Annotated in this window: 47 protein-coding genes and 1 riboswitch (2 of these 48 only partly in view); of the genes, 24 read left to right on the forward strand and 23 right to left on the reverse strand. The window is 68.4% G+C overall.

Features of this window, described 5'->3' with window-relative positions; genetic code table 11:
• Both AC5LXX_RS06040 and AC5LXX_RS06045 read right to left on the reverse strand, forming a co-directional pair.
• On the reverse strand, positions 1–1,065 hold the 5' portion of the coding sequence (locus AC5LXX_RS06040; RefSeq protein ID WP_493410798.1) for an ABC transporter permease. The gene continues 624 nt to the left of window position 1, outside the view; only the first 1,065 of its 1,689 coding nucleotides appear in the window; its start codon is at positions 1,063–1,065; the stop codon falls past the left edge of the window.
• On the reverse strand, positions 1,055–2,098 hold the full coding sequence (locus AC5LXX_RS06045) for a Fe(3+) ABC transporter substrate-binding protein (protein ID WP_493410799.1): 1,044 nt from the start codon (positions 2,096–2,098) through the stop codon (positions 1,055–1,057). Before AC5LXX_RS06045 ends, AC5LXX_RS06040 begins: the two co-directional genes overlap by 11 nt.
• A 205-nt stretch (positions 2,099–2,303) precedes the next feature.
• On the opposite strand from AC5LXX_RS06045, the gene AC5LXX_RS06050 reads away from it, so the two are divergent.
• Positions 2,304–2,465, forward strand: coding sequence for a hypothetical protein (locus tag AC5LXX_RS06050; RefSeq protein ID WP_009688068.1), 162 nt, complete (start codon positions 2,304–2,306; stop codon positions 2,463–2,465).
• A 147-nt stretch (positions 2,466–2,612) separates the two neighbouring features.
• On the opposite strand, the gene AC5LXX_RS06055 is transcribed toward AC5LXX_RS06050, so the two are convergent.
• Complete coding sequence (locus AC5LXX_RS06055) at positions 2,613–3,980, reverse strand: amino acid permease (protein WP_493410800.1); 1,368 nt, start codon at positions 3,978–3,980, stop codon at positions 2,613–2,615.
• A 291-nt stretch (positions 3,981–4,271) separates the two neighbouring features.
• Positions 4,272–6,563 carry an FUSC family protein gene (locus tag AC5LXX_RS06060; RefSeq protein ID WP_493410801.1) on the reverse strand — a complete coding sequence of 764 codons (2,292 nt, stop codon included), beginning with the start codon at positions 6,561–6,563 and terminating at the stop codon, positions 4,272–4,274.
• A gap of 181 nt (positions 6,564–6,744) precedes the next feature.
• Here AC5LXX_RS06060 and recC point away from each other — a divergent pair, with 181 nt between their 5' ends.
• From recC to arfB, 4 genes are read left to right on the forward strand one after another with little or no spacing between them, the layout of a single operon-like run.
• Positions 6,745–10,083, forward strand: coding sequence for an exodeoxyribonuclease V subunit gamma (gene recC, locus AC5LXX_RS06065; RefSeq protein WP_493410802.1), 3,339 nt, complete (start codon positions 6,745–6,747; stop codon positions 10,081–10,083).
• Entirely contained in the window at positions 10,080–13,784 is a 3,705-nt protein-coding gene (recB, locus tag AC5LXX_RS06070) for an exodeoxyribonuclease V subunit beta (RefSeq protein WP_493410803.1), read from the forward strand. The genes recC and recB overlap by 4 nt, the downstream gene beginning before the upstream one ends.
• Positions 13,781–16,108 (forward strand): AAA family ATPase, encoded by a 2,328-nt coding sequence (locus AC5LXX_RS06075; protein ID WP_493410804.1) that lies wholly within the window; start codon positions 13,781–13,783, stop codon positions 16,106–16,108. The genes recB and AC5LXX_RS06075 overlap by 4 nt, the downstream gene beginning before the upstream one ends.
• Positions 16,105–16,509 carry an alternative ribosome rescue aminoacyl-tRNA hydrolase ArfB gene (gene arfB, locus AC5LXX_RS06080; RefSeq protein ID WP_124454076.1) on the forward strand — a complete coding sequence of 135 codons (405 nt, stop codon included), beginning with the start codon at positions 16,105–16,107 and terminating at the stop codon, positions 16,507–16,509. Before AC5LXX_RS06075 ends, arfB begins: the two co-directional genes overlap by 4 nt.
• 51 nt (positions 16,510–16,560) lie before the next feature.
• Here arfB and AC5LXX_RS06085 read toward each other — a convergent pair whose 3' ends face one another.
• The 5 genes from AC5LXX_RS06085 to thiC all read right to left on the reverse strand — a co-directional run bounded on the left by AC5LXX_RS06085 (position 16,561) and on the right by thiC (position 21,943).
• On the reverse strand, positions 16,561–17,841 hold the full coding sequence (locus tag AC5LXX_RS06085) for a sensor domain-containing phosphodiesterase (protein ID WP_493410805.1): 1,281 nt from the start codon (positions 17,839–17,841) through the stop codon (positions 16,561–16,563).
• A 210-nt stretch (positions 17,842–18,051) separates the two neighbouring features.
• Positions 18,052–18,978, reverse strand: coding sequence for a DMT family transporter (locus AC5LXX_RS06090; protein WP_493410806.1), 927 nt, complete (start codon positions 18,976–18,978; stop codon positions 18,052–18,054).
• A gap of 142 nt (positions 18,979–19,120) precedes the next feature.
• Entirely contained in the window at positions 19,121–19,372 is a 252-nt protein-coding gene (locus AC5LXX_RS06095) for a hypothetical protein (RefSeq protein WP_322084339.1), read from the reverse strand.
• A 194-nt stretch (positions 19,373–19,566) separates the two neighbouring features.
• A complete protein-coding gene (locus tag AC5LXX_RS06100) occupies positions 19,567–19,779 on the reverse strand; it encodes a YMGG-like glycine zipper-containing protein (RefSeq protein WP_124454068.1) in 213 nt (70 codons plus the stop codon).
• Between the two features lie 232 nt (positions 19,780–20,011).
• Entirely contained in the window at positions 20,012–21,943 is a 1,932-nt protein-coding gene (thiC, locus tag AC5LXX_RS06105; RefSeq protein ID WP_124454066.1) for a phosphomethylpyrimidine synthase ThiC, read from the reverse strand.
• A 124-nt stretch (positions 21,944–22,067) separates the two neighbouring features.
• Positions 22,068–22,184, reverse strand: a riboswitch (TPP riboswitch).
• Between the two features lie 271 nt (positions 22,185–22,455).
• On the opposite strand from thiC, the gene AC5LXX_RS06110 reads away from it, so the two are divergent.
• From AC5LXX_RS06110 to AC5LXX_RS06120, 3 genes are all read left to right on the forward strand, one after another.
• Entirely contained in the window at positions 22,456–22,728 is a 273-nt protein-coding gene (locus tag AC5LXX_RS06110; RefSeq protein ID WP_124454064.1) for a pentapeptide MXKDX repeat protein, read from the forward strand.
• A gap of 74 nt (positions 22,729–22,802) precedes the next feature.
• Positions 22,803–23,435 carry a cytochrome b/b6 domain-containing protein gene (locus AC5LXX_RS06115; RefSeq protein WP_124454062.1) on the forward strand — a complete coding sequence of 211 codons (633 nt, stop codon included), beginning with the start codon at positions 22,803–22,805 and terminating at the stop codon, positions 23,433–23,435.
• A gap of 29 nt (positions 23,436–23,464) precedes the next feature.
• Entirely contained in the window at positions 23,465–24,253 is a 789-nt protein-coding gene (locus AC5LXX_RS06120; RefSeq protein ID WP_493410807.1) for a molybdopterin-dependent oxidoreductase, read from the forward strand.
• Positions 24,254–24,278: 25 nt separating this feature from the next.
• Here AC5LXX_RS06120 and AC5LXX_RS06125 read toward each other — a convergent pair whose 3' ends face one another.
• Positions 24,279–24,563 carry a helix-turn-helix domain-containing protein gene (locus tag AC5LXX_RS06125; RefSeq protein WP_322084336.1) on the reverse strand — a complete coding sequence of 95 codons (285 nt, stop codon included), beginning with the start codon at positions 24,561–24,563 and terminating at the stop codon, positions 24,279–24,281.
• A complete protein-coding gene (locus AC5LXX_RS06130; protein WP_493410808.1) occupies positions 24,560–24,913 on the reverse strand; it encodes a type II toxin-antitoxin system RelE/ParE family toxin in 354 nt (117 codons plus the stop codon). Before AC5LXX_RS06130 ends, AC5LXX_RS06125 begins: the two co-directional genes overlap by 4 nt.
• Positions 24,914–25,429: 516 nt before the next feature.
• Between AC5LXX_RS06130 and AC5LXX_RS06135 the strand changes: the two genes are divergently transcribed.
• A complete protein-coding gene (locus AC5LXX_RS06135; RefSeq protein ID WP_493411090.1) occupies positions 25,430–26,617 on the forward strand; it encodes an EamA family transporter in 1,188 nt (395 codons plus the stop codon).
• A gap of 21 nt (positions 26,618–26,638) precedes the next feature.
• On the opposite strand, the gene AC5LXX_RS06140 is transcribed toward AC5LXX_RS06135, so the two are convergent.
• The 7 genes from AC5LXX_RS06140 to AC5LXX_RS06170 all read right to left on the reverse strand — a co-directional run bounded on the left by AC5LXX_RS06140 (position 26,639) and on the right by AC5LXX_RS06170 (position 33,999).
• Positions 26,639–27,838, reverse strand: coding sequence for an MFS transporter (locus AC5LXX_RS06140; RefSeq protein ID WP_493410809.1), 1,200 nt, complete (start codon positions 27,836–27,838; stop codon positions 26,639–26,641).
• 317 nt (positions 27,839–28,155) lie between these two features.
• Entirely contained in the window at positions 28,156–28,980 is an 825-nt protein-coding gene (locus tag AC5LXX_RS06145; protein WP_493410810.1) for a phosphodiesterase, read from the reverse strand.
• Positions 28,981–29,067: 87 nt separating this feature from the next.
• Complete coding sequence (locus AC5LXX_RS06150; RefSeq protein ID WP_124454050.1) at positions 29,068–30,099, reverse strand: ABC transporter ATP-binding protein; 1,032 nt, start codon at positions 30,097–30,099, stop codon at positions 29,068–29,070.
• A gap of 13 nt (positions 30,100–30,112) precedes the next feature.
• Positions 30,113–31,015, reverse strand: coding sequence for an ABC transporter permease (locus AC5LXX_RS06155; RefSeq protein ID WP_493410811.1), 903 nt, complete (start codon positions 31,013–31,015; stop codon positions 30,113–30,115).
• 10 nt (positions 31,016–31,025) lie between these two features.
• A complete protein-coding gene (locus AC5LXX_RS06160; RefSeq protein WP_124454046.1) occupies positions 31,026–31,850 on the reverse strand; it encodes an ABC transporter permease in 825 nt (274 codons plus the stop codon).
• A 17-nt stretch (positions 31,851–31,867) separates the two neighbouring features.
• Positions 31,868–32,896 (reverse strand): ABC transporter substrate-binding protein, encoded by a 1,029-nt coding sequence (locus tag AC5LXX_RS06165; RefSeq protein WP_493410812.1) that lies wholly within the window; start codon positions 32,894–32,896, stop codon positions 31,868–31,870.
• Between the two features lie 77 nt (positions 32,897–32,973).
• A complete protein-coding gene (locus AC5LXX_RS06170; RefSeq protein WP_493410813.1) occupies positions 32,974–33,999 on the reverse strand; it encodes a LacI family DNA-binding transcriptional regulator in 1,026 nt (341 codons plus the stop codon).
• Positions 34,000–34,863: 864 nt separating this feature from the next.
• Between AC5LXX_RS06170 and AC5LXX_RS06175 the strand changes: the two genes are divergently transcribed.
• Positions 34,864–35,490 (forward strand): flavin reductase family protein, encoded by a 627-nt coding sequence (locus AC5LXX_RS06175; RefSeq protein ID WP_493410814.1) that lies wholly within the window; start codon positions 34,864–34,866, stop codon positions 35,488–35,490.
• A gap of 140 nt (positions 35,491–35,630) precedes the next feature.
• Here the strand turns inward: AC5LXX_RS06175 and AC5LXX_RS06180 are convergent, their stop codons facing one another.
• On the reverse strand, positions 35,631–37,103 hold the full coding sequence (locus AC5LXX_RS06180) for an HD domain-containing phosphohydrolase (RefSeq protein WP_493410815.1): 1,473 nt from the start codon (positions 37,101–37,103) through the stop codon (positions 35,631–35,633).
• Positions 37,104–37,346: 243 nt separating this feature from the next.
• Here AC5LXX_RS06180 and AC5LXX_RS06185 point away from each other — a divergent pair, with 243 nt between their 5' ends.
• Positions 37,347–37,838 carry a hypothetical protein gene (locus AC5LXX_RS06185; protein ID WP_493410816.1) on the forward strand — a complete coding sequence of 164 codons (492 nt, stop codon included), beginning with the start codon at positions 37,347–37,349 and terminating at the stop codon, positions 37,836–37,838.
• A 28-nt stretch (positions 37,839–37,866) separates the two neighbouring features.
• Here AC5LXX_RS06185 and AC5LXX_RS06190 read toward each other — a convergent pair whose 3' ends face one another.
• Entirely contained in the window at positions 37,867–38,820 is a 954-nt protein-coding gene (locus tag AC5LXX_RS06190) for a LysR family transcriptional regulator (protein WP_493411091.1), read from the reverse strand.
• 159 nt (positions 38,821–38,979) lie between these two features.
• Here AC5LXX_RS06190 and AC5LXX_RS06195 point away from each other — a divergent pair, with 159 nt between their 5' ends.
• The 9 genes from AC5LXX_RS06195 (at position 38,980) to AC5LXX_RS06235 (ending at position 50,078) form a co-directional block, all read left to right on the forward strand.
• Positions 38,980–40,011 carry an alcohol dehydrogenase catalytic domain-containing protein gene (locus AC5LXX_RS06195; RefSeq protein ID WP_493410817.1) on the forward strand — a complete coding sequence of 344 codons (1,032 nt, stop codon included), beginning with the start codon at positions 38,980–38,982 and terminating at the stop codon, positions 40,009–40,011.
• Positions 40,012–40,368: 357 nt separating this feature from the next.
• Positions 40,369–41,601 carry a 3-methyl-2-oxobutanoate dehydrogenase (2-methylpropanoyl-transferring) subunit alpha gene (locus AC5LXX_RS06200; protein ID WP_493410818.1) on the forward strand — a complete coding sequence of 411 codons (1,233 nt, stop codon included), beginning with the start codon at positions 40,369–40,371 and terminating at the stop codon, positions 41,599–41,601.
• Between the two features lie 2 nt (positions 41,602–41,603).
• Positions 41,604–42,644 (forward strand): alpha-ketoacid dehydrogenase subunit beta, encoded by a 1,041-nt coding sequence (locus AC5LXX_RS06205; RefSeq protein ID WP_493411092.1) that lies wholly within the window; start codon positions 41,604–41,606, stop codon positions 42,642–42,644.
• 1 nt (position 42,645) lies between these two features.
• The gene (locus AC5LXX_RS06210) at positions 42,646–43,959 is read left to right on the forward strand and encodes a dihydrolipoamide acetyltransferase family protein (RefSeq protein WP_493410819.1); all 1,314 of its coding nucleotides are present in this window, start codon (positions 42,646–42,648) and stop codon (positions 43,957–43,959) included.
• Between the two features lie 5 nt (positions 43,960–43,964).
• The gene (gene lpdA / locus AC5LXX_RS06215; RefSeq protein ID WP_493410820.1) at positions 43,965–45,356 is read left to right on the forward strand and encodes a dihydrolipoyl dehydrogenase; all 1,392 of its coding nucleotides are present in this window, start codon (positions 43,965–43,967) and stop codon (positions 45,354–45,356) included.
• Between the two features lie 300 nt (positions 45,357–45,656).
• Positions 45,657–46,286: an NAD(P)H-binding protein gene (locus AC5LXX_RS06220; protein WP_493410821.1), complete on the forward strand. Its 630-nt coding sequence runs from the start codon at positions 45,657–45,659 to the stop codon at positions 46,284–46,286.
• Positions 46,287–46,438: 152 nt separating this feature from the next.
• Complete coding sequence (locus AC5LXX_RS06225; RefSeq protein ID WP_493410822.1) at positions 46,439–47,116, forward strand: SOS response-associated peptidase family protein; 678 nt, start codon at positions 46,439–46,441, stop codon at positions 47,114–47,116.
• A gap of 303 nt (positions 47,117–47,419) precedes the next feature.
• Entirely contained in the window at positions 47,420–48,850 is a 1,431-nt protein-coding gene (locus AC5LXX_RS06230) for a purine-cytosine permease family protein (RefSeq protein ID WP_493410823.1), read from the forward strand.
• Between the two features lie 157 nt (positions 48,851–49,007).
• A complete protein-coding gene (locus AC5LXX_RS06235) occupies positions 49,008–50,078 on the forward strand; it encodes a porin (protein ID WP_493410824.1) in 1,071 nt (356 codons plus the stop codon).
• A 58-nt stretch (positions 50,079–50,136) separates the two neighbouring features.
• On the opposite strand, the gene AC5LXX_RS06240 is transcribed toward AC5LXX_RS06235, so the two are convergent.
• Positions 50,137–51,093, reverse strand: a complete 957-nt coding sequence (locus tag AC5LXX_RS06240; protein ID WP_175842843.1) for a LysR family transcriptional regulator — start codon at positions 51,091–51,093, stop codon at positions 50,137–50,139.
• Positions 51,094–51,281: 188 nt separating this feature from the next.
• On the opposite strand from AC5LXX_RS06240, the gene AC5LXX_RS06245 reads away from it, so the two are divergent.
• The 4 genes from AC5LXX_RS06245 (at position 51,282) to AC5LXX_RS06260 (ending at position 55,332) form a co-directional block, all read left to right on the forward strand.
• Positions 51,282–52,592 (forward strand): MFS transporter, encoded by a 1,311-nt coding sequence (locus tag AC5LXX_RS06245; RefSeq protein WP_493410825.1) that lies wholly within the window; start codon positions 51,282–51,284, stop codon positions 52,590–52,592.
• Between the two features lie 31 nt (positions 52,593–52,623).
• On the forward strand, positions 52,624–53,895 hold the full coding sequence (locus tag AC5LXX_RS06250) for a Zn-dependent hydrolase (RefSeq protein WP_493410826.1): 1,272 nt from the start codon (positions 52,624–52,626) through the stop codon (positions 53,893–53,895).
• Positions 53,896–53,920: 25 nt separating this feature from the next.
• Positions 53,921–54,943, forward strand: coding sequence for a histone deacetylase family protein (locus tag AC5LXX_RS06255; protein ID WP_493410827.1), 1,023 nt, complete (start codon positions 53,921–53,923; stop codon positions 54,941–54,943).
• 71 nt (positions 54,944–55,014) lie between these two features.
• The gene (locus AC5LXX_RS06260) at positions 55,015–55,332 is read left to right on the forward strand and encodes a hypothetical protein (RefSeq protein WP_493410828.1); all 318 of its coding nucleotides are present in this window, start codon (positions 55,015–55,017) and stop codon (positions 55,330–55,332) included.
• 31 nt (positions 55,333–55,363) lie between these two features.
• Here AC5LXX_RS06260 and AC5LXX_RS06265 read toward each other — a convergent pair whose 3' ends face one another.
• Positions 55,364–56,326, reverse strand: coding sequence for a Csu type fimbrial protein (locus tag AC5LXX_RS06265; protein ID WP_493410829.1), 963 nt, complete (start codon positions 56,324–56,326; stop codon positions 55,364–55,366).
• Positions 56,323–57,671, reverse strand: partial view of a fimbria/pilus outer membrane usher protein gene (locus AC5LXX_RS06270; RefSeq protein WP_493410830.1) — the 3' portion only. Its footprint extends 949 nt past the window's final position; only the last 1,349 of its 2,298 coding nucleotides appear in the window; the start codon falls outside the window, past its right edge; the stop codon is at positions 56,323–56,325. Before AC5LXX_RS06270 ends, AC5LXX_RS06265 begins: the two co-directional genes overlap by 4 nt.

Below are 57,671 nucleotides of genomic sequence, written 5' to 3' on the forward strand. Positions count from 1 at the left end.
AGCGATCGTCAGCGTGTTCGCGAGCCCCGTCATCAACTGGTCGGACACGCCGCCGACGAGATGCAGCCGCTTGCCGGTCTCGACCGCGAGGTACGCGGCCGGTGCGCCGAAGCCGAGCAGCACGGGCAGCCAGCCGAGCGCGGCGGCGCCGAGCGCGGCCGCGCCGGTGAGACGACGCGGCGAGACCGGCCGCATGCGCCGGCCGTGCGCGTAGCGCTGGCGGCGGCGCCCGTAGCGTTCGAGTGCGATCATGCCGACGACGATCGCGAGCATCGCCAGCGCGATCTGCGCGGCGCCGGCGAGGTCGGAGCGCGTGATCCACGTCGTGTAGACGGACACGGTCAGCGTCTGTACGCCGAGGAATTCCGACGCGCCGATGTCGTTCAGCGTTTCGAGCAGCGCGAGGCTCACGCCGACCGCGATCGCGGGCCGCGCGAGCGGCACGACGACGCGCCAGAACGTCGCGATGCGTCCCGCGCCGAGCGTGCGCGCGGCTTCGAGCAGGCTCGCGGACTGCGTGACGAACATCGCGCGCGTGCTGAGGTACACGTACGGATACAGCACGAAGCCGAGCACGAAGATCGCGCCGGGCAGCGAGCGCAGGTCGGGCAGGCGGAACTGGCGAGGGCTGTCGAAGCCGAGCAACCAGCGGATCGTGCCCTGGACGGGGCCGATCGGGTGCAGCAGGTCGAGATACGCGAATGCGACGATGTAGGTGGGCACCGCGAGCGGCAGCAGCAGTGCCCACGTCAGCATCCGGCGGCCGGGGAAATCGTACGCGGTGACGAGCCACGCGCAGCCGGTGCCGACGATCGACACGATCGCGCCGACCCCCGCGAGCAGCAGCAGCGTATTGACGAGCGCCTGCGGCAGCACGAATGCGGCGAGATGGCGCCAGTGCGCGAGATCGGCATCGAGCGCGGCGGCCACGAGCACCGCGAGCGGCGCCGCGACCGCCGCGGCGATCACCAGCGCCGCGAGCAGCCACAGGCTGCCCGCGCGCGGCCGCAGGCGCGGCCGGGATGGCTCGCGGCATGCGCCGGCCGGCGACGCGTCAGTTGTCAAAGCCGACCTTGTCGACGAGCTGGCTGGCCTGCTGGCGATGCTTCGCGATGTCGACCAGCGGCAGCGGATCGACCTTCAGCGTACCGAAGCTCGCGATCACCGGATCGAGCTTGACGTTCGCGCGCACCGGGTATTCGTAGTTCGCCTGCGCATACAGCGCCTGCGCTTCCGGCGACACGAGGTATTCGAGCAGCTTCACTGCGTTGGCCTTGTGCGGCGCGTGCTTCGCGACCGTCGCGCCGCTGATGTTCACGTGCGTGCCGCCGCTCTTCGCGTTCGCGAACGTCGGGCGCACGACCTTGATCGCGTCGCCCCACTTGCGCGCGTCGCTGCCGGCTTCCGCGTTCTTCATGTGACCGACGTAGTACGCGTTCGCGAGGCCGACGTCGCAGATGCCGCCGAGGATGTCGCGTGCGACATCGCGGTCGCCGCCCGTCGCCTTGCGCGCGAGGTTCGCCTTCACGCCGCGCAGCCACTTCTCGGTCGCGGCTTCGCCGTCGTGCGCGATCATCGCCGCGACCAGCGCCGTGTTGTACGGATGCTGGCCCGAGCGGATGCAGACCTTGCCCTTCCATTTCGGATCGGCGAGATCTTCATAGCGGAACGCGTCGACCTTCAGGTCCTTTTCGACATACAGCACGCGGTCGCGCAGCGACAGCGCATACCAGTCGCCGTTCGTGCCGCGCAGGTTCGCGGGAATCGCGTCGTCGAGCGCCTTCGAGCGCACCGGCTGCGTGAGCCCGCCGTCGACGAGATCGAGCAGGTTGCCGACGTCGACCGTCATCAGCACGTCGGCCGGCGACTGCGCGCCTTCCGCCTTCACGCGCTCGAGCAGGCCGTCCTTCACGAACACCGTGTTGACCTTGACGCCGCTCTGCTTCGTGAATGCATCGATGAGCGGCTGGATCAGCTTGGGTTCGCGGGTGGTGTACAGGCTCACTTCCTCGGCTGCCTGGGCAAGCGGCGCGAAAGCGGCCGCAGCCAGGGCGAGGGCGCCGGCGAGCGGCAGCAGGCGGGTGCGCGGATTCGACATGGAGACTCCGGTGGGACAGGTGGACGAAGAAAATATTACAAAATGAAAGACTTCGGATTCTAGATCGAAATGGGAATGATTACCAACTGAAAGCTCGCGGAAAGCGGCGGGATCGATGAAGGCGGGGATCGGAAACGGCGCGTCGCAGCGGCGGCGCAAGCGCGTAGAATGCCCGCTTCGATGAATTTGACGAGACGCACCGACCATGAACGATCAGCGCAAGAAGAACCCTGTCCGCAACGTGAGCATCCTGATCGTCGTCGCCGTGCTGCTCGTGATCGGGACGATCCTGTACAACGCGATTTCGCAGAAGCGCGCGTACGACGAAGCCCATCCGGCCGAGGCCGCGAGCGCGGCATCGCACTGACGTGTCGGTGCGCGGCCCGGCCGGGCCGCGTGCGCGGGGCATGAGAAGGGAGGCCATCCGCGGCTTCCGGCGCGGTTGACGCCGCGCGGAGCCGGGGCAGCAGCGGGCGCCGATGAAGGCGCGCCGCGTATTCAGGTCAGCCGTGCGTCAACGTGACGCAGGTGCGAATTTCGGGCGGATCCGTGTGTAGAACACGGCCGCGAGCAGCGCGAGCCACGCCGCGCCGACATACAGCGCGACGCGCGTATCCTCGAACCAGCCGAGCATCACGATCACGAAACCCATGAACGCGATCGTCAGCGCCGGCGCGACCGGCCACAGCGGCACCTTGAACTTCAGTGCGGCGACTTCGGCGCTCGACAGGCGGCGACGCATCGCGACCTGCGACAGCAGGATCATCAGCCAGACCCACACGGTCGCGAACGTCGCGATCGCGGCGACCACCAGGAACACATCCTTCGGCATCAGGTAGTTCAGCACCACGCCGACGAGCAGCGCGCCGGCCATCACGAGCACCGTGACCCACGGCACGCCGTGCCGCGACGTCGTCGTCAACACGCGCGGTGCCTGGCCCTGTCGTGCCATCCCGAACATCATCCGGCCCGCGCCGAAGATATCGCTGTTGATCGCCGAGATCGCCGCGCTGATCACGACCAGGTTGAGGATCGTCGCGGCCGACTTCACGCCGAGCGCCGAGAAGATCTGCACGAACGGGCTGCCGTCGCTGCCGACGCCCGTCCACGGGCTGATCGACATCAGCACGACCATCGTCAGCACATAGAACAGCAGGATGCGCGCGGGCACCGCGTTGATCGCGCGCGGAATCACGCGTTCCGGGTCCTTCGCCTCGCCGGCGCTCATTCCGATCACCTCGATCCCGCCGTACGCGAAGATCACGACCGACAGCGACGCGATCAGCCCGCCAATGCCGTTCGGCAGGAAACCGCCGTGGTTCCACAGGTTCGCGAACGTCGGGACATCGGCCGAATGGCCGAAGTGCATGCCGGCCAGCAGGATCGCGACGCCGCCGCCGATCATCGCGACGATCGCGCCGACCTTGATGATCGACAGCCAGAATTCGAGCTCGCCGAACACCTTGACGTGGCACAGGTTCAGCCCGCAGATGACCGCGACGACGCCGAGCACCCAGATCCATTGCGGGACATCCGGAAACCAGAAGCCCATGTAGATGCCGAACGCGGTGATGTCGGCGATCGCGACGATCACCATTTCGAGCGTGTAGGTCCAGCCGGTGACGAAGCCCGCGAACGGGCCGAGGTTTTCGGTCGCGTAGTGGCCGAACGAGCCGGCGACGGGTTCGCGCACGGCCATCTCGCCGAGCGCACGCATCACCATGTAGACAGCCGCGCCGCCCAGGATGTACGCCAGGATCACGGCCGGGCCCGCGAGCTGGATCGCGGACGCCGAACCGTAGAACAGGCCCGTGCCGATCGCCGAGCCGAGCGCGAGAAAGCGGATGTGCCGCGCGCTCAGGTGGCGCTGCAAGTTTTTCATCGAGTCTCCGATATCGTTATGCGACGAACCTGGCGAGCGAAGCCGGTTCGACTGCGTCAAGTTGTCTATACAACTTGAATGTGAACGAATGATAACAAGCCAGGCCCGGTGACCGGAATCGGGTATTCCCTGACTGGCGCGGCGAGCGGAATGGGACATGGGGCGGTCGCGCGATACTGGCGCGGGCCGCATGGAGCAGGCAGGTCATGCTTCGGGGATCGTTGAATCGCGGTGCGCCGGTGGCCGATCCGCGGCATGCGCGGGCCGGGCCACCAGCGCGGACATTCGGGTTCAGGCGGGCAGGCGGATCACGCTCGCATCCTTGCGGATCAGCAGCGACGACGCGAGCATCTGCTTGCACTGGTGCGCGAGCACCTTCAGGTCGTGCGTGAGCTCGGCGCCGACCGCATCGGATTTTTCCGCGGACACGACCATGGCGTCGAGATCGCGCGTGATCTGCTTCGATGCGTCGATCTGGTCGGCAGGCGGCGGCTCGCCGGCTTCGGCCTTCTCGAGATTGTCGAGTACGGCGGCAAGGCCGCGCTGCAGCGCGTCGTCGTGCAGGATGCCGCCATCGGCCGCGCACGCGGTGCGGATCAGCGGTGCGGCGGCCGTGATCTGCGCGCCGAGCACGTGCGTCTGCACGAGCAGATCGTTCAGTTCGGGCACGAAGTGCTGGTGCGCCTTCGGCTCGATCATCATGCGCTGGAACGCCTGCCCGAGGTTCGCGAACGCGATGTGCACGTCCTTGCGGGCGAGGCGGTAGCGATAGTCGTCGTCGAGGCTCGCGGCCGGCGACTCGACCACGGCCGCCACGCCCGGGACGACGGCCGCGCCGTCGGCGGCCGGGACCGGCGGCGGCGACATGCCGCGCCCGGCGCGCCACACGGCCTCGAAATACTTGCGAGTGGACGTCAGCATGTCGGTCACGAGCTTGCCCATCAGCCGGTATTCCCAGTACGGGAACAGCCGGCTCGCGGCGATCGCGATCATGCAGCCGACCACCGTGTCGATCGCACGCTCGCCGATGATCCGCATGCTGCCCGGTGCGAGCAGATGGAACATCAGAAGCACGTATGACGACGTGAAGACCACGCTCGCCGCGTAGTTGAACAGCAGCAGGCTGTAGCTCATCACCATCGACCCGAACATGATCGCGATCAGCAGGTGCGTATCCTTGACCGTGTAGATCAGCGCGACGCTCGCCGCGCAGCCGATCAGCGTGCCGACGATACGCGCCGCGTTGCGCTGCTTGGTCAGCGAATAGCCGGGCTTCAGGATGATGATGGTCGTCATCACGATCCAGTACGCGTTCGTGAGCGGCAGCAGGCGGCCGATCCAGAAGCCGACCGCCACCGCGATCGTCACGCGCAGCGCGTGGCGAAAGCTCGGCGAGCGCATGTTCAGGTTCGAGAAGATCAGCAGCGGCGACATCCGGCGGCGCTGCAGGAAGCGCGTGAGCGCCTTGTCGATCTTCAGTTCGGTTTGCTGCGGATCGGCGTGGCCCGACAGGTTGCGGCGCATCCGGTCGATCAGGCGCGTCGCACTCCAGATGCGCCGGAACGTCGCGAGCACGGCCGCATACGCTTCCGCGTTGGTGGCCGCGAAGTTCTTCTTGCGCATCAGCTCGATCTCGTACTCGATCGCGCGCAGCTCGGCCTTCACGCTGATGTGCGAATGCGGCGCGCGGTTCTCGAGCACCGCGAGGCCGACCTCCTCGAGATCGGCCGCGGCCTTGCGGATCAGGTCGCGGTAGAAAATGATCAGATCCGAACCGCCGAACGTGTTGCGCACCAGCGGGTAATCGGTGTGCGCGCCGACGAACAGCTCGTGCAGGTCGACGCTGTTGATGAACAGGTTGTACATCGCCGTGCGGCCGGGATCGAGCTTGCCGCGCCGCAGTTTCGGCAGGTTGCGCAGCACGATGTCGCGCGCGGTCTCCTGCGTTTCGACCGCGGTGATCTGCCGGGCGACCAGATTGCGGTAGCACTCGTCGAGATCGGCGTCGAGATCGTAGAACTGCGCGCGTGCGAGCAGGTAGTCGGCACAGGCGAACAGGCTCTCGGCCAGCGCCTGCTGCTCGATCCGGCGTGCCTGCCATTGCGACACGAGCGTGGCCCAGTACGTGTACCAGAGGCCGCCCGCGAGAATCCAGCCGGCGTTGATGAACGCCTGCAGCGGCGTGAACTTCTCCTCGAGCGTCATCACCATCATGAACAGCGTCGCGAAGCTGATCTGCGGCCAGCGGTTGCCGTAGACGACGATCAGCGACAACACGAACGTGAGCGGCACGATCGTGAGCCACAGCGCGAAGATGTTCGGGGTGGCGAGGCCGGTGGCGAGCGCGGCCAGGAAGCCGATCACGCTGCACGCGAGCATTTCGTTGTGCTTGTACTTGAGCGGGCCCGGCATGTCGACGACGCAGGCGCCGAGCGCGCCCGTCGAGATCGTGAAGCCGAGTTCGCGGTTGTGAAACACGATCAGGCACAGCACGGCCGGCAGCGAGACGCCGACCGCGATCCGCAGGCCGCCGAAAAAGTACTGGCTGTAGAAAAACTTTCTGATTTCGACCGAATAGCGCATCGATGGGCTGAATGACAGACGAAGACGCCCGGGGCGGCGTATTGACTGGCGACGAGTCTATCGTATTTCGTGGTCCGCAAAACCTGGCTTTCCGGCCGAGGTTCGCGGCGGCGGTCCATTTGCTATCCTTGGTGATCCTATTCGCCCGGTCCGGCCGGTGCGAGGTTCCGACGCCTGCTTCATGCTCCATCTCTTCTATTCGAATCGTCACGAAACGCTGGCCGACGCGCTGCTCGAGGATCTGGCCGCGTTCCCGGCCCGCAACGGCCCGTGGGCGCCGCAACAGGTCATCGTGCCGAGCGCGGCGCTGCGCCGTCGCCTCGAGCTCGACATCGCCGCGCGCAACGGCGTGTGCGCGAACGTCGAGTTCACGTATCTCGCGCAATGGCTGTGGGCGCAGATCGGCCGCGTGATGGCGGTCCCCAAGCGTTCGCCGTTCGCGCCCGACCGCCTCGTGTGGCGCTGCTACCGGCTGTTCGCGCAGGCGGCCGGCGGCGCGCCGTGGCTCGCGTCGCCGCGGCTGGCCGCGTATCTGTCCGCCTCCGACGATGCGATGCGCTACGAGCTCGCGCACCGCGTCGCGGCCGTGCTCGATCATTACCTGACCTATCGTCCCGAATGGCTGGCCGCGTGGCAGGCCGGCGAATCCGTGCTCGCGGGCGACGGCGCGCCGCGCGGGATCAGCGATGCCGCGCGCGACGACGAGCACTGGCAGGCCGCGCTGTGGCGCGCGCTGCTCGCCGAGCTGAGCGACAGCGGTACGCCGCCCGCGCACCGCTTCCTCGTCGAGGCGCGCCACCTCGATGCTGAAACGATCGCACGTGCGGACTGGCCGGAATCGGTCAGCGTGTTTGCGCTGCCGACGATGCCGCCGCTGCACGTCGCGCTGCTGCGCGAGCTGTCGCGCTGGATCGACGTGCGCGTCTATGCGCTGAATCCGTGCCGCGAATTCTGGTTCGACATCGTCACGGCCGCGCATGCCGAGGCGCTCGACGCGGCCGGGCGGCTCGATTACCAGGAAGTCGGGCATCCGCTGCTCGCCGAGTGGGGCAGGCAGACGCAGGCGCAGCTGCACATGCTGCACGAACTGACTGAAAGCGCCGCGTCGGGCGATGCGTCGCGCTTCGTCGAAAATCCCGGGTCCACCTGGCTCGCGCGCGTGCAGAACGCGATCCTCGAACTGCAGCCGGAGGCCGAAACCGGCGGCACGCCGGCCGAGCGCGGCATCGAGGTGCACGTGTGCCACAGCCTCGCGCGCCAGCTCGAGGTGCTGCACGACCGCCTGCTCGCGTGGTTCGACGCCGACGCGAGCCTGCAGCCGTCCGACGTGCTGGTCGCGGTGGCCGATCTTGCGGCGGCCGGGCCGTTGATCGATGCCGTGTTCGGCACGGCCGGTGCCGGCGGCGCGCGCGTGCCTTACCGGATCACCGGCCTGCCGCCGTCGCAGGCAAACCCGGTCGCCCGCGTGCTGCTCGACTGGCTCGCATTGCCGGAACGGCAGGTCGGCGCGCCGGAGCTGGTCGAGTGGCTGCGCGTCGACGCGGTGGCCGCGCGCTACGACATCGACGCGGCCGCGCTCGAGACGGTGCAGACCTGGCTCGCGGCCGCCGGCGCGCGGCGCGGACTGTCGCCGCTCGCAAGCGACGACGCGGCCGTGCCCGCGCCGCGCCACACGTTCTCCGATGCGCTCGCGCGGCTCTTTCTCGGCTATGCGATGCCGGAAGGCGCGGCGCCGATCGGCGCGTGGCTGCCGATCGAGGCGGCCACGGGCAGCGAGGCCGAACTGCTCGGCCGGCTTGCACGCTTTACCGACGATCTCGACGGCTTTGCGCGACGCCTGGCCGAATCGCACACGCCGGGCGGCTGGAGCGAACTGTTCGCGGACACGCTCGCGCGATTCTTCGATTCGGGCGCCGCGTATGCAGACGCGCTGGCCGGCGTGCGCGACGCGCTCGACGCGATGCTGGCCGCGATGACGGAGGGGGCGCCCGACGAAGCGCTGCCGGCTGCCGTCGTCCGCGCAGGGTTGGCCGCGGCGCTCGACGATCCGGCGCGCGGCGGCGTGCCGTGGGGCGGTGTCACGTTCTCGTCGCTGACGAGCCTGCGCGGGCTGCCGTATCGCGTCGTCTGCCTGCTCGGGATGGACGACGGCGTGCTGCCGAGCCTTGCGCGCGCGGACGAGTTCGACCTGATGGCCGTGTTGCCGAAGCTCGGCGACCGGCAGCGCCGCGACGACGAGCGCAACCTGTTTCTCGACCTGCTGCTCGCCGCACGCGACCGGCTGCTGATCGCCTATACGGGGCGCAGCATTCGCGACAACGCGCCGTTGCCGCCCGCCGCGCTCGTCGACGAATTGCTCGATCATCTGGCGATCGTCACGGCCGGCCCCGACGCTGCACCCGATGAGGTCGACGCCGCGCGGCGCGCGTTCATCGTCGAGCATCCGCTGCAACCGTTCGCGGCCGCGTATTTCCAGCCGGGCAGCGCGCTCGTGTCCTATGACGCCGAGCGGGCGACGCTTGCGTCGCTGCTCGCCGCCGAAGCGTCGCGTGACGGTCCGCGCGAGTTGCCGTTCTTCGCGCAACCGCTGCCGCCCGAACCGGTCGAGCCCGTCGCGTTCAGCGAATTCGAACGTTTCTGGCGTCATCCGGCGCGCGCGTTGCTGCGCGGCAGGCTCGGCATCGTGCTTGCCGATGCGCAGGCCGAACTGCTCGATACCGAGCCGTTCTCGCTCGACTTCGCCGGCAGCGATGCGCTCGCCGAGCGCGTGTTGCCGCTGTTGATCGAATCGGACGAGGGCGGCGTGCACGATCATGCGCTGCGCATTGCCGACGCGAGCCCCGAACTGCCGGGCGGTGCGACGGGCGCGGTGTGGCGCGACCAGGCGCTCGGCTCGATGACGCAGCTTGCGTCGAGCGTCCGCCGCGCGCTGGCCGACGGCATCGAGCGGCGGCAGTTCTCGCTCACGGTCGCACCGGCATGGCCCGATACCGAGCAGGCGTTGTTCGGCACCGACGACGCGATGCTGTCGGCCGACGCGGTAAGCGCACCGCTCGAACTGCACGGCACGCTGAACCGGTTGACGCCGGCCGGTCAGATCATCTATCGCTATGCACGGCCGAGTGCGCGCGACTATCTGTCCGCGTGGCTCGCGCATCTCGTCTATTGCGCGGTCGAGCCCGACGGCCCGCGCCGAACGCTGTGGTTGGGCAGCGGCGGTGCGTTCGAACTGACGCCCGTCGTGGCGCCGCTGGAGCGGCTCGCGCCGCTTGCCGCGCTGTTTCGTGCGGGGCGGCGCATGCCGCTGCGGTTCTTTCCGCGCAGCGCGTGGGCGAGGGTGTCCGACGGCGAGGCCAAGGCTGCGAGTGTCTGGATCAACGAGCGCGTCGTGAGCGAAGCCGACGATCCGGCCATCGCGATCGCGTGGCGCGGTGCGCACCCGTCGCTCGACGAGCCGTTCGGCACACTCGCGCGGCTCGTGTTCGAACCGCTCGTCGAGCATCTGAAGGAGGTCGCATGAGCGCCGTGTCGCAGCCGCAGCAGGCGCTCGAACTCGACGTGTTCGCGTGTCCGCTCGACGGCGTCAACCAGATCGAGGCGTCGGCCGGCACCGGCAAGACCTGGAACATCTGCGCGCTGTATGTACGCCTGCTGCTCGAGAAGGATCTCGGCGCGGACGAAATTCTCGTCGTGACCTTCACGAAGGCGGCGACTGCCGAGCTGCACGAGCGGATTCGCAGCCGGCTCGCGCAGCTTGCGCATGCACTTGACACGGGTGACGACGGCGGCGATCCGTTCATCGCACGCCTGCTCGAGACCACGCTCGGCGCTGCCGGTGCGCTCGATCCCGAGACGGCCGCGAAGCGGATCCGGCGTGCGCTGCGCGCGTTCGACCAGGCCGCGATCCATACGATCCACGCGTTCTGCCAGCGTGCGCTGCAGGAAGCGCCGTTCGCGGCCGCGATGCCGTTCGCGTTCGACATGGAGGCCGACGATGCATCGCTGCGCTTCGAACTCGCGGCGGATTTCTGGCGCACGCGCGTCGAGCCGGCGGCCGCACGCTGGCCGGGTTTCGCGACCTGGCTCGTCGAATCGGGCGCCGGCCCGGCCGCGCTCGATGCGCAGCTCGCGCGCCGGCTGAAGAAGCCGCTCGCCGCACTGCGCTGGGACGGCGTGACCGAGCCGGACGAGTCGGCCGAGGCCGCCGCGGCCGAATGCTTCGCCGAGGCGGCGCGGCTGTGGGCGGCCGAGCGCGATGCAATCGATGCGTTGCTGCGTACCGCACAGCCCGCGCTCAACCAGCGCTCGCACAAGCCCGACGCGCTCGCCGATGCGCTGGCCGCATGGGCCGCGCATTTCGCACAGGGCGATGCGACGGCCGCGCTGCCGAAAGCGGCCTTGAAGCTCACGCAGTCCGCGCTGGTGAAGGCGACGAAGAAAGGCGGCGCGACGCCCGAGCACGCGTTCTTCGATGTCGCCGACGCGCTCGAAGCCGCGGTGGCCGCCGCCGAGGCCGCGCAGCGCGCGCGCTGGCTCGCGCTGATCGCCGACTGGCTCGACGTGGCGCCGGGCGAGCTGGCCGAGCGCAAGCGCACGCGGCGTGTCGTGTCGTTCGACGACTTGCTCGCAAACCTGTATCACGCGCTGCATGCGCATCCGTGGCTCGCCGAGACGCTGCGCGCGCGCTATCCGGCAGCACTGATCGACGAGTTCCAGGACACCGACCCGCTGCAGTTCGCGATCTTCGACCGGATCTTCGCGCCGGGCGGCCCGCTGTTCCTCGTCGGCGATCCGAAGCAGGCGATCTACAGCTTCCGCGCGGCCGATCTGCATACCTATCTCGCGGCGCGCGCGCGGGCGAGCGCGTGCTACACGCTCGCGGTCAACCAGCGCTCGACGCCCGCGATCGTCGAGGCGTGCAACCGGTTCTTCATGTCGAATCCGCGTGCCTTCGTGCTCGACGGGCTCGACTATTACGCGGTGCGCGCCGGCACGCGCGTGCGCGCGACGTTCGTCGACGAAACCGATCCGGGCCCGGCCGGTGACTTCCGGGTCTGGGCGCTGCCGGGCGGCGAAGGCACGTTGCTCAAGCGCGATGCACAGGCACAGGCCGCCCAGGCCTGCGCCGCCGAGATCGCGCGACTGATGCGCGGCGCGCGCGAAGGGCACGTGCGGCTCGGCGAGTCGCCGCTGTCGCCGGGCGACATCGCAGTGCTCGTGCAGACACACCGGCAGGGCAGTCTCGTGAAGCGCGTGCTCGCCACGTGGGGCATCGGCAGCGTCGAGCTGGCGCAGGCGTCGGTGTTCTCGACCGGCGACGCCGAGCAGCTCGAGCGCGTGCTGGCGGCGATCGATGCGCCGGGCGACTTGCGGCGTCTGCGCGCGGCGCTCGCGTCCGACTGGTTCGGCCTCGATGCCGGTGCACTGTGGCGGATGGAGCAGGGCGACGGCGACGCACGAAGCGAAGCATCCGACAGCACCGACGCGATGAGCTGGGTCGAGCGCTTCTCGCGATATCGGCTGCTGTGGCGCGAGCGCGGTTTTGCGGTGATGTGGCGCACGTTCATGCGCGAGCTGCGGATCGCCGAGCGGCTGATGGCCGGTGCGGACGGCGAGCGCCGCGTGACCGACATCAACCATCTGGCCGAACTGACGCAGGCGCGCGCGTCCGCGCAGCCGGGCATCGCGCCGACGCTGCGCTGGCTTGCCGCGCAACGGCTCGACGGTGGCGGCGAGGAAGCGCAGTTGCGGCTCGAATCCGATCGCAACCTCGTGCAGATCGTGACCGTGCACAAGTCGAAGGGGCTGGAATACGCAATCGTGTTCTGTCCGTTCCTGAACGATGGCGGATTGCGCGAACCGCCTTCGTCCGCGCTGCCCGATGCGCGCGAGTATCACGACGAAGCGGGCGATGCCGTGCTGCATTACGGATGTGACGACGAAGCGGCCGCGCACGCGGCGCGGCAGGCGTTGCGCGAGCAGGCCGCGGAACGCGCGCGGCTCGTCTACGTGGCGCTCACGCGCGCAGTCTACCGTTGCTATGTCGTGGCCGGGCCGTACGTGTCGTCGCGCTCGACGCGTGAAGCGCGGCGCAGCGTGCTCAACTGGCTCGTCGCCGGTGCCGGCCAGTCATTCGATGCGTGGCTAGACGAACCGCCCGACGAAGCGGCGCTCGATACGGCGTGGCAGGCGCTCGCGGGCGGCCCCGTGAGCGTCGCGCCGCTGCCGGCGCCTGCGCGCCGCGAGCGTCTCGCGGCCGGGCACGATACGTCGCAGACGCTCGCGGCGCGTCATGCGACGCGCGTGCTGCGCGACGCGTGGCGGATGGCGAGCTTCAGCTCGCTGACCGCGTCGATGGCGCGCGAGGAGGCAGGCGTCGCGGCTGTCCCCGACGACGAGCTGCGGCCCGATCACGACGCGCTTGCCGAGGTGACGCCGGACGGCGAATGGATCTTCGCCGAGCTGGCCGTTGCCGAACCGCCGGACGACGACATCCTCGTGTTCCCGCGCGGCGCGGCAGCCGGCGAATGCCTGCACCGGCTGTTCGAGCTCAGCCGCTTCACGGAGCGCGAGTCGTGGCACAAGGCCGCGCTCGGCGCGCTGCACGACCGGCCGGTCGAGGCGGCACCCGAGCTCGCCACGCGGTTGCCGGCGATGATGGCGCAACTGGTCGACGACGTCGTGCACACCGAGCTCGTGCCGGGCATGCGGCTCGTGGATCTCGATCCGGCGAAGCGGCTCGACGAAATGGGTTTCCTGTTCCCGGCGCCGTCGCTCGACCTGATGGCGCTGCGCCGCTTGCTGGTCGCACACGGCTATCCGGACGTTGCACTGGAGGCGGGCATGCTCGCCGGTTTCATCAAGGGTTTCATCGACATGATCGTCGAACACGACGGCCGCTTCTGGATCGTCGACTGGAAGTCGAACCATCTCGGCACGACGCCGGATGCCTACGGCCCGCGTGCGCTCGACGTCGCGATGGCCGATCACGCGTATCACCTGCAGGCGCTGCTCTACACGGTCGCGCTGCATCGCTACCTGCGCGCGCGGCTGCCCGACTACGACTACGACACGCACATCGCGGGCTACCTGTACCTGTTCGTGCGCGGCGTGCGGCCCGACTGGCGCAGCGGCGGCGAGCCGTCCGGCGTGCATGCACGCCGGCCCACACGTGCGCTCGTCGATGCCCTCGACCGGATGATGGAAGGGGGCCGCGCATGAAAGCACCGGAAGATTCGCTCGAATTTACCGGCGGCCTCGTCGCGCGGCTGCCCGAGCCGGCCGATTTCGGCATCGCGCTTGCGGAGGGCTTCGCGCGTCGCATCGGCGACCTTGCGCGGCGCGCCGGCGCACCGTCCGCAGCGGCGCGCTGGGCGGCACGCGCCGCGTTCGCGACGAGCCGTGCGACGGCCGGCGGCCACGTCTGCGTCGCGCTCGGCGCGCTCGCGCAGCGCTACGAAGCACCGCTCGACGAGGTGCGCGCCGCGCTCGCCGCGAGCGGTGTCGTCGCGTTCGGCACGCTTGCGCGCGGCGACGAGCGGCCGCTGATCGTCGACCGGCACGACCACCTGTATCTGTCGCGCTATTTCGATTACGAACGGCGGCTCGCCGATGCGCTCGTCGCGCAGGCCGGTGTGGCCGTGCCGGACGAAGGCCTGTCGCCCGACCGGCTGCGCGACAACCTGGCGCGCTACTTCGGGCCGGCCACCGGTGAAGTCGACTGGCAGCGCGTGGCGGCGATCGTCGCATTGACCGGCCGCGTGACGATCGTCAGCGGCGGCCCCGGCACGGGCAAGACGACGACCGTCGTCGGCGTGCTGGCCTGTCTGCTCGACGCGCACCCGGGGCTGCGCATCGCGCTGGCCGCACCGACGGGCAAGGCCGCGCAGCGGATGCAGGAAGCGCTGCATGCGCGGGCCGGCGACCTGCCGCCCGAGCTGGCGGCGCGCCTGCCCGACACGTCGTATACGCTGCATCGGCTGCTGGGCGGCGGCGGGGCGGCCGGCTTCCGCCATCATCGCGACAATCCGCTGCCGTACGACCTGATCGTCGTCGACGAGGCGTCGATGATCGACGTCGCGCTCGCCGCGCACCTGCTCGACGCGCTTGCGCCGGGCGCGCGGCTCGTGCTGCTCGGCGACAAGGATCAACTGGCCGCGGTCGAAGCGGGCGCCGTGTTCGCGGAGCTGAGCGCGCGGCCTGCCTTTACGGCCGCGGCGCGCACGCGCATCGCGCAGGCGCTCGGCATCGACGAGGCGGCGTTCGTCGCGGCGTTGCCGGTGCCGGACGAAGCGGCAGCCGCAGCGAGTCCGGCTTCTGCTTCGGCACCGGCCCCGGCGTCGCCTTCGGCATCGGCTTCCGTTTCGCGCAAACCGGCGCTCCGACCGAAGGCCGATCCGCGACAGGCGTCGCTCTTCGACGACGAACCGCAGGATGACGAAGTTTCGTCGGCCGGCATCGCGTCGGCACTACCCGTTGCGCCGGTGCCGGCCGATACCGGCGATACCGGCGATACCGGCACCGCGGGCGACACGCCCGCATGGATCGAAGCCGACGAACTCGCCTGGCTCGACGCCGTCGAACTGCCGCCGTTCGACGCGGGCGACGTGGCGCTTGCGTCGGTGACGGCGGCTGCATCGGCATCGATATCGAGCGGAGCAACCGCCGCCGCGTCCGCCGCCGCCGCGTCCACCGTCGCCGCGCCGGCCCCGCTCGCGGACTGTGTCGTCTGGCTCGAGCGCAATTACCGTTTCGGTCTCGATTCGCCGATCGGGCGGCTGTCGCTCGCGATCCGCAGCGGCGACGTGCAGGCCGCGCTCGATGCGCTGCCCGCCGACGACGCGGCCGCCGCGTCGTTCGTCGACGACGCGGGCGATACGCTTGCCGCGTCGACGGTCGAGCGGCTCGCGCGGCGGTTCGGCGCGTACCTCGACGCGTTGCGCGACGCGCTGGCCGCGCCGGTGCCCGATCCGCTGCCGCTGTTCGACGCGCTCAACCGGTTCCGGATCCTTTGCGCGACCCGCAACGGCTCGCGCGGCGCGGAGCACGTCAACGCGCTCGTGGCCGCCCACGTGCGGCACGCCGCGCGCGTGCCGCTCGCGGTCGGCGCGCACTGGTTCACCGGGCGGCCGATCATGGTGACGCGCAACGACTATGCGCTCGGGCTGTTCAATGGCGACATCGGCATCGCGTTGCCCGATGCGCACGGTGTGCTGCGCGTGTGGTTCAGGCGCGCGGACGGCACCGCGCGCGCGGTGTCGCCGGCTGCGCTGCCGCCGCACGAAACGGCGTTCGCGCTGACCGTCCACAAATCGCAGGGCTCGGAATTCGACGAAGCCGCGCTCGTGCTGCCGGCCGCGTTCAGCCGGGTGCTCACGCGCGAGCTGGTCTATACGGCCGTCACGCGTGCACGCACGCGGGTCCAGGTGATCGGGCCGAGGCGCGTACTGGCGCAGGCGGTCGCGACACGCACGCAGCGCGATTCGGGGCTCGCGGCGCGCGTCGACGAAGCGCTTGCACGACGCCGCACGGAGGTGTCGCGATGATGATCCGCTATACGCTCGATCCGGCGGAGGTCGAATGGACGGCCGTGCGCGCGCAGGGCGCGGGCGGGCAGAACGTGAACAAGGTGTCGAGCGCGATTCACCTGCGCTTCGACATCCGTGCGTCGTCGCTGCCGCCGGTCATCAAGGAGCGGCTCCTCGCGCTGTCCGACCAGCGCATCACGCGTGACGGCATCGTCGTGATCAAGTCGCAGGAATACCGCACGCAGGAGAAGAATCGCGAGGCCGCGCTGGCGCGGCTCGACACGCTGATCGGCAGCGTCGCGTTCACGCCGCGCGCACGCGTGGCGACGCGGCCGACGCGTGCGTCGAAGGAGCGGCGGCTCGAGCACAAGTCGCGCCGCAGCGTGGTGAAGTCCGGAAGAGGGAAGGTGACCGACTGACGCAGGAACGGCCGGCCGCCCGCGCAGGCCGACGTCCGCTGCTCGCGCTCGCTAGCGCATCACCGTGCCCGCGCTGTCGAGCACGAAGTCGACGCAGAACACGACGAGCCGGCTCTGCGCGCGGATCGCGACGGCGGCCGTATAGCAGTCGCGGCCTTCCGTCAGCGAGAAGTGCGGGCCCATCAGCGCGACGCGCCCGGGCGCGGCGATCGCGCGCTGGAAATACGGGCGCCGCGACCAGTTGCTGTGGGTTTCGGGGAACAGCGGCGCGAGGCGGGTAGCGCCCGCCTGGCCGTCGTCGGTGCGGGCGCCGATCGACGGCAGGAACTGCTCGCCGGTCTCGTCGGTGACGAACACGCGGCGCGCGGCCGGTACCGTGAACACGCGTTGCGCGGCGTCCTGCAGGTCGCCGCTCGCGGAAAACGCGGCCGCACCGGTGAGCACGAGCCGTTCGATCGCGTCGAAGCCGGGCTGTTCGGCGACGACCGGCGTATGCCGCTGGCCGATGAAGCGCCGCCACGCGGCATCGAGCATCGCGGGCGCGGCCGCGCTCGCGTGCGCGATCGACGCATCGGGCTGGCCGAACCGAAAACCCTGCACGAAATCGATATCGGCTTCCATCAGCGCCTGCAGCGCGTCGTCGCTTTCGACGCCTTCGGCCAGCACCATCGCGCCGGCCTGGTGCAGCATCGACACGAGGTGATGCATGATGCGGCGATCTTCGGCCGACCCGGTCGAGCGCTCGACGAGCGAACGGTCGAGCTTGACGATATCGGGCCGTGCGCGCCATACGCGGTCGAAATTCGAGAATCCGGTGCCGAAATCGTCGATCGCGATCAGGAAATCGCGATGCTGAATCATGTCGATCGTGCGGGCGAGCGCGGCTTCGTCGCGCGCCGGTTGCTCGATGACTTCCAGCACGATGCGGTTCGGCGGCAACGAGAAATGCCGGCACAGCGCCTCGACGAACTCGCGCTGCACGAGGCCCGTATCGAGCACGCGCGGCGTCACGTTCAGAAACAACCAGCCGTCGCCGATCCCTTGCGCGACGAAGTTGGCCGTGTGCAGGCAGCGCGCGAGCCGGTCGAGCAGCAGCGCGTCGGCGTCGCCGCGCGCCCGGTCGAACAGCGCGGCGGGCGACACCAGCGTGCCGTTCGCGTCGACGACGCGCAGCAGCGCTTCGTAGCCGACGACGCGCTTGTGCGTGATCGACAGCACGGGCTGGAACACGCTGCGCAGCGTCGTGGTGCGATAGGTGGCGAGCCAGCCGCCGGGCGTCGGCGTGAGGCGTTCGAGCAGGGAGTCGAGCGACAGGTCGCGGGCGGGCTTCATGTCAACGGTGCCCGGGGGCGAGCGGCGGGGCGGGAGCGAGCCGCCACGCCGATGCAGTCGCATGCGCAGGCGGACGCGAAAGAACGTGGAGCATCGAGGCCGCCTTCTGCGGATAAGTGTTTCGAGTGTAACGGGATTGCAGCGTCGCGCGTATCAGGGTAACTCCAGACGCAAACGGTATACGCGCGTCCGCGGCCTGCGCCCGGCTCCTCAGGCCGCTTCACCGCCGCGCGGCCGCAGGCCGGGAATCCGCTTGATCACGCCCGTTGCGAGCGCGGTGCCGACGAGTACGATCGCGCAACCTTCGATCATCACGGCCGACACGTGTTCGCCGAGGAACAGTGCCCCCCACAGCAGCCCGAACACGGGAATCACGAACGTGACGGTAATCGCGCGGGCGGGGCCGACATGCGCGATCAGGTGGAAGAAGATGAAGTACGCGACGCCCGTGCACGCGATGCCGAGGGCGAGTACCGCGCCCCATGCGTGTGCACTGACCGGCGCGGCCGGCCAGGTGGCGATCGCGAACGGCAGCAGCAGGACGGACGACCCGATCATGCTGCCGGCCGCGTTGACGAGCGGATCGACGCCGCCGAGCTTGCGCTTCGTGTAATTGGCCGCGATGCCGTACAGCAGCGTCGCGCCGAGCGCCGCGGCGGCAGCAAGCGCGGTCGCGCTGGCGCCCGTGTCGCCGTGCGCGTTCGCGATCTGGTTCCATACGAGCGTGAGCACGCCGGCAAAGCCGATCACGAGGCCGAGCGCGCGCGGCAGCGACAGCTTGTCCTTCAGCCACAGGTAGGCGACGAGCGCACCCCACAGTGGCGTCGTTGCATTGATCACCGACGTCAGGCCGGCCGACAGCGTCAGTTCGGCGAACGCGAACAGGCAGAACGGGATGCCCGAGTTCAGCGCGCCGACGACGAACAATGGCCACGCATGGCGGCGCAGCCGCGTGCCGAGGTCGGCGGGTTTGAAGCGCGTCAGCGCGAAGCCCGTGAGAAACAGCGCGCCGATGCCCACGCGCAACGCCATCAGCGGCGCGACGCCTAGATCGATCACGCCGATCCGGATGAACAGGAATGACGCGCCCCACAGGGCAGCAAGCACGGTCAGCAGGAAGGCGTTCTTGGGCGACATCGATCGTGAGGGCGGGGACGGGATGCGATGAATCTTACACCGCGTTACCGCGCCGTCGTTTCACGATCCGATGAAATGACAAGAAGCGGGAAAGTCGCCGGTGGCAGAGGCCGGGCGGCCGTCCGTCGGCGGCCGCGTCCGATCAGTGATGGTGGTGCCAGCCGCCGCGTCCGCCGAAGCCGAAATTGAGCGACAGCGCCGGTCCCCAATAACCTCCCCACGCGGGCGCATAGGCCGGCGCCGGGTAGTAGTAGGCGGGGGCCGGATCGACGTACACGGGTGCCGGCTGCACCGGCGCGGCCGTGTAATAGCCGCCAGGATAGTACCCGTACGGGTAGTAGCAGCCGGCGAGCGTCGTGCAGGCGAGCGCCGCTGCGACGAGGGTCCTGTTCATGATGTCTCTCCGGCGGAGCCGGCAATCGGCAGATGCTTAAGCTTAGGCCGCGCGCGGATGACACGGTGTGCGAAACGGTAACCGATCATTTCCGGGCCGCTGCCGGAGATATTGCGGCGCCGCATGCGAAAACGGCGCTTCCGCTTCGCGGAAACGCCGTCTGGACGAAGGTTGCGCCGGGTCCGGCCGGCCGCTTACTTGCCGACCTGGTTGCCGATGATGCCGCCGGCTGCCGCGCCGCCCAGCGTCGACAGCGCGTTGCCGCCGATCGCCGCGCCGGCGACGCCGCCGACACCCGCGCCGATTGCCGTGTCGCGCTGGCGCCTCGTCATCGAATCGCAGGCCGACAGGCTGGCCACCGTCGTGACGAGGAGCGCGCATACCCCAATACGCCGAATCGAAATCATGATCGTTGTCCTTGTGGTAGTGAACGGAGGACGCGCGACCGGCTGGCGGTCACGCATGTCCCCAATCTACGCGCCGCTCCGCGGTGCTGCTGTAAGGACTTGTTAAGGCTCGCGCGGTTTCGTAATCAATTGTTTCCCGTGCGTCGGCGGGCACGCGACATGCGCAAAAAAGCCCGCTCGAAAGCGGGCTTCGTGCATCGCGAAGCGACCCGAGGCGGGTCGCTGTCTGCGCTTACTGACGGTGGTAGATCTCGGCCCCGGTCTTGACGAACTCGACCGCCTTCACTTCCATCCCTTTCTTCAGCGCTTCGGTTTCCGACACGCCCTGCTGCGCCGCGAACTCGCGCACGTCCTGCGTGATCTTCATCGAGCAGAAGTGCGGGCCGCACATCGAGCAGAAGTGCGCGACCTTCGCCGAATCCTTCGGCAGCGTCTCGTCGTGGAATTCGCGTGCCTTGTCCGGATCGAGACCGATGTTGAACTGGTCTTCCCAGCGGAATTCGAAGCGCGCCTTCGACAGCGCGTTGTCGCGCACCTGCGCGCCGGGGTGACCCTTGGCGAGGTCGGCGGCGTGCGCGGCGAGCTTGTACGTGATGATGCCTTCCTTCACGTCGTCCTTGTTCGGCAGGCCGAGGTGTTCCTTCGGCGTCACGTAGCAGAGCATCGCGGTGCCGAACCAGCCGATCATCGCCGCGCCGATGCCCGACGTGATGTGGTCGTAGCCCGGCGCGATGTCGGTGGTGAGCGGCCCGAGCGTGTAGAACGGCGCTTCCTTGCACCAGTCGAGCTGGAGATCCATGTTCTCCTTGATCAACTGCATCGGCACGTGGCCGGGGCCTTCGATCATCACCTGCACGTCGTGCTTCCACGCGATCTGCGTGAGCTCGCCGAGCGTCTTCAGCTCGCCGAGCTGCGCTTCGTCGTTCGCGTCGTAGATCGAGCCGGGACGCAGGCCGTCACCGAGCGAGAAGCTCACGTCGTACGCCTTCATGATCTCGCAGATCTCTTCGAAGTGTTCGTACAGGAAGCTTTCCTTGTGATGCGCGAGACACCACTTCGCCATGATCGAGCCGCCGCGCGACACGATGCCCGTCATCCGGTTCGCGGTGAGCGGCACGTACTGCAGGCGCACGCCCGCGTGGATCGTGAAGTAGTCGACGCCTTGCTCGGCCTGCTCGATCAGCGTGTCGCGGAAGATTTCCCAGGTCAGGTCCTCGGCCTTGCCGTTGACCTTTTCGAGTGCCTGGTAGATCGGCACCGTGCCGATCGGCACCGGGCTGTTGCGGATGATCCACTCGCGCGTTTCATGGATGTGCTTGCCGGTCGACAGGTCCATCACCGTGTCGCCGCCCCAGCGGATCGCCCACGTCATCTTGTCGACTTCCTCGCCGATCGACGACGTGACGGCCGAGTTGCCGATGTTCGCGTTGATCTTCACGAGGAAGTTGCGGCCGATGATCATCGGCTCGGATTCCGGGTGGTTGATGTTCGCGGGAATGATCGCGCGGCCGCGGGCGATTTCGTCGCGCACGAATTCCGGCGTGATCTCGGCCAGCGCATTCGCGCCGAAGGCGGCTGCGCCGAACGCCTGGCCCGGGTGCTGGCGGCCCATCATCGCGGCGAGCTTCGCGCCGTTCGGGCCGCTCGACTTCAGGCTCTCGATGTACTCGGCGCGGCGCTGGTTCTCGCGGATCGCGATGTATTCCATTTCCGGCGTGATGATGCCCTGACGCGCGTAGTGCATCTGCGTGACGTTCTTGCCGGCCTGGGCGCGGCGCGGATTGCGGTGCAGGCCCGGGAAACGCAGGTCGGCCGTGGCCGGATCGGCCGCGCGCTCGAGGCCGTACCGGCTCGACAGGCCGGGGAGCACTTCGGTGTCGCCGCGCGCTTCGATCCAGCGCTGGCGCAGCGCGGGCAGGCCCGCACGGATGTCGATCTTCGCGTCCGGATCGGTGTAGGGGCCCGACGTGTCGTACACGTAGATCGGCGGGTTCTTTTCGCCGCCGAAGCCGGTCGGCGTGTCGGCCTGCGTGATTTCGCGCATCGGCACGCGGATGTCGGGCTGCGAGCCGGTGACATAGACCTTGCGCGAATTCGGCAGCGGCGCGACAGCAGCGGCGTCGACGTGAGCGTCGGCGGACAGAAACTTCGGATTGGCGTTCATGCAATCTCCTGTGCGGGCGCCGGACAGGCGCTTCGGCGCTTGCCCGGAGCCCTTGACGAATGTGGGGCTCGAGCTAAGCAGGAGACGAGGCTTGGTGAGGCGGCGGATTTCGTCAGAAGGATGGCGGCGAAATCCGTACGCTTCCCTGCGCTGGCATTATCCAGATCAGGTTCAAAGGGTATTTCTCACCCGCAATGCCGGTAACTTGACCGAGCGCATTGCAGGACCCCCGCGTTAGCAAGGGCACACGATACACCGGCTTGGCGGCGGTTTCAACCGGGAACGGATCGGATGCCGCCGGGCGATCGCCGGATCGCCGCCGGCGAACCGGGCAGGGTGCGGCGCAGCAAGCGCGGCCGCCGATCCGCGTCCCGAACCGGCCGGAAAGCGCCACGCGGTGCAGCATTTCCCCCCTTCATTTCAGGCGTCTAGAATTTTTTTTAGCACCGCTGTCATTTCCGGCGGTGTGCTCCGTCTATTCGGCTCCTAAACCCATGTAGTGGAGAGATGTCATGAAAAACGTATTCCTGGTTGCCTGTGTCGCCGCACTTGCCACGATCGCAACGGGCGCGTATGCGCAGAACGATGCGATGTCGAAGGATGGCATGTCGATGTCGAAGGACGCGATGGGCCACGACGAGATGGCCAAGGACGGCGCGATGAAGAAGGACGGCATGAAGAAGCACGCGATGAAGAAGGACGCCATGAAAAAGGACGCGATGGGCCACGACGCGATGTCGAAGGGCGACGCGATGAAGAAGGACACCATGAGCCCGTCGAACTGATCGATGCGCGCGGGGCGCGGCCGGCCGGCTGCGGACACATCGCGTCCCGTCGCATCATTCCGGGAGTCTTCATCATGCAAACGGTTCCTGTCACGGATCGCGCGAGTACGACGCCGCCCGCGCCCACGATCCATCCGCCGTGGGTGCGCGTGAGCCACTGGCTCAACGCGCTCGCGGCGATCCTGATGGCGCTGTCCGGCTGGCGCATCTACGACGCGTCGCCGATCTATCCGTCGTTCACGTTCGCGCACGGCATCACGCTCGGCGGCTGGCTCGGCGGCGCGCTGCAATGGCATTTCGCGGCGATGTGGCTGTTGGTCGGCAACGGGCTGTTCTATCTCGCGATGTCGATCACGACGGGGCGCTTCGCGCGCAAGCTGTTGCCCGTCACGCCGGCGTCGGTGTGGCGCGACGTGCGCGCCGCGCTCGGCGGGCGGCTGGCGCACGACGACCTGAGCGTCTACAACGCGGTGCAGCGCGCCGCGTACCTGACCGCGATCGTCGATCTCGTCGTGCTCGTGCTGTCCGGGCTCACGATCTGGAAGTCGGTGCAGTTCCCGCTGCTGCGCGAACTGTTCGGCGGCTACGACAATGCGCGCGTCGTGCATTTCTGGGCGATGTCGCTGCTCGTCGCCTTCTTTGTCGTTCACGTCGCGATGGCGCTGCTGGTGCCGCGCTCGCTGCTCGCGATGCTGCGCGGTCGCTGACCGCCCCATCGCGGGCGAAGGAAATCATCATGTCGGAATCCGAAAAAAGCCGCGGCGAGCCGCGCTGGACGCTCGACCGGAAGTCGCTCGAACTCGACGTGCGCCGCGAGCTCGAGATGCCGTCGCGGCGGCTCTTCAACCGGCGCGTGCTGACGCTCGGCGGCCTCGCGATGCTGACCGGCTGCACGTTGCAGGACGATGCGTCGGTCAACACGTTCCTCGAGAAAGTGTCGCGCATGAACGATCGCGTGCAGGCGTGGCTGTTCAACCCCGACCGGCTCGCGCCGACCTACACCGAAGCCGACATCACGCGCCCGTTCCCGTTCAACGCGTACTACGGGATCGACGAAGTGCGGCACGTCGACGAGTCGACCTATCGCCTCGTGCTGTCCGGCCGTGTGACGGGCAAGCGCGTGTGGACGCTCGACGAGCTTCGCGCGCTGCCGCACGCGGAGCAGATCACGCGACACATCTGCGTGGAAGGATGGAGTGCGATCGGCCGTTGGGGCGGCACGCCGTTCGGCGCGTTCCTCGCGCGTGCCGGCGCCGACACGCGCGCGAAATACGTCGGCTTCAAGTGCGCGGACGATTACTACGAAAGCATCGACATGCCCACCGCGCTGCATCCGCAGACGCTGCTCGCGCTCGAGTACGACGGTCGCCAGTTGCCGCCGGAATATGGCTTCCCGATGAAGCTGCGGATGCCGACCAAGCTCGGCTACAAGAACCCGAAGCACATCATGGAAATCTTCGTGACCAATACGTTCCCGGGCGGCTACTGGGTCGATCAGGGGTACAACTGGTTCGGCGGATCGTGAGCGGCGCGCGAGGCGCGCTCGTCCATCACGCGGATTCGCGCACCTGCAGATCGACGCGCAGGCCGACGGCCGCGGCCATGTTCACGAGCGCGTCGAGCCCGAACAGGTTGATCTTGCCGCGCAGCAGATCGGACACGCGCGGCTGCGTGACGCCCAGCTGCTTCGCGGCCTGGGCCTGACTGAGTTCGAGCTGCGCGATGCGCTGCTTGAGCGCGATCATCAGTTCGGAGCGCAGCTTCATGTTCTCGGCTTCGGCCGGCCGGCCCTCGATTGCGTCCCAGACGCTCGTGTAGCGTTCGTTGGTCGTCACTTCTTCAACTCCATCGTCAGGGCGCGATAGCGCCGGGCGGCCAGGTCGATATCGGCCTGGTTCGTGCGCGCCGATTGCTTCCGGAAGCAATGCAGCACGTAGATCGCTTCGGCGAACGTCGCGACGTAGACGATCCGGAACGCGCCGCTCGCATCGCGCACGCGGATTTCCCGCACGCCGGCGCCGATCGTGCGCATCGGTTTCCAGTCGTCGGGCGCGAGGCCGCGCTGTACCTGGTCGATCTGGTGGCCGGCTTCGCGCCGCGCGGGCAGCGGAAAGCCGCGGAGATCGCCCAGTGCGCTGCCGACGAACACGACGGGCTTCGGCGGAAGGATGGTGGAATTATACAAAATTTTGTATGGATGTGCGGGTTTCGAAAAGCGGCTCTGGACGGCAAGAGGAGGGCACGTCGCCCATCACGATAGGCGTGACGGGAAGCATCGGCGTGCATGACTGGCCGTTCGGCCGACGCCCGATCCGACGCCTGCGGGTTGCGATCGCGTGTGTGCGAAACCGGCGCCGGCAACGTGTGCGTCCTGCGCATCCGGCCCCGGATTTCACGCGCCCGCCGGCCGAATAATGTCGCGCCGAAACGTCAGTCGTTATCCTTTCAGACAGGTCTGACGATGCTTTCGAATCCTTGGTGCCATAATGCCGAGCGTGTGCAGCCAAAGTGGCTGCGCACGTTTTTTTTGTCCCGTTTTTTGCCCCATTGCCGCCGCTCGCCGGTTCTCTTTCGTCGCCGTTCGCACTGCCATGTCGTCCCGCACGTTCGCTCTGCCTTCCCGGTCCCGCCAGGACCGTTTGCCGGCATGGCCGGCGCCTTTCAGCGGAGCACGCGGCGTGACGTGCGGGCAGGCCGCACGATGACGCCGCTCGACCGCCTCCTCGATTTCTTCGCGCGCTTTTCGTTCCGGATCCGCCTGCCGCAAAGCCGCGGCGGCCGCGTCGCGCTGGCGCTCGTGTTCATCTATTTCGTCTGGGGTTCGACCTACAGCGGCCTGCATTTCGCGCTGCAGTCGTTCCCGCCGCTGCTGCTGTCGGGGCTGCGCAACCTGCTCGGCGGGATCGGCCTGTTCATCTTCGCGCTGCGGCGCAAGCCCGAATGGCCGACGCTGCTGGAAATCCGCAACGCGGGGATCGTCGGCACGATGCTCGTCGCGCTGTCGTCGGGCACGATCGCGCTCGGGATCAGTTCGGTCAGCAGCGGCTCGGCCGCGGTGATGGTGGCCACGGTGCCGCTGTTCGCGACCGTGATCGCGGCGGTGGCCGGCCGGCCGGTGACGAAGGGCGAGTGGGCGGCCGTCGCGCTGGGGATGGTCGGTATCGTCGTACTGAATTCGGGCGGCGCGGCCGCCCAGAATTCGGCGCTCGGCACGATCTGCGTGCTGGCCGGCGCGCTGTTCTGGGCAGGCGGCGCGCACCTCGCGACGCGGCTCAAGCTGCCGTCCGACCTGTTTCTGTCGACGTCGCTGCAGATCGGCCTCGGCGGCCTGATCTCGACGCTCGTCGCCTGGCTGATCGGCGAACGCATCGAGCACGTGATGGCGGGGCCGGTGTTCGCGTTCCTGTACCTGATGGTGTTCTGCACGATGGCCGCGTATGTCGCGTACGGCTACCTGATCCGTCACACGAGCCCGATCATCGCGAGCAGCTGCATGTACGTGAACCCGATCGTCGCGGTCGCGCTCGGTGCGCTGCTGCTCGGCGAACCGGTGACGATGGCGACCGTGGTCGCGACCGTCGCGATCCTCGGCAGTGTCGGGTTGTCGTTCGTGTTCGATCCGGCACGCCGGCCGGCGGCACGCGCGGCGGCTGCCGGTCCGACGGTCGCGACGGCCGCGGCGGCCGAGCAGGTGTCGGCAGCGGACCCTGCGTCCGCCCCCGAGCAGATCGCGATTCCCGATGCGGCGCCGATCCTCGCGCCTTCCGCCGTCCCGCTCGCGGTGCCGACGCCGGCGGCCGTGATGGATCCCGCCGCGGTGATCGACCCGGCGCCGGCGTTCGCGCCGCCGCCCGTCGACGAACCGGTCGCGCCGCGCGCCGACGCGTAATGCCGTCGCGGCCGGTCGCGCTCAGCCGCGCCGGCCGCCGCGATGGTGGGACCACCCGGCGAGCGCGGTAAACAGCAGGCCGGCCGCGCACATGCCGGTCCAGCCGAACGCGCGCCATGCGGCGACGCCGGCCGACGAGCCGAGCGCGCCGCCGATGAAATAGCACACCATGTACACCGTGTTCACGCGGCTGCGCGCCTCCGGCTTCAGCGCATAGATGCGCGACTGGTTCGAGATCTGCGCGGCCTGTACGCCCACGTCGAGCACGATCACGCCGATCACGAGCCCGACGAGGCTCGAACCCGACAACGCAAAGATCACGAACGACAGCGCGAGCAGCGCGATCGCGAGCGAGATGACTGCGCGCGGGCCGCGCGTGTCCGCGGAGCGGCCCGCATACGGCGCGGCGAGCGCGCCCGCGGCCCCGACGATCCCGAACAGGCCGGCGGCCTGCGGGCCGAGATGGAACGGTGCGCCGGCGAGCAGCAGCGTCAGCACGGGCCAGAACGCGCTGAACGCCGCGAACAGCGCGGCGCCCGTCAGCGACGCCTCGCGCAGCCCGCGCAGTTCGACCGCCAGATGCCACATCGAGCCGAGCAGCTTGCCGTACGGCAGCGTCGACGTCGGCGAACTGCGCGGCAGCCGCATCACGATCACGGCCGCGAGCGCGACGAGCGCCGCGACCGACGCGGCGAACACCGCGCGCCAGCCGAAATACTCGGCGACGAAGCCGGCGGCCGTGCGCGCGAGCAGGATGCCGAGCAGCAGGCCGCTCATCACGGTGCCGACCGCCTGCCCGCGTTCGGCAGGCGGTGCGATTTCGGCGGCGAACGGCACGGCCTGCTGCGCGATGGTCGCGAGGATGCCGATCGCAAGGCTCGCGACGGCAAGCACGGCCAGCGACGGAGCGGTGGCCGCCACGATCAGCGCGACGGACAGGCCGGCGATCTGCATCAGGATCAGCCTGCGGCGATCGAACCGGTCGCCGAGCGGCGCGAGCAGGAACATGCCGGCTGCATAGCCGAGCTGCGTCGCGGTCGGCACGACGCCGATCCATGTCGCGCCGTCCGGAAAGGACGCACGGAAGCTGTCGAGCAGCGGCTGGTTGTAGTAGATGTTCGCGACCGACACGCCCGCGATCGTCGCGAGCAGCAACAGCAGGCTGCGCGAGTAATGGGGCGAGGCGGCGTCGGTCGGACGGTCGGTGGAGGCGGTGGACATGGCGGCGCGGACGAAGTTGGGCGGCGTGGCAAGCGGCGCACGCGTCGGATGCGCAGGCGGGCCGGGCGCCGGTCGAGGCTGCCGATCATACCGGAGCGTCGTGAATCCTGCCGGGCGCGCGGCGAACCGGCCGCCGCCCGTCATCGTGCGCGCCGCCAGCCGTCAGTCGACCAGCCACCAGCCACCAGCCACCAGCCACCAGCCACCAGCCACCAGCCACCAGCCACCAGCCACCAGCCACCAGCCACCAGCCGCCAGCCGCCAGCCACCAGCCACCAGCCGCCAGCCACCAGCCACCAGCCGTCAGCCGTCAGCCGTCAGCCGACCAGCTCGCCCGTCGGCTCGTAGAACGGATACGGCCCCGCGCCTTCGTCCACGTAGACGTGATGCGACGTCATTCCCGTATCGGGCGTATGACGATGGACCGCGAACGCCGGCGGTTCGAGCCGGAATGCCGACGGCGCGTCGGTCCGCAGGTCGAATGCGACCTGGTGCGCGGGTGACGGCACCGCCGATGCAAGCGTGCCGCCGAAGCGTGTGAACATCGTGCGGTGCACGTGACCGCACAGCACGCGCTCGACGTTCGGATGACCGCGCAGCAGCGCATCGAGTTTCGCGGAGGCGGCGGGCGCGAGGCGCAGCTTGTCCATGTGGCCGATGCCTGCCACGAACGGCGGGTGATGCAGCGCGACGATCACCGGCCGGTCGCGTGCGGCGTCGAGCTGGGCGGCGAGCCAGGCGAGCCGTGCGTCGCACAGGTCGCCGTGGCTCGCGCCGGGCACCTGCGAGTCGAGTGCCAGCACGCGCACCGCGCCGACGTCGAGCGCGTACTGCACGAATTCGCCGTCGTGCAGCTCGGCGCGCTCGGCGAACGCGCGGCGCAGCCCGGCGCGGTCGTCGTGATTGCCGATCATCAGGTAGTACGGAATCTCGAGCGCGGCGAGCAGCCCGCGCAGGTTGCCGTACTCTTCATCGTGGCCGAAGTCGGTGAGGTCGCCGGTGACGAGCACGGCGTCGGGGCGCGGCTCGAGTGCGTTCAGCTTCGCAATGCAGCGCGCGAGCGCGGCCGCCGTGTCGACGCGCCGGTACGCGAGCTGGCCCGGCCGCTTGATGTGGAGATCGCTGATTTGAGCAAGCAGCATCGTCGTTTCTCGGAATCGTCTGGTTGTTGTGGGGGCGGCGTCGTGCGCCGCGGTGGGGTGCTGAATGAATGATGCCCGAACGACGGATTACGCGCCGAGCGCGATCAGGCCTTCCGGGGCGATCGTGAGGCCGACCGCCGTGCCGCGTGCGAGTGCGATGCGGCCGGGCACGTCGATCACGAGCGCGTCGGGCGCCGCATGCTCGATCGTGAGCCGCGTGCGCTCGCCGAGGAACGCACACGCGCCGACCGCGCCGCGCAGCGGCGCATGCGCGGGATCGGCGAGCTGCGCGTCCTCGGGGCGGAAGAACCATTCGTCGGCGGCATGCGGCGTCGCGATCGCGCCGCCCGTCGTCACCAGCGCGCCGTCTCGCCATTGCCCTGCCAGCCGGTTCAGCGTGCCGATGAACTGCGCGACCGTGCGATTCGCCGGGTGGTAGTAGATGTCGCGCGGCGTGCCGATTTGCTCGATGCGGCCCGCGCCCATCACGACGATCCGGTCGCCGAGCTCCATCGCCTCGGCCTGGTCGTGCGTCACGTAGACGGTCGTCACGCCAAGCTCGCGCAGCAGCGCGTTCATCTCGCGGCGCAGCACGTCGCGCAGCTTCGCATCGAGCGCGGTCAGCGGTTCGTCGAGCAGCAGCACGCGCGGCCGCACCGCGAGCGCGCGCGCCAGCGCGACGCGCTGCCGCTGGCCGCCGGACAGCTGATCGACCGGCTTGTCCGCATGTGCGTCGAGCCGCATCATCGCGAGCAGCTCGTCGACGCGTTCGCGCAGCGCGCGCGGCTCGGTCTTGCGGATCTTCAGCCCGTAGCCGACGTTGCCGCGCACCGTCAGGTTCGGAAACAGTGCGTAGTTCTGGAACACCATGCCGACCTGCCGGCGCTCGATCGGCAGCGCGGTGACGTCGTCGTTGCCGAACGCGATCGTGCCGCCGGCGTCCGGCGTGTCGAGGCCCGCGATCAGGCGCAGCGTCGTCGTCTTGCCGCAGCCGGAGGGCCCGAGCAGCACGAGTGTTTCGCCCGCGCCGATCGACAGGTCGAGCGGTTCGAGCACGCGGGTGCCGCGGAACGTTTTTGCGCAGCGGGTCAGCGTGATGGGAGTGGAATCGAGTTTCATGTCTGCGAAAAATTCAGCGCGGGCGCTTCTTGAGCGCGCGCGTGCCGGACGGATCGACGCCGAGCCACTGCATCGCCACGAGCAGCGGCAGCGTCATCAGCAGGAACAGGATCGTGTACGCGCTGCCGACTTCGAGGCGCAGCGACGCATAGGTATCGGCGAGCCCGACCGGCAGCGTCTTGGTATCGGGCGTATGCAGCATCCACGTCAGGTTGAATTCGCCGATCGACAGCGTGAGCACCGCGAGCGCGCCTGCCACGATGCCGGGGCGCAGGTTCGGCAGCACGATCGTGACGAAGCGCGTGACGAACGACGCGCCGAGGCTCGCCGCGCCTTCCTCGAGCGTGCGCAGGTCGGCACCGGCCGCGACGGCGGCCACCGCGCGCACCATGAACGGCAGCGTGAACACGACGTGGCCGACGACGATGAACCACAGGCTCATCCGGAACGCGGTGAAGCCGCCGTACACCACCAGCAGCGCGAGCGCCGAAGCCAGCCCCGGCAGCGCGACCGGCAGCACGAGCGCTTCCTCGATCGCACGCGCGGCGCGGTGCTTGCTGCGCGCGAGCGCATAGCCGGCCGGTACGCCGGTGACGAGCACGATCGCGAGCGTCGCGAATGCCACGTAGAGCGACAGCGCGACCGAGCCGTGATACTGCTGCCACACCTGTTCGAGCCAGCGCAGCGTGAGGCCGCTCGACAGGCCGCGGAAATAGTTGACGGTCAGGCCCGCGAGCACGGACATCACGACGGGTACGATCAGGAACGCGCACAGCAGCAGCGTGATGGCCCATTGAAGCGCGGCGATCGCGCGCGCGCCCGTGACGCGCGGCGCGCGGCGCGCGACGCCGTTCGCCTGCGCGGGAGCAGGCGCCGGTGACGGTGACGGCGCGGAAGAGCCGGAAAGCGATTGCATGCGTAAATCCTCAGGCCGCGGCGGCGGCGGTGTGGCCGGTGAAACGGCGCGCGAGCGCGAGCACGGCCCAGGTGACGATGCCGAGCACGATCGACAGGCCGGCCGCCGTCGCGATGTTCGCGTTGAGCGTGAACTCGGTATAGATCGTCATCGGCAGCACGTTCAGGTCGGTGGCGAGCGTGAACGCGGTGCCGAATGCGCCCATCGCGGTCGCGAAGCAGATCGCGCCGGCCGCGATCAGGCCCGGCGCGAGCGCGGGCAGCACGATGTCGACGAAGATGCGCCACGGCGACGCGCCGAGCGAACGGGCGGCTTCCTCGAGCGACGCGTCGAGCTTCGACGCGGCCGCGATCACGGTGACGATCACGCGCGGAATCGAGAAGTACAGGTAGCCGATGAACAGGCCCGCAACCGAGTACGCGAATACCCACTTGTCGCCGGTGAGTTTCGCCGACAGCATCCCGATCAGCCCCTGGCGGCCGGCGAGCATGATCACCATGAAGCCGACGACGACGCCCGGGAACGCGAGCGGAAACGTGAGCAGCGCGAGCAGCACGCGCTTGCCGGCGAATTCGCGGCGCGCGAGCAGGAGGCCCGAGATCGTCGACAGCGCGAGCGTCGCGAGCGTGACGCCCGCGGACAGCGCGACCGTCTCGCCGAGGCTCCTCATGTAACGCGCATTGCCGAGCAGCGCCGCGTAGTGCGAGAAGAACGCGCCGTCGGCGGACACCTGTACGAGCGATGCCATCGGCAGCAGCCAGAACGCGGCGAACACCGCCAGCGCCGGCGCGACGAGCGCGATGCGCCAGCGCAGCGGGAAAGTCAGGTCGAGCATCGGTGGCGTCCCGCGGCTTACTGCATGATCTGCAGGTACTGCTGGCCGAACGCCTGCTGGCCGGCCGCCATCTTGCCGAAGTCGACCGGCTTCGCCCGTGCGTATTCGCTCGCCGGCAGGAACTTCGCGGCGATGTCGGCGCCAAGCGCCTGCGCGCGCACCGGGCGCAGGTAAGCGTTGGCCCACAGCTTCTGGCCTTCGTCCGACAGCACGAAGTCGAGCACCTTCTTGCCGTTCGCATCGTGCGGCGCACCCTTCACGAGGCTCATCACGTACGGCACGGCGATCGTGCCTTCCTTCGGGATCACGAACTCGACGTTCGCGTTGTCCTTGTACTTCGCGCGATAGGCATCGAAGTCGTAGTCGAGCAGGATCGGAATCTCGCCGGACAGCACGCGCGCATAGGCCGTTTGCTTCGGCACGATCGGCGCGTTGGCCTTCAGCTTGTGGAACCAGTCGAGGCCCGGCTTGAAGTTGTCGAGGCTGCCGCCGAGCGCCTGGTTGACGGCGACCGCACCGGCGTAGCCGACGAACGCGCTCGACGGATCGAGATAGCCGACCATGCCCTTGTATTCGGGCTTCAGCAGATCGGCCCACGAACGCGGCACCGGCTTGCCGTCGAGCGCGTCCTTGTTCACGAAGAAGCCGAGCGTGCCCGAGTGGATCGCGAACCAGTAGCCTTGCGGATCCTTCAGGTTCGCGGGGATGTCGTTCCAGTGCGCGGGCTTGTACGGCGCGATCACGCCCTTGTCCTTCGCCTGGAACGCCGACGACACGCCGAGGTAGACGACGTCGGCGACCGGGCTCTTCTGCTCGGCGATCAACTGCGCGATCGACTGGCCCGAGTTCTTGTTGTCGAACGGCACGCGGATGCCGGTCTTCTGCTTGATTGCCGCGATTTGCGCGGCCCAGTCGGCCCATTCGGGCGGGCAGTTGTAGCAGATCGCCGTTTCGTCGGCGTGGGCGGCGGGCGCGCCGGCGATGAGCGCGGCGCAGGCGACGGGAGCTGCGAGCGCGCGCAGCAGCGAGGTCAGGCGAAAGGACACGGTGAATCTCCGGGCGAGTGGGTGTGGCGCTGGGGTGGTGTGGTGTGGTTGTCGGGGGGCGGTGGTGCGGCCTGCGTTCAGGCCTGGTGCAGTTGCAGGTCGGCGGCCGGCGGTGCGACCGTCGCGCCGTCGCGCACCGTATGCGGCAGGATCAGCGACGTGCGTTCGATCGTCGCGCCGCCGATGCATTCGACGAGCCGCTGCCATGCGCGGCGGCCGATGTCGCGGTTCGGCGTCGCGACGCTCGCGAGCGGCGGCGCGAGCAGTTCGCCGAGCGCGATGCCGTCGAAGCCGAGCACCGACAGGTCGTCCGGGATCGAGAAGCCGGCGCGGCGCAGGCCGCGCATCACGACCATCGCGAGCAGGTCGTTGCTGCAGAAGAGGGCGGTCGGGCGCGTCGCTTGCGCGGTCAGGTGCGCGAGCACGGCATCGGGCAGCTCGGGCGCGTTGAAGTCGACTTCGACGGGCGGCAGCGTCGCGACGCCGCTTTCCTCGAGGGCCTGTGCGTAGCCGAGGTGGCGCTGGCGCGCGCGATCCGACGCGGCGAGCGAACCGGCCAGCATCAGCACGCGGCGGTGACCGCGCGCGGTCAGCAGCCGCACGCCGTCATACGCGGCGCGGCGGTTGTCGACCGACACCGACGGGCGGCGCTGCGTGTCGTTGTGCATCAGCACGTAGTGCGGGCCGTCGCGGTCGAGCATGTCGAGCAGCGGGTGCGTGTCCGCATCGGCGACGGTGAGGATCAGCCCTTCGACGCGCTGCTCGCGCAGCGTCTCGATCGCGTGACGCTCGCGCGCCGCGTCGTACTCGGTCGTCATCAGGATCAGCTTGAAACCGGCCGCGGTCGCGAGCGCGTCGATGCCTTGCAGGCAGTCGGCGAACACGGGGTTCGACAGCGTCGGCACGACGACGCCGACGAGCCGCGTGCGCTCGCCGCGCAGTTGGCGGCCGAGCGGGCTCGGGCGGAACTGCAGCGTTTCGATCGCGGTGCGGATCGTTTGCAGCGTCGCGGGGCTGACGGTATGCGGGGCATTGATCGCACGCGAGACGGTGGCGATCGAGAAGCCCGCGAGGGCAGCGACGTCCTTGATGGTCGAGGTCATGAAGTCATGCGATGTAAACGTTTTCGGCCGGGGAATTATCGAAAACGTTTGTGACTTCGCGATGACGCACGCGACGCTTGTTTCGCGAAAAGCACGATACAAACGTCAGACGGTTGGGGCCGTCGGACGACGCGCGGTCGATTGTATCGGGGTTGTTGCGGCGCGGGAGAAAATCGGCGGACGTGTCGTATCGGTGGGGACGACACGCGCCGAGCGCGTGGGGCGCGGCGGAATAAGGGAACGCATGCGCAAGCAATGGTAGAATCGCGTCCGCCCTCTTGCCGGGGTGATGAAATTGGTAAACATAGCGGACTTAAACGATTGAGTGCCCGGCCGGAAACGGTCGGTGCAGAACCCTTCAAATTCGGCGAAACCCCTGATGTGCGCATCGAGGCAACGCCGAGCCAAGCCTCGCCGTAATCGCGAGGAAGGTGTAGAGACTAGACGGGGGGCGCCTAAGGCGCACGGGCAGCGGTCACGCCCGCGCGCGACGGTGAAGGCATAGTCCAGCGCACGAACGGCTCGCGTACGCGACGCCGGCTTTGAAAGAAGCAGTGTGACGAAAATCCGCCGCCTTAACTGGCTTGCCGGTTCGAGTCCGGTCCCCGGCACCATCGATTGCGTTGATGCGATTCGATTCGATAAAGGTGTAAAAAACCCGCGAGAAATGCAGCGCTCGCGGGTTTTTTGTTTGGCGCAGGCACGTGCAGCGGCATGCCAGCGCGGCTCACGATGCGCTTCACTGCGCCGAATACGGCGCCATGTGATACTGGCACGCACGTCGGACCGGCGCCTGCGTCGCTGCCGGCAAACGCGTTCCGCCGTCCGCTTCGTCATCGTTCGCCTCTCGCAATCCCATCCGTCATGACCGACTCGACCCATCACTATTACGAACCCTCGCAAGGCCACGGGCTGCCGCACGATCCGTTGAACGCGATCGTGGGTCCGCGTCCGATTGGCTGGATCTCGTCCCGCGGCAGCGACGGCACGCTGAACCTCGCGCCGTACAGTTTCTTCAACGCGTTCAACTATCGCCCGCCGATCATCGGTTTTTCGAGCACCGCCGCGAAGGACAGCCTGCGCAACGTGCAGGAAACCGGCGAGTTCGTGTGGAACCTTGCGACGCGCGATCTCGCCGAGCGGATGAACCAGACCTGTGCGGCGGTGCCGTACGAAGTGAACGAATTCGAACTCGGTGGCTTGACGGCGGTGCCGTCGCGCCTCGTCGACGTGCCGCGCGTCGCGGAAAGCGGTGTGAATTTCGAATGCAAGGTGACCGACGTGATCCGCCTGCGCGATCATCGCGGTGTCGAGACGCCGGCCACGCTGGTGCTGGGCGAGGTCGTCGCCGTCCATATCCGCCGTGATCTGCTGAAGGACGGCATCTTCGACACGTTCGGCGCGGGCATCATTCTTCGTGCGGGCGGCCCGTCGGCCTATGCGTACGTGACGCCCGACAGCCGCTTCGACCTCTTGCGTCCCGACGCATGATCGATCGTGCGCCGCAGTAAGCGGGCAGGCAGGAGCATGTCCCTTCCGCACGCGTGACGACCCGATTCAGGCGGGCGGCGTACCGGACACCGGGCCGTGCGGCTAGCGTCGTCGACGCAAACCGGCGCCACGCCACGCCTTCAGATCAGTCCCATTGACGATGCCTTGAGCGTCGCTGCTGCGCGCGTCGAACAGCCGAGCTTGCGAAACACGCTTTCGACGTGCGTGCGTACCGTGCTCGGGCTGATGGTCAGTGCCCGTGCAGCCTCCTTGTTGCTCGCTCCGCGCGAGATCACGCGCAGCACGTCGATCTCTCGCTCGGACAGGCCGGCACCGGCCGGCACGTTTCTGGATACGCGTCGGGCGACGGGGATCGATGCCGACGTCAGCACGCCGACCGCTTCGCCGCATAGCCGGCCATTGGCCGCTTCGTCCCGCAGCAGGCGGGTGGCCGCGTCGTCGGGCAGCGCGGCGCGCCAGGGGCGCGGCGATCGCAACGCGACCCACGCGACGGACGCCGCCAGCACGCGCGCTTCCAGCGTCAACGCCGGGGCGTGAGCGCCGCGGAAGTACCCTGAACCGTCCAGCCGCTCGAATGCGTGCGATGCAAGCAGGGCGGCCTGGCTCAGCGCGCCGGATTGCTTGCCGGCGCGTTCGGTCCAGTACGGTACCAGCCGTACCTTCTCCCACGCGCTTGCCGGCAACGTCGAGGGCAGGTTCCATACGTCGTTCGGCACGGCGGCCCTGCCGATGCCGTGAATCAGTCCGGCCAGGTAAACAAGCGAACGCCCCGCATCATCCGGTTTGAGTCGCGCATGACAGTCGGCCGCCGTCGTCGCGACGGCACGGGAAAACCCCGTCATCCACGGCAATTTCAGGTCGACGATGTCGGCGATCAGTTCCGCGGATGTCATCCGCTGCATATCGGACGTTGCCAGTGCGATGTCGAACTCGGCCGGCGACGAGCGCGCCAGTTCCGCCAGCCAGGCCTCCGCGTGGCGAACCGTCGTATCGACGAGATGCGCCGGATACCGCGAGTCTGCACGCTGCCTGATCAGCCCCAGGGCTGGCTCGACGCCATATGTGCGACTCAGCACCTCCAGATCGCCGGCAAGCGCAACGACCGGCACGGCAACGGGTACCTGTTCGCGTGCGAGTTGTGCCGGGAAGCCGTTGCCGTCCCAGGCCGCGAAAATATGACGCAGCGCCGTTTCCGTCGCCGTCGAGAGCCCCAGTATTTGCGCGACCTCGCCGGATACCTCGCAGTGAATCCGTGCGAGTTTCATCATCGACGCGCCGGCATTTCCGATTGCCTCGGCCATGCCGGACCTGTCCTCGAGCATCGCCGTGCGGATCGCGATGTCGTCGCCGAACACTTCCGCGAAACCTGGCGCATTCGCCGTGCAACCCGACCAGCGAAGCAGCGATGCCTCGCGAACCGTATCGCAAACCGATGCGCCCAGTCCGGCTGCGTCCGCGAGTCGTACCCCCAGCCACGCGGTGCGAAGCGAGTGGTCGGTCGGTTGTCCCATGCTCAGGTCACCGATGAAAGCGATGGCCCTCACGGAATCGAATATGCGCAGTGCGGCGTGGCTGGCTTCGGTGTTGAACATCGGGCTCGGCTTGGAAAATCGCTGGGACGAGTGACCGATCATACGCGACGGCGCGGGAGCCCTCGGTTGCGTGACGCTGTCCGGGGTCGGTCATTTGACCGATCCCGGCGAGCCCGCACGATCGGGACAATCTGGCTGCATGCGGAGCAAGTGAAATGCAAGGCTGCTCGAACGCTTCCGTGTGCCGCGGATGTTACCGGTGTCGCGGCGATCGGGGCCGATTTTTTCAGAAGGAGTCGTCTTATGCCTCATCCCGTTTCCACTCTGGGTGCCGGTCACACCATCGTCAGCCTCGCGACGTTCGCCGCGGGCCTCTACAGCTTCGCCCGATATCGGAAGATCGACAGCACGACGCGGTCAGCCAGGCTTTACGTCGCAGGAATGGTGATGTCGGTGTTCACGTCGTTTGGCTTGTCCAGCACGGGCGGTTTCAATGCCGGGCATGCCCTCGGCATCCTGGCGCTGATCGCGACGGCGGGCGGACTCCTCGTTCCGCGCATCGAAACGCTGGGGCACGCGCGGCCGTACCTGGCCCAGTTCGCATTTTCGTTCAGTTTCTTTCTGTTGCTGGTTCCCGGGATCAACGAGACGCTGACGCGGTTGCCGATCGGTCATCCGCTTGCGGACGGTCCCGAATCTCCCATCGTGCGCGGGTCGCTCGTCGCGTGGTTGGGCATCTTCGTGCTTGGCGCCGTGTTGCAGGGGGTGCGGCTTCGGTCGCGCCGCAGTACCTGAAGGCGCGGCGAGCGGGCTCCCAGTCGTTTCATTGTTCGGAGCGCCCGGCCGCGCGGCGTTCCGGACCGGCGCTTGCCGACTGAACCCGCAACGTGTCGATCAGCGCGCGCAACCCGCCGGAAACATGGCGATGGCCGGGGTAATACAGGCACAGTCCCGGCATGACCGGACACCAGTCGGTCAACACACGTTCGAGATGTCCGTCGCGCAGTGCATCGTGGACGAGATGATCGGGCACGAACGCGATCCCGATGCCGTCGATCGCGGCATCGACCATCAAGGGCTGGTCGGTCAGCGTGAGCGGGCCGCCGACATTGACCGTTTCGACGACGCCACGACGCTCGAACTCCCAGCGGTAGATCGCGCCGCTGTCGAAGCGAAAGCGAATGCAGTCGTGCCGGTGCAGATCCTGCGGGACGTCGGGGCGCCCGCGCGCGGCGAAATAGGCCGGTGAAGCGACGGCGGCGAACCGCACCGGTTCGGACACGCGAACCGCGATCATGTCTTGCGGCACGGCTTCGGTCAGCCGGATCCCCGCATCGAATCCGCCGGCGACGATGTCGCCGAGTTTCCCGTCCGTCACGATGTCGAGATGAACCTGCGGGTAGTCGCGCAGGAAGCGCGCGAGCACCGGCTTCAGCACCATGCGGATCGCGCCTTCGCTGGCGTTGATGCGCACGGTGCCACTGGGCGTGTCGCGCATCCCGTCGACCGCGCGCATCGCGTCGGCCACCGACGAGATCGCCGGACGGAGTTTCTCGAGGAGGCGTTCGCCGGCGTCGGTCAGCGACACGCTGCGGGTCGTGCGGTTGAACAGGCGAACGCCCAGGCGCTGCTCGAGGCTCTTGATCGAATGGCTGATCGCAGACGGCGTGACGTCGAGCTCGATCGATGCCGCGCGAAAGCTGAGGTGCGTTGCCGCGGCAAGGAACACGTTGAGCGAGAAGAGATCGCCGCTTTTCAATTGATGAGCAGAATTCATCGTGATGTAAAGATTGGCGAGATTGTCATGATAATGCGCCTTTTTTAGACTAGGGCGTCCGTCAATGCAATGGGCGGTTGCGGCGCAAGCGCCGCGGCGGCTGCATGCGCAGGCGGACCGCGCAATGAACCCTACGTTCGGTTGAAAAAGGAGCAAGCAATGAAGATGAAGGCGGTCGTGATGACCGGCGCCAATCGCCCCTGGGAAGTGTGGGAAGTGCCGGTGCCGGTAGCCGGGCCGGGGCAGGTGCTGGTGAAGGTTCATGCGTCGGGGATGTGCTACACGGATGTCTGGGCAACGCAAGGTTACGGCGGCGACATTTACCCGCAGACACCCGGCCACGAGGTCGTCGGCGAAATTGTCGAAGTCGGTGCCGGCGTCCATGCGCGCAAGGTGGGCGACCGGATCGGCACGACGTGGGTGCAGTCCGCATGCGGGCGCTGCGCGTACTGTCGCGAGAATCGTCCGCTTTCCGGTCAGACGGCCGTGAACTGCGACGCGCCGCGGACTACCGGGTTTGCTGCGCAGGGCGGACATGCGGAGTACATCGCCGTCGCGGCCGAGGGGACGGTGCTGCTGCCTGACGGACTGGCCTATGTCGATGCCGCGCCGATGATGTGCGCCGGCTACACGACGTGGAGCGGCTTGCGCGACGCGGCGCCGCAGCCGCATGAGAAGGTCGCCGTGCTCGGCATCGGCGGATTGGGACACGTGGCGCTGCAACTGTCGCGGGCCTGCGGTTTCGAGACCATCGCGATCACGCACTCCGAGGACAAGCGCGAACTGGCGATCCGGCTGGGCGCGGATCAGGTCGTCGCGAACGGCGAAGGACTTCGCGAGGCAGGCGGCGCAGACGTGCTGCTCGTCACGACCAATGAATTCAGTACTGCAGAGGAAGCGATGGCCGGGTTGCGAGTCGACGGTCGCGTGATCCTCTGCGGGCTCGACTTCACGAAGCCGTTCTCGATCGCGTCGGCGCGCAAGCCGTTCCACATGATGCGTCAGCAGGTCATCGGCTCCACGCATCGCGGTTTGCGCTATCTGAGCGAAGTGCTGGAGCTTGCCGCCAAAGGCCGGGTCAAGCCGATCGTAGAAACATTCGCACTGAACGACGCGACCGAAGCCTACGACCGCCTCGCGTCGGGGAAGATGCGCTTTCGCGGCGTATTCACGCCTGCACAAGGACGCTGAAACCGAAGTTTGCCCGCGGTGCGGGGAGGTATCCCCAGGCAAGCTCGAGATTCGTCCGACCTGGCCGCCACCGATTGCGGCATTCTCATTCTCTGTCCATTCCCGTCAACGCTCGATGCAGCGCAGCACGGCACCGAGCGGCCGCCAGCCGGGACAGGCCCGCCGGGCCTCCCTCCCGCGCCCGACATGGCAAATCTGCTCACCGCAGTCGAGCGGCTTGGACATCGACGTCCGGCGCCGCAAGGCATAAATTTCCAAGGTTGACGTGCTTATCCGCGCGTCAGCCCGCGCGCAGGCCGGCAACCGGCCGCGCGTTCCTAATCAGCGTGAGACACAATCGAGCGTGGAGACGACACGATGAGCCTGTCAGAGCCATTGCGTCTGCATGTGCCGGAGCCCACCGGGCGCCCGGGCTGCAAGACGGATTTTTCCTATCTGCATCTATCGCCGGCCGGCGCAGTCCGCCGCCCGCCGATCGACGTAGCCGCGGCGGACACCGCCGATCTCGCCCGCAGCCTCGTGCGCGTGCTCGACGACAGCGGCAAGGCCGTCGGCCCGTGGGCGCCCGATCTCGACGATGCGCGACTGATCGCCGGGCTGCGCGCGATGCTCAAGACCCGCATTTTCGACGCGCGCATGATGATCGCGCAGCGCCAGAAGAAAATCTCCTTCTACATGTTGAGCCTCGGCGAAGAGGCGATCGGCACCGCGCACGCGATGGCGCTGCGCGACGGCGACATGTGCTTCCCGACCTACCGGCAGCAGAGCATCCTGATCGCGCGCGACGTATCGCTCGAGCGGATGATCTGCCAGCTGATGTCGAACGAAGGCGACCCGCTGAAGGGCCGCCAGCTTCCGGTGATGTATTCGGACCGCGAAGCCGGCTTCTTCTCCATTTCCGGCAACCTCGCGACGCAGTTCATCCAGGCGGTCGGCTGGGCGATGGCGTCGGCGATCAAGGGCGACACGAAGATCGCGTCCGCGTGGATCGGCGACGGCGCGACGGCCGAAGCCGATTTCCACACCGCGCTGACGTTCGCGCACGTGTACCGCGCACCGGTCGTGCTGAACGTCGTCAACAACCAGTGGGCGATCTCGACGTTCCAGGCAATCGCGGGCGGCGAGGGCACGACCTTCGCCGGGCGCGGCGTCGGCTGCGGGATCGCGTCGCTGCGCGTCGACGGCAACGATTTCCTCGCGATCTACGCGGCGTCGAGCTGGGCGGCCGAACGCGCGCGCCGCAATCTCGGCCCGACGCTGATCGAGTGGGTCACCTACCGCGCGGGCGCGCACTCGACGTCGGACGACCCGACCAAGTACCGGCCGAGCGACGACTGGTCCCATTTCCCGCTCGGCGACCCGATCGAGCGCTTCAAGCGCCACCTGATCGCGAAGGGCATCTGGTCGGACAGCGCGCACGACGCGCTGACGGCGGAGCTCGAAGCCGAGGTGATCGCCGCGCAGAAGGAAGCGGAGAAATACGGGACGCTGGCCGACGACCGGATTCCGTCGCCGGCCTCGATGTTCGACGACGTATACAAGGAGCTGCCCGCGCACCTGCGCCGTCAGCGCCAGGAACTGGGAGCATGATCATGGCGCAACACGAGACAGGCACGGCGACGCAGCCGATGACGATGATCCAGGCGCTGCGCTCCGCGATGGACGTGATGCTCGGCCGCGACAGCGACGTGGTCGTGTTCGGGCAGGACGTCGGGTACTTCGGCGGCGTATTCCGCTGTACCGAAGGACTGCAGAACAAATACGGCAAGTCGCGCGTGTTCGATGCGCCGATCTCAGAAGGCGGGATCGTCGGCGCGGCGGTCGGGATGGGCGCGTACGGGCTGCGCCCCGTGTGCGAGATCCAGTTCGCCGACTATTTCTACCCGGCGTCCGACCAGATCGTGTCGGAAGGCGCGCGACTGCGCTATCGCTCGGCCGGCCAGTTCACCGCGCCGATGACGATCCGTATGCCGTGCGGCGGCGGCATCTACGGCGGGCAGACGCACAGCCAGAGCCCGGAGGCGATGTTCACGCAGGTGTGCGGGCTGCGCACGGTGATGCCGTCGAATCCGTACGACGCGAAAGGGCTGCTGATCGCATCGATCGAGAACGACGACCCGGTGATCTTCCTCGAGCCGAAGCGGCTGTACAACGGGCCGTTCGACGGCCATCACGAACGGCCGGTCACGTCGTGGCTCAAGCATCCGGCGAGCGCGGTGCCCGAGGGGTATTACACGGTGCCGCTCGATACGGCCGCCGTCGTGCGGCCCGGCAGCGACGTGACGGTGCTGACGTATGGCACGACCGTGCACGTGTCGCTCGCCGCAGCCGAGGAGACGGGCATCGATGCGGAGGTGATCGACCTGCGCACGCTGTGGCCGCTCGATCTCGACACGGTCGTCGCGTCGGTGCGCAAGACCGGGCGCTGCGTCGTCGTGCACGAGGCGACGCGCACCTGCGGTTATGGCGCGGAACTCGTGTCGCTGGTTCAGGAACACTGCTTTTACCACCTCGAAGCGCCGGTCGAGCGTACGACAGGCTGGGACACGCCGTATCCGCATGCGCAGGAATGGGCGTACTTTCCGGGCCCGACCCGGGTCGGTGAAGCGTTGCGACGCGTGATGGAGGCGTGAGATGGGGATTCATGTCATCAAGATGCCGGATATCGGCGAAGGGATTGCCGAGGTCGAGCTGGTGGCCTGGCATGTGGAAGTCGGGCAGGTGATCAAGGAAGACCAGCCGCTCGCCGACGTGATGACCGACAAGGCGGCGGTCGAGATTCCGTCGCCGGTGACGGGCAAGGTGATCGAACTGGGCGGCCGGATCGGCGAGATGATGGCGGTCGGCAGCGAGCTGATTCGCCTCGAGGTCGAAGGCAGCGGCAACCTGAAAGCCGGTGCACCGGTGCGAGAAACAAAGGTAGAAACCGCACCGGTCGCGGCGGCGCCGTCGAAGCCGGCGGCCGAGGTGCCGGCCGAACCGCCCGCACGGCCCGCGGCGCAGCGCGCACCGGCGGAGCCGCGTCGCGCGGCGGAACCTACGACGCCGCCGCGCGCGGCGCTCGCGCCGGGCGAACGGCCGCTCGCGTCGCCGGCCGTGCGTCAGCGTGCATGGGACATGGGGATCGAGCTGCGCTATGTGCGCGGCACCGGTGAAGCAGGGCGGATCCTGCATGCGGATCTCGACGCGTATGCGGGCTCCGGCGGCGGCGCGGCGCGTCCGTCGCACACGCATGGCTACGAGGAGCGCAACGACGAAACGGACGTGCCGGTGATCGGCTTGCGACGTGCGATCGCGCGCAAGATGCAGGAAGCCAAGCGCCGCATCCCGCACTTCAGCTACGTCGAGGAAATCGACGTCACCGAGCTCGAATCGTTGCGCACGGAACTGAACCGGCGCCACGGCGATACGCGCGGCAAGCTCACGCCGCTGCCGCTGCTGATCCGCGCGATGGTGATCGCGCTGCGCGACTTCCCGCAGATCAACGCGCGCTTCGACGACGAAGCGGGTGTCGTCACGCGCTACGGTGCGGTGCACATGGGCGTCGCGACGCAGACGGACGGCGGTCTCACGGTGCCCGTACTGCGGCACGCGGAAGCGCGCGACGTGTGGTCGATCTCGGCGGAAATCGCACGGCTCGCCGATGCAGTGCGCGCGAACCGCGCGCAGCGCGACGAACTGAGTGGGTCGACGATCACGATCTCGAGCCTCGGTGCGCTCGGCGGCATCGTGTCGACGCCGGTCATCAATCATCCGGAAGTCGGCATCGTCGGCGTGAACCGGATCGTCGAGCGGCCGATGATCCGCGACGGTGCGGTCGTCGCGCGCAAGATGATGAACCTGTCGTCGTCGTTCGATCATCGCGTCGTCGACGGCGCGGACGCCGCCGAATTCATCCAGGCCGTGCGCGCGGTGCTCGAACGCCCGGCCCTGCTGTTCGTGGAGTGAGCGCGATGAAGAACGAACACACTACCTTGCTCGTCATCGGCGGCGGCCCGGGCGGCTACGTCGCCGCGATCCGCGCCGGCCAGCTCGGCATCCCGACCGTGCTGGTCGAGCGCGACCGGCTCGGCGGCACGTGCCTGAATATCGGCTGCATTCCGTCGAAGGCGCTGATCCACGTGGCCGACGCGTTCGAACAGGCGTGCGGTCATGCGGGCGAGGGCGCGCTCGGGATCCGCGTGCGTACGCCCGAGATCGACATTGCGAAAGGCGTCGCGTGGAAGGACGGCATCGTCGACCGGCTGACGCGCGGCGTCGGCGCGCTGCTCAAGAAGAACGGCGTGCGCGTGTTGCACGGCGACGCACACGTGGTCGACGGCAAGACCGTCGATGTCGTCACCGGCGGCCATTCGGTACGGATCAGTTGCGAACACCTGTTGCTCGCGACCGGTTCCGAGCCGGTCGCGCTGCCGACGATGCCGTTCGGCGGGCACGTCGTGTCGTCGACCGAGGCACTGTCGCCCGCGACGCTGCCGAAGCGGCTGGTCGTCGTCGGGGCCGGGTACATCGGGCTCGAACTCGGGACCGTCTATCGCAAGCTCGGGGTCGACGTCAGCATCGTCGAAGCGGCCGACCGCGTGCTGCCTGCGTACGATGCGGAACTCGGGCGGCCGGTGGCCGATTCGCTCGCACGGCTCGGCGTCCGGCTGTGGCTCGGCCACAAGGTGCTCGGGCTGGCGGAGCACGGCGCGGTGCGCGTGCAGGCTGCCGACGGCGCCGAGCAGGTGCTGCCGGCCGATCGCGTGCTGGTGGCCGTCGGCCGCCGGCCGCGCGTCGACGGTTTCGGGCTCGAGACGCTGCAGCTCGATCGCAACGGCCGCGCGCTGCGGATCGACGACGAATGCCGGACGTCGATGCGCAACGTGTGGGCGATCGGCGATGTTGCCGGCGAGCCGATGCTCGCGCATCGCGCGATGGCGCAAGGCGAGATGGTCGCCGAGCTGATTGCCGGCCGGCGCCGCCAGTTCGTGCCGGCGTCGATCCCGGCCGTGTGCTTCACCGATCCCGAGATCGTGACGGCCGGCTGGTCGCCGGACGATGCGCATGCAGCCGGTGTCGATTGCCTGAGCGCGTCGTTCCCGTTCGCGGCGAACGGGCGCGCGATGACGCTGCAGGCGACCGACGGTTTCGTGCGCGTCGTCGCGCGGCGCGACAATCACCTGATCGTCGGCTGGCAGGCGGTCGGGCGCGGCGTGTCGGAACTCGCCGCGGCGTTCTCGCAGTCGCTCGAGATGGGTGCGCGGCTGGAGGACATCGGCGGCACGATCCATGCGCATCCGACGCTCGGCGAGGCGTTGCAGGAAGCCGCGCTGCGTGCACTCGGACACGCGTTGCACATCTGACGGGCGCGCCTGACAGGCGCCGCCGATGCGTCACGCACGCATCGGCGGCGCTTGGGCCGTCCGTGCCGATTCGGGCGGCTGCTGCGGCACATTCGATGACCATGCGCTCGCCGCGCAATGCGTGAATGCGCGCGACACGCGGACCGGCGCGCATGTCGCGCCGGCCCCACCTGATGGCGCCGTAATTTTTCGAGACGAGGGGAGGGTTGCCGGCGCTGCGCCAGCCGACGATCATGTCGATAGCCGGAAACCGGGCCGCATCGGGCCCGCCAACGCAGGCTTCACACGGAAGAAGCGGACATGAAACTGCTGCTTGTCGGCGCGACCGGACTCGTCGGGCGCCACGTCCTCGAAGTCGCGCTTGCCGATTCGCGGGTCGATCAGGTGGTCGTCCTCGCGCGTCGGCCGCTGTCGCCGCATCCGAAGATGCGCGCGCTGGAGGTCGATTTCGACCAGTTGCCCGACACGGCCGACTGGTGGCAGGCCGATGCGGTCATTTGCACGCTCGGCACGACGATGCGGGCCGCCGGCTCGCAGGCGGCCTTCCGGCGCGTCGATCACGACTATCCGCTGGCGGTCGCGCGCCACGCGCACCGGCACGGCACGCCGACCTATGTGCTGAATTCCGCACTCGGCGCGGATGCCGCGTCGCGTATCTTCTACAACCGCGTGAAGGGCGAGGTGGAGCAGGCACTGGCCGCCATCGGGTTTGCATCGCTCACCTATGTGCGGCCGGGCCTGATCGGCGGCAGCCGCGATGAATTCAGGTTCGGCGAGCGGCTGTTCGTGTTTGCGCTGAACGCGCTCGGGCCGGTGCTGCCGGCGAAGTGGCGCGTGAACCCCGCGTCGCGGATCGCGCGTGCGCTGGTCGATGCCGCGATCGACGCGCGGCCGGGCGTTCACGTCGTCGCATCGGACCGGCTTGTCTGACGCGCAGCGGGCTGCGCGCGCGACGGCATCGAGCGGCCGGCGCGCGGGTCACCGTCGGTTTGTAAAACTGTTTCGTCATACAAAGCGATAGTGCCGTCCCGGCGCGTGCGCTGATCTACGATGGAAACATTGCGTCCATCGTCTGCCCGACCGTGTGCACTCACTACCGCGCTCCCGGTGAAGACCCGGGCATCAGCGAACTGAAGATCGGCATCGGCGATCTGTATCGTCGCGACCCGTGGGCACCCGACGTGTATCCCGATTACGCGGCGCCCGTCGCATGCGCCGACGGCGATGGTCTCGCGGTCGTGGCGGCCGTGTTCGGCTTCTGGCCGAAATTCATGCAGCCCGAACGGCTCGACGAGCACGGCCGGAAGAAAAAGAAGCTCGACACGATGAATGCGCGCACGGAAACGGTCGGCACGTCGCGTCTCTACGCGAATGCCTGGCGCAACGGCCAGCGCTGCCTGATCCCGGTGCGCTGGATCTGCGAGCCGTGCTACGAGACCGGCCGCAACGTGTGGCACCGGATCGGCATCGACGGCTGGCAGCCGTATTGCGTCGCCGGTATCTGGCGCCGCTACGAAGACAGCGACGGGCGCGCATGCATCGGCATGACGATGCTCACGGTGAACGCCGACGCTCATCCGCTGTTCGCGCGAATGCATCGGCCCGGCGACGAGAAGCGCGGTGTCGTGATCCTGCGCAGCGACGATTACGACGAATGGCTGCACACGCGCGACGTCGAAGCCGCACGGCGCATGCTGAACCTGCTTCCCGCCGACGACATGACGGCCGAGCCTGACCAGGCACCACCGGCCGGCACCTGACCTTTCGTTTTCACGACGCCCGACTGGCGGCGAAATCGCCCGCCTGCGCGCCGCTTGCTCGGACGATTTCGAAAATCGGCCGATACCGGGTAATTACCGATATCTCGCAAGTTGTATATACAAGATCATCCGCTGGCAATGTCGGCACACATCGTGCCGCTTGCGCGCCAGCGTGCTGACCGTGCGTGCGTGGCGCATGCCGGCGATCCACGGCGCCCCGCACCCGCAGAGCCGAAAGGGCGGCTCGCAGCATCCTGTCCCGTTCAAACCATGTGTGGTCCTGAGTATTTTGGAGATTGACCCGTGTCAACGAATTCCAGTGGAAAAGCCGGCGGACTGATCGAGGTACGCTCGATCGACTTCATTCCCGATGCCGAGCGCCATGGCGGCCTGCTGAGCCAGTTCACGCTGTGGCTGTCGGCGAACATGCAGATCACGGCCATCGTCACGGGCGCACTCGCGGTCGTGCTCGGCGGCGACGTGTTCTGGTCGCTGGTCGCGCTGCTGCTCGGCCAGCTCGTCGGCGGCGCCGTGATGGCGCTGCACGGCGCGCAGGGGCCGCAGCTCGGGCTGCCGCAGATGATCTCGAGCCGCGTGCAGTTCGGCGTGTACGGCGCGATGATCCCGATCGTCCTGGTGTGCCTGATGTATATCGGCTTTTCCGCGAGCGGCTCGGTGCTGGCCGGGCAGGCCGTCGCGCAGCTGCTGCACGTCGACGACGCAGCCGGCATCCTGCTGTTCGCGGCCGTGATCGTCGTGCTGACCGTGTTCGGCTACCGCGCGATCCACTTCGTCGGCCGGATCGCGAGCGTGGTCGGCATCGTCGCGTTCGTCTACATGTTCGCGCAGCTGTTCGCGAACCACGACGTCGGCGCGCTGCTCGCCAACCGTCATTTCTCGCTCGCGAGCTTCCTGCTGTCGATGTCGCTGTCCGCGTCGTGGCAGATCGCGTTCGGCCCGTACGTCGCCGACTATTCGCGCTACCTGCCGCGCTCGACGTCGTCGCTCGCGACGTTCCTCGCGGTCGGCCTCGGCTCGGTGATCGGCGCGCAGGCGGCGATGGTGTTCGGCGTGTTCGCGGCCGCGCTGGCCGGCAGCCAGTTCGCGCACCATGAAGTGTCGTATATCGTCGGGCTCGGCTCGACGGGCGCCGTGGCTGCGCTGCTGTACTTCAGCATCGCGTTCGGCAAGGTGACGGTGACGGCGCTCAACGCGTACGGCAGCTTCATGTCGATGGCGACGATCGTCAGCGGCTTCCGCGGCAAGGGCGCGGTGTCGTCGAAGAGCCGCCTCGTGTACATCTTCGGGATGATCTGCGTGTCGACGCTGATCGCGCTGGCGGGCCGTCATTCGTTCCTGAAGGAATTCACCGCGTTCATCCTGTTCCTGCTCGCGTTCTTCACGCCGTGGAGCGCGATCAACCTGGTCGACTATTACTGCTTCACGCGCTCGCGCTACGACGTGCCGGCGCTGTCCGATCCGGACGGCCGCTACGGCCGCTGGAACGTGATGGCGATCGCGATCTATGTCGTCGGCATCCTGGTGCAGCTGCCGTTCATGTCGACGCACATCTACACGGGGCCGCTCGTCGATGCGCTCGGCGGGACCGACATCTCGTGGATCCTCGGGCTGATCGTGCCGGCCGTGCTGTATTACATCGGCGCGCGCGCGTCGCGTCGCAGCATTCCCGAACGCCTGATCCTGCCGCTCGAACGCGGCGAAGTTCAGCACTGACCGCGCATCTCGCGCATCGGGCCGGCTCGTTGCCGGCCTGAGCGTCGAGCCCGGCGCCGTCTGCGCCGGGTCGACCCGACCGATTTCCATTCCTGCGATACCGGTACGGCGTGATTGCCGCGCCCGGCGTCGTGTCATTCTTCGTTTATTAAATAGTATGACTAATTATATTGAAGCGCACGGCAGCGATTGCCGAGCGTGGCCGGTGTACGCCGGTCTTCGCACGACGGTCGCAGTCGCGTGCCTCGCCGCCTCGGGAACCGTGCTCGCGCAGGACGGCGTCACGCTGTACGGCGTGATCGACGAATTCGCGCAGGTCGTGAATACGGGTAACGGATATACGGCGGCGCTCAACTCGGGCGGCCAGTGGGGCAGCCGGTTCGGATTGAAGGGCGGCGAGGATATCGGCGGCGGCCAGAAGATCGAGTTCGCGCTGGAAAACGGCTTCAATCCGAACGACGGTTCGCTGGCGAGCACCGGCAGCCTGTTCAACCGGCAGGCGTGGGTCGGCCTTTCGGGACAATGGGGCAAGGTGCGCGCGGGCCGGCAGAATTCGCCGCTGTTCAACGACCAGGGCGGGCAGGATGCGTTCGGCGGCGTCACGCAGGCGTCCGGCATGGACAACCTGACCGTGTTCGCGTTTCGCACGAGCAACACGCTGTCGTACCAGAGCCCGGAGATCGCCGGTTTCCAGGGCGGGCTGTACTTCGGGTTCGGCGACGCGGGCGGCGTGCGCTCGGCCCGCTCCAGCCAGCAGTTCGACCTGACCTACGAACATGGGCCGTTCGGCGCGTTCGTCGCGGGGCAGTGGTTGAAGAACGCGACGGCGACCACGACCGACCGCACGATCATGGCCGGCGCATCGTACGAGATCGGCAAGGCCACCGTGTACGGCGGCTTTTCGGCGGTGAAGTGGGCCGACCTCGGCATCGATTCGCGCGTGTACGGGCTGTCGGTCAAATACCGGTTCAACCCGGCGAATACTGTCGCGCTCGGCTATGCGTACCTGCACGACCAGTCGTCGCAAGGCAACCATGCGGACCAGCTCGGGCTGATGTACGAGTACGACCTGTCGAAGCGCACGAGCTTCTACGGCGCGCTGTCGTACCTGCGCAACCGCAACCAGGCCGGCTACACGCTCGCCGGCGCGGCGAACCCCGGCTTGCCGCTCGCGTATCCGGGCGCGAATGCGCGCGGCGCGCAGCTTGGCATCGTGCATCGCTTCTGACGTTGCCGACGCGCCGGGCCGCGTGCGCCCGGCGCTTTCCTCCGGCGCATGCGCGCCGTCATTTCCCGAGCCGCTCCGCGAGCGAATAGCGCTGCATGCAGCGCTCCATCGCGTCGAGAAACGCATGCTCGGCCGCGTTCATCTTGCGGTCGCGATGCCACAGCAGGAACACGTCGACGTCGACGAGCCCGTCGTCGGGCGGCAGCCGCCACAGCCGCTGCTGCGCGATGTCGTCGCGCACGATGTGCTCCGGCAGGCAGCCGATTCCGTAGCCCGCAAAGATCAGCCGCCGCACTTCCTCGAGGCTCGGCGACGACGCGACGATGCGGCCCGTGAAGCCCTTCTGGTCGCGGAACACGGTGAGCGGCGACAGGCTGTCGCCGATCTGGTCGCTCGTGAACGACACGAAATTCTCCGCGAGCAGGTCGTCCATCCGCAACTGCGTCTGCCCGAACAGCCGGTGATGGCGGCCGCAGTAGATCGCATAGCGCTGGCGCAGGAAACAGCGCATCTCCAGCTTGTCGTGCGGCGTGCGGCACAGGCCGAGCCCGGCCGTGGCCGTCTTCTGCAGCAGCGACGAAAGGATGTCCGACGAACGCATCACTTCGATCTGCAGGTCGATGCGCGGATACGCGCGATGGAATTCCGCGAGGAACTCGTCGTAGACGGGCGATTCGATGCGGCTCACCGTCAGCAGCCGGATCGAGCCGGTCAGGTCGGCCGTGCTGTCGTCGATTTCGGTTTCGAGACGCGAGATGCCGCCGTAGATGTCGCTCGCGATCCGGTACACGGCTTCGCCGGCCGGCGTCGGCGCGAAGTGTGCGCCGCGCCGCTCGATCAGCCGGCGTTCCAGCGTCTCCTCGAGCCGCCGCAGCGCCTGGCTCACGGCCGGCTGCGTCACGTGCAGGCGCGCGGCCGCACGGCTCACGCTGCGCTCCTGCATGATCACCAGGTAGGTGCGCAGCAGGTTCCAGTCGAGGCGGTCGTTCAGGAACGGGGCGAGGTCGGGGCGCATCGGGTCTCCGGGCGGGCGGCGATCAGTCATTAGTTAAATTTATACGGCGAATAATAACTTGAAATTTGACTAATGATTTGCGGCCACCGATAAAGGAGGGGCGCCGCAGCGTGCGGCGCGAGGCCGCGACAGACGGCCATCACCCGATATTGCGTGTCGCCCCGCCGCGGCGCGCGTCAGGAGCCCGCATGACCCAGTCCCTTCCTTCCGCCCGCCAGCCGGCACGCGCCGCGACGGCCGCGTTCATCGGCACGATGATCGAGTGGTACGACTTCTACATCTACGCGACCGCAGCCGCGCTCGTGTTCGGCGAACTCTATTTCCCGTCGCACGACCGCTTCGTCAGCACGATGGCGTCGTTTGCGACGTTCGCGGTCGGCTTCTTCGCGCGGCCGCTCGGCGGTGTGATCTTCGGCCATCTCGGCGACCGCATCGGCCGCAAGAAGGCGCTGATGACGACGCTGATGATGATGGGCGTCGCGACCGTGTGCGTCGGGCTGCTGCCCGATTATTCGAAGGTCGGCATGCTCGCGCCGGTGCTGCTCGTCGCGCTGCGCGTGGTGCAGGGGATTGCGGTCGGCGGCGAATGGGGCGGCGCGGTGCTGATGGCCGGCGAGCATGCGCCGCAAGGGCGCCGCACGTTCTTCGCGTCGTTCGCGCAGCTTGGCAGCCCGGCCGGGCTGATCCTGTCGCTGATCGCGTTTCGCGCGGTCACGTCGATGGACAAGGCCGACTTCCTCGCATGGGGCTGGCGCCTGCCGTTTCTCGCGAGCGCGGTGCTGCTCGTGGTCGGCATCCTGATCCGGCTCGGCGTGAACGAGTCGCCGGAATTCGCACGCGTGAAGGAAACCAACCGCACGGTGAAGCTGCCGGTCGCGGAAGTGTTCCGCTCCGCGTCGGGGCTCGTGCTGCTCTGCATCGGCGCGAACACGATCGGTATCGCGGGCGTCTATTTCACCAACACGTTCATGATCGCGTACACGACGCAGTACGTCGGCGTCTCGCGTTCGCTGATTCTCGACAGCCTGTTCGCGGTTGCGATCATCCAGTTCATCGCGCAGCCGATCGCCGCCTGGACCGCCGAGCGGATCGGCGGCGCACGCTTCCTGAAGCTCGCGGCGCTGCTCGCGATGCTGTCGCCGTATCCGATGTTCATGCTCGTGCAGGGCGGCACGTCCGCGTCACTGATCGCGGGCATCGCACTCGCGGTCGTCTGCATGGCCGGCTTCTATTCGGTGATCGCGGGCTTCGTCAGCGACGTGTTTCCCGCGCACGTGCGCTATTCGGCGATCTCGCTCGCGTATCAGATATGCGGCGCGATCGCAGGCGGCCTGACGCCGCTCGTCGGCACGTGGCTCGCGCATCGCTTCGCCGGCCAGTGGTGGCCGCTCGCGGTGTTCTACACGTGTCTCGCCGGTATCTCGCTGCTCTGCATCGTCGCGCTTGACGCACGCAGGGCAGCACGGCCGGCCGCCGCCGAAGCGCTCGGCTCGCACTGAACTTCAACGAACGAATTCATCCGGAGTGCACATGAAAGACCTGCTGGAAATCGACAGCGCCCGCTTGTGGCAGAGCCTGGCCGACATGGCGCGTGTCGGCGCGACGCCGCGCGGTGGTGTGCGGCGCCTCGCGCTCACCGATGATGACCGGCGCGGGCGCGACCTGTTCGCGCAATGGTGCCGCGACGCGGGGATGACGGTGAGCGTCGATGCAGTCGGCAACCTGTTCGCGCGGCGCGACGGCACCGATGCGCAGGCCGCGCCCGTGCTGATCGGCAGCCACCTCGATACGCAGCCGGAAGGCGGCCGTTTCGACGGCGTCTATGGCGTGCTCGCCGCGCTCGAACTCGTGCGCACGCTGAACGACGCGGGCATCGCGACCGGCAAGCCGCTCGAGATCGTGTCCTGGACCAACGAGGAAGGCGCACGCTTCGCGCCGGCGATGCTCGGGTCGGCCGTGTTCACGGGCGCGTTGCCGCTCGACGAAGCGCTCGCGAAGCAGGACGCCGACGGCGTCACGCTCGGCGCCGCACTGGACGCGTGCGGCTATCGCGGCACGCGTGCGACGGGCGGTGCGGTCGACGCGTATTTCGAAGCGCATATCGAACAGGGGCCCGTGCTCGAGGCGAACGGCACGACGATCGGCATCGTCACGGGCGGGCAGGCGATCCGCTGGCTCGACGTGACCGTGACGGGCGTGGCCGCGCATGCGGGCACGACGCCGATGCCGTATCGCAAGGACGCGTATTTCGCGAGCGCGCAGATCGCGCTCGAACTCGAACGGATCGTCGCCGGCCACGCACCGCGCGGGCTTGCGACGATCGGGCAGGTCGGGATCCGCAATGCGTCGCGCAACACCATTGCCGGCGACCTGACGTTCACGGTCGACCTGCGCCATCACGACGATGCCGAAGTCGATGCGATGGAGCGCGACCTGCGCGAGGCGTGCGCACGGGTCGCCGCCGCGCGTGGCGTGCAGGTCGCGATCGACACCTGCTGGCGCAGCCCGGCGACGCCGTTCGACCGCGGCTGCGTCGAACTGGTTGCGCAGGCGGCCGAAGCGTTCGGCTACACGAACGAGCGGATCGTCAGCGGCGCCGGCCACGACGCGATCCTGCTCGCGCGCCGTTTCCCGACCGCGATGGTGTTCATCCCGTGCGTCGATGGCCTGTCGCACAACGAGGCCGAGGACGCGCTGCCCGACGACGTGACGCGCGGCACGAACGTGCTGCTCCATGCGGTGCTGGCGCGCGCAGGCATCGCGGCGCGCGTCGAAGCGGCGGCCGCCGCGCACGACGCGTGACGCGGGGAATCGACGAGGACGAACGATGAAAACCTATTTCCATCCCGAACAACTGCTGCACCATCCGCGCAGCTACCTGTCGCGCGGCCGGATGCGCGAACCGCAGGAAGTGCCTGAACGCGCGGCGCGGCTCGTCGCGGCCGTGCGCGCGCTCGACTTCGACGTGCGCGAGCCGGCCGACCGCGGCACCGCGCCGATCGCGGCCGTACACGACATGAACTACCTGCGCTTTCTCGAAGAGGCGCATCGCGACTGGAAGCGGATGCCCGACGACTGGGGCGACGAAGTGATGTCGAACGTGTTCGTGCGCGACCCGAACCCGTTGCGCGGGGTGCTCGCGAAAGCCGCGCGCTATCTCGCCGACGGCAGCTGCCCGGTCGGTGCGAATACGTGGCGCGCCGCGTACTGGTCCGCACAGGACGCGCTCGCGGCCGCGGCCGACGTCAACGACGGCGCGCGCGCGGCTTACGCGCTGTGCCGGCCGCCCGGCCATCACGCGCGCCGCGATGCGGCCGGCGGGTTCTGCTACCTGAACAATGCGGCGATCGCCGCGCAAGCGCTGCTCGGTCGCCATCGTCGCGTCGCGATCCTCGACACCGACATGCATCACGGGCAGGGTGTGCAGGAGATCTTCTACGGCCGCGACGATGTGCTGTACGTATCGATCCACGGCGATCCGACCAACTTCTACCCGGTCGTCGCGGGTTACGAGGAAGAGACCGGCGCGGGTGCCGGCGACGGCTTCAACCTCAACCTGCCGATGCCGCACGGTTCGCCGGAGTCGGCATTCTTCGAGCGGCTCGACGACGCGCTGCGTGCGCTCGCGCGCTTCCAGCCCGACGCGCTTGTGCTCGCGCTCGGCTTCGACATCTACAAGGACGATCCGCAATCGCAGGTTGCCGTCACGACCGACGGGTTCGGGCGGCTCGGCGGCGCGCTCGGCGCGCTCGGGTTGCCGACGGTGATCGTGCAGGAGGGCGGTTATCACCTCGACAGCCTCGATGCGAACGCCCGTGCGTTCTTCGGCGGGTTTGCCGCGGGGCGCTGATCGTTTCGGCGGGGCCGGATCGCGCGTGTGCGGGTTCAAGTTTTTCGTGCATACGCCGATAATTCGCGCATATGGACGGATGCACGAAGGAGGGCCGCACGATGACAGCCGGCCAAATCGGACGCGCTGCGATCGCGCTCGCGATGCTGGGCGCCGGGGCGGGCGCGGTCGCAACGGAACCGTCGATTTCGCTGCGCGTCAGCCTCACCATTCCGGAAACCTGCACGATCGGTCCTCCCGTTCGACAGGCCACCGCCCCCGACATGCCGAGCGTCAGCTGTGCGCACGGTACGCCGTTCGTGGTGAGCCACGCGCCCCTGCCCGATCCGCGATCGGCGCCGCGCGGTGTCGGCGCGGGCGCGTCGCCCGCATGGACCGTCATGTTCTGAACGGCGGCCCCGCGCGCGCCGGCCATTTCCGCTAGAAACTGATCGTCGCCGTGATCGTGTCGCTGTAGTTGCCGGGCGCCGGTGTGGTCTGCGCCGGCACCGCGCCGTACACGGTCACGACCTGCGACGTGCCCGTGCCGACGCCCGTGGCCGTCGAGCTGCCACCCGTGCCGTCGCCCCACGGGATCGAGCGTGCGGCATCCGTGTACAGCCCGTAATTGATTGTGCCGCCACCGCCGCTGCGCTGCATCGCGCGTGCCATCACGTTGCCGGTACCGCCGCCGTTCAGCGCGATTTGCCACGCATCGCCGTTCGTGCACAGTGCGGTGATCGAGCCGGTTGCCGCGAGTGTGCCCGACAGCACGCTCGCGGTGCCGAAGTTGACGTTGGTCGCGCTGATGTTGCAGTTGTTGGTCACGTCCGCCGTCGCGGTGAACGGGAAGGTGCCGTTCGACGCCGTCAACGACGCGCAGGTCGGCGCGCCGAGCAGGTAGAACCCCGCGTTGAGCGACGTCGTGTTGCCGCCGAACGTCTGCGAGTAGGTCGTGGTGCTGTTGCCCGTCGTCGGCACGGTCGGCTGGTTCGACGTGATCTGTCCGTAGATCGTGACCGTGGCGCTCGCGCTCGTGCCGAGCGCGGGTTTGGCGAGCGTGACGGCGGCGGGTGTCGTGCCGGAATAGATGGAGCCCCACGCGACCGAATGCCCGCCGTCGAGAAAGAGGTCGTACTGCATCGCGTTGGTGCCGTTGACGAGGCTGCGCGGGCTCGTGCCGCCGAGATTCAGGCAGACGAGCACGTTCGGTGTCAGCGTGACGGCCGACCAGGTGCACGTGACGCTGACGGTGCCGGTCGCTGTGACCGATGCGCGCGAAATCGGGCTGACCGAGCCGAAGCTCACCGTCGACGCGGTGGCCGTGCATGTCTCGGCCTGCGCGTGACGCGGCACGCCGCACCATGCGACGACCGCCAGGACGAGCAGCAGCGCGACCCTCATGGCGCCGCCCGGCAGGTGAGCGGGCCGACGGTCGGCAGCGTGCCGTTGCCCGGGGCGGCAAACGCGAATGCCACGGTGCAACGCCGGGTGCCGTAGTCGACCGCGAGATGGTTGTCGTCCTTCAGCCCGTCGATGAACGTCAGTCCGTCGTAGCCGACGATCGTGTCCGCGCCGCTTTCGGCGTGATGCACGCGTGCGCCGGCCGGCAGCGGATTTCCGGCCGCGTCGCGCAGGATCACCGACGCCGCGCGATAGCGCGACACGCCGAAATGCGCGACGACGCCCGATCGCGCCTGCGGCACGATCGTCATCGACGTGCGGGCGATCCGTGCATCGGCCGGCAGCTTCATCGAGTCGATCGCGACTTGGTTGTTCTGGTACGCGTTCAGGTCGGGTACGAGCAGATGCCCCGCGTGATCGGTCGTGCCGATCACGCGGTTCTCGTGCAGCACCGGGATGCCCGCGACGCCGTCGGTCGACACCAGCGCGAAGCCGTCGTCGATGCGGCGCGACAACTGCAGGCTGCTGTCCATGAACACGAGCGCGCCGCCGACGTCGAGCGACGCACCGGTCTGCCGGTCGATGTTCTGCGCGGCCGCGATGACCTCACCCGCACGGCCGAGATAGCGGACCTGCGCTTGCCGGTAGGGCACCGCGCTCGTGCCGCCGGTCTGCACGCCCCAGCCCCAGCCGCCGTCGTAGTCCGGCGGACGGCTCGCGTCGACGGTGTAGTTCGACTGGCCGCGCTGACGGCCGACGGTCGCGTTGATCGACGTGTTGCGGCCGAGCCCGATGTTCAGCGACACGAACGCGCCGCTCGCACCCTGCTGCGCGAAATCGCGATACGCGCTGACGCTCATCGATGCGAGATCGCCGAAGCTCAGCGTGTACGACACCGTGCCGATCCGCGCACTCGGGCCCTGCGGCAGCCGGAAGCCGATATAGCTGAGCGACAGCGTCTGGCGGTAGACGAACGGCAGCGCAAGCGTCGCCTGGTCGGTCGCCGACGGCACCGGTGCGCCGTCGCGCGACGCCAGGTCGCCGTAGCGGCCGAATGCGCGGGTCGTCTGTGCGTTGATCGAGAAGCGCGGTTCGATCAGCTGGTAGCCGACGCTCGCCTGCGTGCCGGGAAAGCGGCCGGCGCTCCCCGCGACTGCGCCGCTCACGACGCCGGCATAGCCGAGCCGCATCAGCGCGCCGACGCCGGCATTGAGCACGCCGCCGGTCGCTTCTGCATGCCCTTCGACGGTCAGCGTGTCGCTGACGCCGCGCCGCACCGAGCCGCTGACGGCCGGCCGCGCGTCGTAGTCGAACGACTGCAGCGCATAGTTGCGGCGCAGGAAAC

Source organism: Burkholderia torrens (assembly GCF_984668525.1).

Bases quoted from the DNA above. Each gene is read 5' to 3' on its own strand.
- AC5LXX_RS06090 (WP_493410806.1), bottom strand. From the start codon at position 18,978: ATGTCGCCCAAGAACGCCTTCCTGCTGACCGTGCTTGCTGCCCTGTGG.
- AC5LXX_RS06110 (WP_124454064.1), top strand. From the start codon at position 22,456: ATGAAAAACGTATTCCTGGTTGCCTGTGTCGCCGCACTTGCCACGATC.
- AC5LXX_RS06150 (WP_124454050.1), bottom strand. From the start codon at position 30,099: ATGAAACTCGATTCCACTCCCATCACGCTGACCCGCTGCGCAAAAACG.
- AC5LXX_RS06160 (WP_124454046.1), bottom strand. From the start codon at position 31,850: ATGCTCGACCTGACTTTCCCGCTGCGCTGGCGCATCGCGCTCGTCGCG.
- AC5LXX_RS06200 (WP_493410818.1), top strand. From the start codon at position 40,369: ATGAGCCTGTCAGAGCCATTGCGTCTGCATGTGCCGGAGCCCACCGGG.
- AC5LXX_RS06100 (WP_124454068.1), bottom strand. From the start codon at position 19,779: ATGATTTCGATTCGGCGTATTGGGGTATGCGCGCTCCTCGTCACGACG.
- AC5LXX_RS06205 (WP_493411092.1), top strand. From the start codon at position 41,604: ATGGCGCAACACGAGACAGGCACGGCGACGCAGCCGATGACGATGATC.
- AC5LXX_RS06155 (WP_493410811.1), bottom strand. From the start codon at position 31,015: ATGCAATCGCTTTCCGGCTCTTCCGCGCCGTCACCGTCACCGGCGCCT.
- AC5LXX_RS06140 (WP_493410809.1), bottom strand. From the start codon at position 27,838: ATGTCCACCGCCTCCACCGACCGTCCGACCGACGCCGCCTCGCCCCAT.
- recB (WP_493410803.1), top strand. From the start codon at position 10,080: ATGAGCGCCGTGTCGCAGCCGCAGCAGGCGCTCGAACTCGACGTGTTC.
- AC5LXX_RS06265 (WP_493410829.1), bottom strand. From the start codon at position 56,326: ATGAGGGTCGCGCTGCTGCTCGTCCTGGCGGTCGTCGCATGGTGCGGC.
- AC5LXX_RS06170 (WP_493410813.1), bottom strand. From the start codon at position 33,999: ATGACCTCGACCATCAAGGACGTCGCTGCCCTCGCGGGCTTCTCGATC.
- AC5LXX_RS06180 (WP_493410815.1), bottom strand. From the start codon at position 37,103: ATGTTCAACACCGAAGCCAGCCACGCCGCACTGCGCATATTCGATTCC.
- AC5LXX_RS06075 (WP_493410804.1), top strand. From the start codon at position 13,781: ATGAAAGCACCGGAAGATTCGCTCGAATTTACCGGCGGCCTCGTCGCG.
- AC5LXX_RS06195 (WP_493410817.1), top strand. From the start codon at position 38,980: ATGAAGATGAAGGCGGTCGTGATGACCGGCGCCAATCGCCCCTGGGAA.
- AC5LXX_RS06210 (WP_493410819.1), top strand. From the start codon at position 42,646: ATGGGGATTCATGTCATCAAGATGCCGGATATCGGCGAAGGGATTGCC.
- AC5LXX_RS06120 (WP_493410807.1), top strand. From the start codon at position 23,465: ATGTCGGAATCCGAAAAAAGCCGCGGCGAGCCGCGCTGGACGCTCGAC.
- AC5LXX_RS06045 (WP_493410799.1), bottom strand. From the start codon at position 2,098: ATGTCGAATCCGCGCACCCGCCTGCTGCCGCTCGCCGGCGCCCTCGCC.
- AC5LXX_RS06050 (WP_009688068.1), top strand. From the start codon at position 2,304: ATGAACGATCAGCGCAAGAAGAACCCTGTCCGCAACGTGAGCATCCTG.
- AC5LXX_RS06255 (WP_493410827.1), top strand. From the start codon at position 53,921: ATGAAAACCTATTTCCATCCCGAACAACTGCTGCACCATCCGCGCAGC.
- AC5LXX_RS06085 (WP_493410805.1), bottom strand. From the start codon at position 17,841: ATGAAGCCCGCCCGCGACCTGTCGCTCGACTCCCTGCTCGAACGCCTC.
- AC5LXX_RS06175 (WP_493410814.1), top strand. From the start codon at position 34,864: ATGACCGACTCGACCCATCACTATTACGAACCCTCGCAAGGCCACGGG.
- AC5LXX_RS06135 (WP_493411090.1), top strand. From the start codon at position 25,430: ATGACGCCGCTCGACCGCCTCCTCGATTTCTTCGCGCGCTTTTCGTTC.
- AC5LXX_RS06235 (WP_493410824.1), top strand. From the start codon at position 49,008: ATGACTAATTATATTGAAGCGCACGGCAGCGATTGCCGAGCGTGGCCG.
- recC (WP_493410802.1), top strand. From the start codon at position 6,745: ATGCTCCATCTCTTCTATTCGAATCGTCACGAAACGCTGGCCGACGCG.
- AC5LXX_RS06220 (WP_493410821.1), top strand. From the start codon at position 45,657: ATGAAACTGCTGCTTGTCGGCGCGACCGGACTCGTCGGGCGCCACGTC.
- AC5LXX_RS06245 (WP_493410825.1), top strand. From the start codon at position 51,282: ATGACCCAGTCCCTTCCTTCCGCCCGCCAGCCGGCACGCGCCGCGACG.
- AC5LXX_RS06240 (WP_175842843.1), bottom strand. From the start codon at position 51,093: ATGCGCCCCGACCTCGCCCCGTTCCTGAACGACCGCCTCGACTGGAAC.
- AC5LXX_RS06055 (WP_493410800.1), bottom strand. From the start codon at position 3,980: ATGAAAAACTTGCAGCGCCACCTGAGCGCGCGGCACATCCGCTTTCTC.
- AC5LXX_RS06190 (WP_493411091.1), bottom strand. From the start codon at position 38,820: ATGAATTCTGCTCATCAATTGAAAAGCGGCGATCTCTTCTCGCTCAAC.
- AC5LXX_RS06095 (WP_322084339.1), bottom strand. From the start codon at position 19,372: ATGAACAGGACCCTCGTCGCAGCGGCGCTCGCCTGCACGACGCTCGCC.
- AC5LXX_RS06115 (WP_124454062.1), top strand. From the start codon at position 22,803: ATGCAAACGGTTCCTGTCACGGATCGCGCGAGTACGACGCCGCCCGCG.
- arfB (WP_124454076.1), top strand. From the start codon at position 16,105: ATGATGATCCGCTATACGCTCGATCCGGCGGAGGTCGAATGGACGGCC.
- thiC (WP_124454066.1), bottom strand. From the start codon at position 21,943: ATGAACGCCAATCCGAAGTTTCTGTCCGCCGACGCTCACGTCGACGCC.
- AC5LXX_RS06185 (WP_493410816.1), top strand. From the start codon at position 37,347: ATGCCTCATCCCGTTTCCACTCTGGGTGCCGGTCACACCATCGTCAGC.
- AC5LXX_RS06250 (WP_493410826.1), top strand. From the start codon at position 52,624: ATGAAAGACCTGCTGGAAATCGACAGCGCCCGCTTGTGGCAGAGCCTG.
- AC5LXX_RS06145 (WP_493410810.1), bottom strand. From the start codon at position 28,980: ATGCTGCTTGCTCAAATCAGCGATCTCCACATCAAGCGGCCGGGCCAG.
- AC5LXX_RS06260 (WP_493410828.1), top strand. From the start codon at position 55,015: ATGGACGGATGCACGAAGGAGGGCCGCACGATGACAGCCGGCCAAATC.
- AC5LXX_RS06060 (WP_493410801.1), bottom strand. From the start codon at position 6,563: ATGCGCTATTCGGTCGAAATCAGAAAGTTTTTCTACAGCCAGTACTTT.
- lpdA (WP_493410820.1), top strand. From the start codon at position 43,965: ATGAAGAACGAACACACTACCTTGCTCGTCATCGGCGGCGGCCCGGGC.